42 protein-coding genes and 2 pseudogenes are annotated in these 46,510 nt (G+C 58.6%); 25 read left to right on the top strand and 19 right to left on the bottom strand.

The genetic code is table 11. The features are described 5' to 3' along the window. The first annotated feature begins 214 nt into the window (after window positions 1-214). The 5 genes from ABIE33_RS32665 (at window position 215) to ABIE33_RS32645 (ending at window position 4,822) form a co-directional block, all read left to right on the top strand. A complete protein-coding gene (locus ABIE33_RS32665; protein WP_429132787.1) occupies window positions 215-364 on the top strand; it encodes a hypothetical protein in 150 nt (49 codons plus the stop codon). Between the two features lie 43 nt (window positions 365-407). After that, entirely contained in the window at window positions 408-650 is a 243-nt protein-coding gene (locus ABIE33_RS32660) for a hypothetical protein (RefSeq protein WP_429132784.1), read from the top strand. A 59-nt stretch (window positions 651-709) separates the two neighbouring features. Next, a complete protein-coding gene (locus tag ABIE33_RS32655; RefSeq protein ID WP_429132782.1) occupies window positions 710-1,918 on the top strand; it encodes an MFS transporter in 1,209 nt (402 codons plus the stop codon). Beyond that, complete coding sequence (locus ABIE33_RS32650) at window positions 1,824-2,639, top strand: GrpB family protein (protein ID WP_429132780.1); 816 nt, start codon at window positions 1,824-1,826, stop codon at window positions 2,637-2,639. The genes ABIE33_RS32655 and ABIE33_RS32650 overlap by 95 nt, the downstream gene beginning before the upstream one ends. 305 nt (window positions 2,640-2,944) lie before the next feature. Continuing rightward, entirely contained in the window at window positions 2,945-4,822 is a 1,878-nt protein-coding gene (locus tag ABIE33_RS32645) for an ABCB family ABC transporter ATP-binding protein/permease (RefSeq protein ID WP_429132779.1), read from the top strand. 90 nt (window positions 4,823-4,912) lie between these two features. On the opposite strand, the gene ABIE33_RS32640 is transcribed toward ABIE33_RS32645, so the two are convergent. From ABIE33_RS32640 to traA, 6 genes and pseudogenes are all read right to left on the bottom strand, one after another. Next, the gene (locus tag ABIE33_RS32640) at window positions 4,913-5,398 is read right to left on the bottom strand and encodes an AAA family ATPase (RefSeq protein ID WP_429132777.1); all 486 of its coding nucleotides are present in this window, start codon (window positions 5,396-5,398) and stop codon (window positions 4,913-4,915) included. A gap of 109 nt (window positions 5,399-5,507) precedes the next feature. Continuing rightward, the gene (locus ABIE33_RS32635; protein ID WP_429132775.1) at window positions 5,508-5,903 is read right to left on the bottom strand and encodes a helix-turn-helix domain-containing protein; all 396 of its coding nucleotides are present in this window, start codon (window positions 5,901-5,903) and stop codon (window positions 5,508-5,510) included. Further along, window positions 5,903-6,034, bottom strand: a pseudogene (locus ABIE33_RS32630) (type II toxin-antitoxin system HigB family toxin); the annotation flags it as partial. The gene ABIE33_RS32635 and the pseudogene ABIE33_RS32630, both read right to left, overlap by 1 nt. 38 nt (window positions 6,035-6,072) lie before the next feature. Continuing rightward, the gene (locus tag ABIE33_RS32625; protein WP_429132773.1) at window positions 6,073-6,399 is read right to left on the bottom strand and encodes a BrnA antitoxin family protein; all 327 of its coding nucleotides are present in this window, start codon (window positions 6,397-6,399) and stop codon (window positions 6,073-6,075) included. Further along, window positions 6,396-6,641 carry a BrnT family toxin gene (locus tag ABIE33_RS32620; RefSeq protein WP_429132771.1) on the bottom strand — a complete coding sequence of 82 codons (246 nt, stop codon included), beginning with the start codon at window positions 6,639-6,641 and terminating at the stop codon, window positions 6,396-6,398. The genes ABIE33_RS32625 and ABIE33_RS32620 overlap by 4 nt, the downstream gene beginning before the upstream one ends. 162 nt (window positions 6,642-6,803) lie before the next feature. Further along, window positions 6,804-10,088: a Ti-type conjugative transfer relaxase TraA gene (traA, locus tag ABIE33_RS32615; RefSeq protein WP_429132769.1), complete on the bottom strand. Its 3,285-nt coding sequence runs from the start codon at window positions 10,086-10,088 to the stop codon at window positions 6,804-6,806. Window positions 10,089-10,279: 191 nt separating this feature from the next. Between traA and ABIE33_RS32610 the strand changes: the two are divergent. From ABIE33_RS32610 to ABIE33_RS32600, 3 genes and pseudogenes are all read left to right on the top strand, one after another. Continuing rightward, window positions 10,280-11,071, top strand: a pseudogene (locus tag ABIE33_RS32610) (NYN domain-containing protein). Window positions 11,072-11,081: 10 nt separating this feature from the next. Continuing rightward, a complete protein-coding gene (locus ABIE33_RS32605; protein ID WP_429132768.1) occupies window positions 11,082-11,375 on the top strand; it encodes a mobilization protein in 294 nt (97 codons plus the stop codon). A 42-nt stretch (window positions 11,376-11,417) separates the two neighbouring features. Next, window positions 11,418-13,085 carry a type IV secretory system conjugative DNA transfer family protein gene (locus ABIE33_RS32600; protein WP_429132766.1) on the top strand — a complete coding sequence of 556 codons (1,668 nt, stop codon included), beginning with the start codon at window positions 11,418-11,420 and terminating at the stop codon, window positions 13,083-13,085. Between the two features lie 134 nt (window positions 13,086-13,219). On the opposite strand, the gene ABIE33_RS32595 is transcribed toward ABIE33_RS32600, so the two are convergent. The 3 genes from ABIE33_RS32595 to ABIE33_RS32585 form a co-directional block, all read right to left on the bottom strand. Continuing rightward, window positions 13,220-14,131: a nucleotidyltransferase and HEPN domain-containing protein gene (locus ABIE33_RS32595; RefSeq protein WP_429132764.1), complete on the bottom strand. Its 912-nt coding sequence runs from the start codon at window positions 14,129-14,131 to the stop codon at window positions 13,220-13,222. Between the two features lie 534 nt (window positions 14,132-14,665). Continuing rightward, complete coding sequence (locus tag ABIE33_RS32590) at window positions 14,666-15,571, bottom strand: ArdC family protein (protein WP_429132762.1); 906 nt, start codon at window positions 15,569-15,571, stop codon at window positions 14,666-14,668. Window positions 15,572-15,875: 304 nt separating this feature from the next. Beyond that, entirely contained in the window at window positions 15,876-16,169 is a 294-nt protein-coding gene (locus tag ABIE33_RS32585) for a hypothetical protein (RefSeq protein ID WP_429132760.1), read from the bottom strand. Between the two features lie 711 nt (window positions 16,170-16,880). On the opposite strand from ABIE33_RS32585, the gene ABIE33_RS32580 reads away from it, so the two are divergent. Genes ABIE33_RS32580 through ABIE33_RS32565 form a run of 4 tightly spaced genes read left to right on the top strand, consistent with a single transcriptional unit; the run spans window position 16,881 to window position 23,790 of the window. Continuing rightward, the gene (locus tag ABIE33_RS32580) at window positions 16,881-18,203 is read left to right on the top strand and encodes a CHASE2 domain-containing protein (RefSeq protein ID WP_429132758.1); all 1,323 of its coding nucleotides are present in this window, start codon (window positions 16,881-16,883) and stop codon (window positions 18,201-18,203) included. Between the two features lie 16 nt (window positions 18,204-18,219). Further along, window positions 18,220-19,080, top strand: a complete 861-nt coding sequence (locus ABIE33_RS32575; protein ID WP_429132756.1) for a hypothetical protein — start codon at window positions 18,220-18,222, stop codon at window positions 19,078-19,080. After that, window positions 19,077-22,973 carry a CHAT domain-containing protein gene (locus ABIE33_RS32570; protein WP_429132754.1) on the top strand — a complete coding sequence of 1,299 codons (3,897 nt, stop codon included), beginning with the start codon at window positions 19,077-19,079 and terminating at the stop codon, window positions 22,971-22,973. Before ABIE33_RS32575 ends, ABIE33_RS32570 begins: the two co-directional genes overlap by 4 nt. 13 nt (window positions 22,974-22,986) lie before the next feature. Beyond that, on the top strand, window positions 22,987-23,790 hold the full coding sequence (locus tag ABIE33_RS32565) for a hypothetical protein (RefSeq protein ID WP_429132751.1): 804 nt from the start codon (window positions 22,987-22,989) through the stop codon (window positions 23,788-23,790). A gap of 701 nt (window positions 23,791-24,491) precedes the next feature. On the opposite strand, the gene ABIE33_RS32560 is transcribed toward ABIE33_RS32565, so the two are convergent. Next, window positions 24,492-25,361, bottom strand: a complete 870-nt coding sequence (locus tag ABIE33_RS32560; RefSeq protein WP_429132785.1) for a LysR family transcriptional regulator — start codon at window positions 25,359-25,361, stop codon at window positions 24,492-24,494. A gap of 109 nt (window positions 25,362-25,470) precedes the next feature. Here ABIE33_RS32560 and ABIE33_RS32555 point away from each other — a divergent pair, with 109 nt between their 5' ends. Beyond that, complete coding sequence (locus ABIE33_RS32555) at window positions 25,471-26,460, top strand: zinc-dependent alcohol dehydrogenase family protein (RefSeq protein WP_429132748.1); 990 nt, start codon at window positions 25,471-25,473, stop codon at window positions 26,458-26,460. 213 nt (window positions 26,461-26,673) lie between these two features. Here ABIE33_RS32555 and ABIE33_RS32550 read toward each other — a convergent pair whose 3' ends face one another. Genes ABIE33_RS32550 through ABIE33_RS32540 form a run of 3 tightly spaced genes read right to left on the bottom strand, consistent with a single transcriptional unit; the run spans window position 26,674 to window position 28,457 of the window. Next, the gene (locus tag ABIE33_RS32550; RefSeq protein ID WP_429132745.1) at window positions 26,674-27,060 is read right to left on the bottom strand and encodes a DUF983 domain-containing protein; all 387 of its coding nucleotides are present in this window, start codon (window positions 27,058-27,060) and stop codon (window positions 26,674-26,676) included. A 46-nt stretch (window positions 27,061-27,106) separates the two neighbouring features. Then, entirely contained in the window at window positions 27,107-27,415 is a 309-nt protein-coding gene (locus tag ABIE33_RS32545) for a tautomerase family protein (protein ID WP_112773113.1), read from the bottom strand. A 52-nt stretch (window positions 27,416-27,467) separates the two neighbouring features. Next, window positions 27,468-28,457: a zinc-dependent alcohol dehydrogenase family protein gene (locus tag ABIE33_RS32540; protein ID WP_429132742.1), complete on the bottom strand. Its 990-nt coding sequence runs from the start codon at window positions 28,455-28,457 to the stop codon at window positions 27,468-27,470. 246 nt (window positions 28,458-28,703) lie between these two features. On the opposite strand from ABIE33_RS32540, the gene ABIE33_RS32535 reads away from it, so the two are divergent. Beyond that, window positions 28,704-29,420 (top strand): hypothetical protein, encoded by a 717-nt coding sequence (locus ABIE33_RS32535; protein ID WP_429132740.1) that lies wholly within the window; start codon window positions 28,704-28,706, stop codon window positions 29,418-29,420. A 77-nt stretch (window positions 29,421-29,497) separates the two neighbouring features. Further along, window positions 29,498-30,661, top strand: a complete 1,164-nt coding sequence (locus ABIE33_RS32530; protein ID WP_429132737.1) for a trans-sulfuration enzyme family protein — start codon at window positions 29,498-29,500, stop codon at window positions 30,659-30,661. A 347-nt stretch (window positions 30,662-31,008) separates the two neighbouring features. Here ABIE33_RS32530 and ABIE33_RS32525 read toward each other — a convergent pair whose 3' ends face one another. From ABIE33_RS32525 to ABIE33_RS32515, 3 genes are all read right to left on the bottom strand, one after another. Beyond that, window positions 31,009-31,353: a carboxymuconolactone decarboxylase family protein gene (locus ABIE33_RS32525; protein ID WP_112773109.1), complete on the bottom strand. Its 345-nt coding sequence runs from the start codon at window positions 31,351-31,353 to the stop codon at window positions 31,009-31,011. A 10-nt stretch (window positions 31,354-31,363) separates the two neighbouring features. Beyond that, entirely contained in the window at window positions 31,364-32,290 is a 927-nt protein-coding gene (locus ABIE33_RS32520; protein WP_429132735.1) for an MBL fold metallo-hydrolase, read from the bottom strand. A gap of 129 nt (window positions 32,291-32,419) precedes the next feature. Further along, entirely contained in the window at window positions 32,420-33,244 is an 825-nt protein-coding gene (locus ABIE33_RS32515; protein ID WP_429132733.1) for an alpha/beta fold hydrolase, read from the bottom strand. Window positions 33,245-33,700: 456 nt separating this feature from the next. On the opposite strand from ABIE33_RS32515, the gene ABIE33_RS32510 reads away from it, so the two are divergent. The 3 genes from ABIE33_RS32510 to ABIE33_RS32500 are packed head-to-tail and all read left to right on the top strand — an operon-like array spanning window position 33,701 to window position 36,821. Next, the gene (locus tag ABIE33_RS32510) at window positions 33,701-35,797 is read left to right on the top strand and encodes a PAS domain-containing protein (protein WP_429132731.1); all 2,097 of its coding nucleotides are present in this window, start codon (window positions 33,701-33,703) and stop codon (window positions 35,795-35,797) included. Between the two features lie 4 nt (window positions 35,798-35,801). Next, window positions 35,802-36,437, top strand: a complete 636-nt coding sequence (locus ABIE33_RS32505; protein ID WP_429132729.1) for a response regulator transcription factor — start codon at window positions 35,802-35,804, stop codon at window positions 36,435-36,437. Window positions 36,438-36,440: 3 nt separating this feature from the next. Further along, window positions 36,441-36,821 (top strand): response regulator transcription factor, encoded by a 381-nt coding sequence (locus tag ABIE33_RS32500; RefSeq protein ID WP_429132728.1) that lies wholly within the window; start codon window positions 36,441-36,443, stop codon window positions 36,819-36,821. Here the strand turns inward: ABIE33_RS32500 and ABIE33_RS32495 are convergent. Then, entirely contained in the window at window positions 36,793-37,758 is a 966-nt protein-coding gene (locus ABIE33_RS32495; protein WP_429132726.1) for an AraC family transcriptional regulator, read from the bottom strand. The genes ABIE33_RS32500 and ABIE33_RS32495 overlap by 29 nt on opposite strands. A gap of 103 nt (window positions 37,759-37,861) precedes the next feature. Between ABIE33_RS32495 and ABIE33_RS32490 the strand changes: the two genes are divergently transcribed. The 3 genes from ABIE33_RS32490 to ABIE33_RS32480 are packed head-to-tail and all read left to right on the top strand — an operon-like array spanning window position 37,862 to window position 40,429. Continuing rightward, on the top strand, window positions 37,862-38,314 hold the full coding sequence (locus ABIE33_RS32490) for a nuclear transport factor 2 family protein (protein ID WP_429132724.1): 453 nt from the start codon (window positions 37,862-37,864) through the stop codon (window positions 38,312-38,314). Next, a complete protein-coding gene (locus ABIE33_RS32485; RefSeq protein WP_429132722.1) occupies window positions 38,311-39,402 on the top strand; it encodes a Gfo/Idh/MocA family oxidoreductase in 1,092 nt (363 codons plus the stop codon). Before ABIE33_RS32490 ends, ABIE33_RS32485 begins: the two co-directional genes overlap by 4 nt. Next, window positions 39,395-40,429 (top strand): quinone oxidoreductase family protein, encoded by a 1,035-nt coding sequence (locus ABIE33_RS32480; RefSeq protein WP_429132721.1) that lies wholly within the window; start codon window positions 39,395-39,397, stop codon window positions 40,427-40,429. Before ABIE33_RS32485 ends, ABIE33_RS32480 begins: the two co-directional genes overlap by 8 nt. 119 nt (window positions 40,430-40,548) lie before the next feature. Here ABIE33_RS32480 and ABIE33_RS32475 read toward each other — a convergent pair whose 3' ends face one another. Continuing rightward, entirely contained in the window at window positions 40,549-41,451 is a 903-nt protein-coding gene (locus tag ABIE33_RS32475) for a LysR family transcriptional regulator (protein ID WP_429132719.1), read from the bottom strand. A 101-nt stretch (window positions 41,452-41,552) separates the two neighbouring features. On the opposite strand from ABIE33_RS32475, the gene ABIE33_RS32470 reads away from it, so the two are divergent. The 3 genes from ABIE33_RS32470 (at window position 41,553) to ABIE33_RS32460 (ending at window position 43,876) form a co-directional block, all read left to right on the top strand. Beyond that, on the top strand, window positions 41,553-42,476 hold the full coding sequence (locus ABIE33_RS32470; protein WP_429132717.1) for an SDR family NAD(P)-dependent oxidoreductase: 924 nt from the start codon (window positions 41,553-41,555) through the stop codon (window positions 42,474-42,476). Next, entirely contained in the window at window positions 42,473-43,315 is an 843-nt protein-coding gene (locus tag ABIE33_RS32465) for an NAD(P)-dependent oxidoreductase (protein ID WP_429132716.1), read from the top strand. Before ABIE33_RS32470 ends, ABIE33_RS32465 begins: the two co-directional genes overlap by 4 nt. Window positions 43,316-43,435: 120 nt before the next feature. Next, complete coding sequence (locus tag ABIE33_RS32460; RefSeq protein ID WP_429132714.1) at window positions 43,436-43,876, top strand: DsrE family protein; 441 nt, start codon at window positions 43,436-43,438, stop codon at window positions 43,874-43,876. A 380-nt stretch (window positions 43,877-44,256) separates the two neighbouring features. On the opposite strand, the gene ABIE33_RS32455 is transcribed toward ABIE33_RS32460, so the two are convergent. Further along, window positions 44,257-45,135, bottom strand: coding sequence for a LysR family transcriptional regulator (locus ABIE33_RS32455; protein ID WP_429132713.1), 879 nt, complete (start codon window positions 45,133-45,135; stop codon window positions 44,257-44,259). 156 nt (window positions 45,136-45,291) lie between these two features. Between ABIE33_RS32455 and ABIE33_RS32450 the strand changes: the two genes are divergently transcribed. Beyond that, window positions 45,292-46,263, top strand: a complete 972-nt coding sequence (locus ABIE33_RS32450) for an MBL fold metallo-hydrolase (RefSeq protein ID WP_429132711.1) — start codon at window positions 45,292-45,294, stop codon at window positions 46,261-46,263. Window positions 46,264-46,510: the final 247 nt, after the last annotated feature.

The raw sequence follows: 46,510 nt of genomic DNA, 5'->3' as shown, positions 1-46,510 counted from the left end.
CGATACACAAAACCCCATAGCTCACGGAATGCCGACCGCGGGTTCCTGCATGAGAGGCTTTCGTACGCCTGACGGCACCCGAAACCCTTCACCATTTCGGACGTCGTTGCAGTTCGTTCGGACACCTAGAAGCAGCCGGTCCGCTTCGTGACATTCGAACCGCGGCCAATGCGCACGCAGGCTCAATGTCGCGTCGTCGTCCGTATCCCGGCAGATCGGGGATCGCTTGGGGATGGCGCTGCTTCAACGCGAGGGTCATCGCCTCAAACTGACGGCCGCCGGCGAAATCCTTCACCGGCAGTCCGTCGCGCCGCATCACCTCTCGAAGCGGCGGTGTCCGAGCTCGACATTTTCAGGGGCTTGAAGACGGTGAGAGCGTCGGGCTCTCCTTCCTGCCTTCGCTGATCGTGGAGTTCTCGCGGCGCCACCCGACGCTGCATCTCGATGTCGAGGTCACCTGGTCTTCCGATGTAGTCCAGCGCCTGATCGACGAGACCGCCGATGTCGCCTCCGGCTTCCTCACGACGTCGGCGCGCGACATCCATCGGGATAGGATTGTCTCCCATTGCCCTCGCAGCGCGAATAAACGGTTGCCCGCCCCTCGGTCGATGCATAAGCTCCCATCGCGGCGCGCCGCGTTCTACCGATGACGGTCGGATGCCGCTGCAAGCCGCCTCCCCAAATTTCCCAAGGGCCAAGAACAACAATCATGACTGTCGCCATTCCCACCATGACGCGTCCCAAGACGCATCTCGCTGTGCTGGTCATTCTGGGTCTGACCCATCTCCTCAATGACCTGATGCAGTCACTGATTCCGGCGGCCTATCCGATCCTGAAGGACGCCTATGCGCTGGATTTCGTGCAGATCGGCTTGATCACCATGACCTTCCAGATTGCCGGGTCGCTGCTGCAACCGGTAATCGGCATGGTGACGGACAAACATCCCGCGCCCTATTCACCGGTCGTGGGGATGATGTTTACACTCTCTGGCCTGGTTAGCCTTGCCTTCGCCCATAGCTACGCGGTGATTCTGGTTTCAGTTGCGCTGATCGGCATTGGATCGTCCATCTTTCACCCGGAAGCGACGCGCATGGCGCGCTATGCCGCCGGCGGGCGCCAGGGGTTGGCGCAGGGACTGTTTCAGGTCGGCGGTCAGGCGGGCGGCGCGCTCGGCCCGGTCTTCGCTGCGCTGATCATCGTTCCCTGGGGACAGCCGAGCCTCGCCTGGTTTGCCGTTCTCGCATTGATGGCCATGGCACTTCTTGTATGGATCGGTAGCAAGCAGCGGGAGATCAGCGCCGCATTCATGGTGTTGCGGGCAGACGGCAAGAAGGCGGGCGGCGCCGTTCGTCACGCGCCAGCGACGATCGGGGTAGCCCTGGTGGTCCTGACGCTGCTGATGTTTACTAAGAACGCCTATGGCGAAAGCTTCCGCTCATTCTACACCTTCTATCTCATGGAGAGGTTCGGCCTCTCGATCCCCTCCGCACAGATGATGCTGTTCATCTTCCTACTGGCTTCGGCCGCGGGCGCGCTGATCGGCGGCATCGTCGGTGATCGCATCGGGCGTTATCGTATCATCTGGATTTCGGTTCTGGGGCCGCTTCCGCTGACGCTGATCCTGCCACACGTCGACCTCCTCTGGACCGGCGTGCTGACAGTGATGATCAACCTGATCATGGCGAGCGCCTTCGCCTCCATCCTGATCTACGCAATCGAGTTGCTGCCGCACCGGATAGGACTCATTGGTGGGCTGTTCTACGGCCTGAATTTCGGCCTTGGCGGTATAGCCGCAGCGCTTCTCGGAACACTGGCCGACAGCTATGGTGTCGAAACGGTTTACTACGTCTGCTCCTTCCTCCCGCTTGCGGGGCTCCTCGCGTGGTTCCTTCCGAGGATTGAAGAGGGCCACGCTTGAAGACATCGGTCCTCTGGCCGGATGCCCCGTGGTCATAAGGTCAAGTCGATACATTACGCGACTAAGCTGTTCTTTTTACAACATTTTTTGTATTCGATATCAACAATGGCGCAGTCACCGGCATATTGCAGCACCAGGGCGAGGAGCGTTACGAATAGGCAAAGACGCGGTGTCTTCCACACAACAAATTGAGATCTGCGATTGGTCTCCGAGGTGGCCCAATAAATTCGCTCTCAAGGCAGCGGCCATCCGCCAAACTTTGGGGGATCATGCTCTCCGTATTGACCATATCGGCTCAACATCAATCGAAGGTCTGGCCGCAAAGCCGATCATCGACATACAGATTTCAGTTGCAGACCTACAGCTAATCGAGATCCTGCCAGAAAGGATGGCGACCATCGGATACGTATGGCGGCCAGCCAATGCTGACTTGACCAAACGTTATTTCCGAGAACGCCCTGGTGATGAGCGCACCCATATCCATGTCCGCCAATCAGGAAGCTGGCATGAGCAATGGTCGCTTTTATTCCGCGACTACATGCGGAGCCATGCAGAGGAGCACGCTCCGTACGTGGAGTTAAAGCGAGCGCTCGCCGGTCTATATCGCGACAATAGGGCAGCCTACACTGAGGGTAAGTCGGACCACCTTTGGCGAATTATCCGACGTGCGGACCTTTGGGCGTCGGAAGTCGGTTGGCGTCCGGGCACATCCGATGCATAGGGTGGAGCTCAACGGCACAAGCTTCCTCGCAAAATCGCTAAAGCGTCATCTCGCCCACTACCGTAGCAGCCCCGACATGAGCGCCCGATGCGCGTCGTGACTGCGACCTGCGTTGCAATATTCAAGCCCAAAAAGCCCAAACAAAACTTGGGATTCTCGCTAGCCAGTTGTCAGCTGGGGCCGCGGGTACATTGACGATGCGACTAAACTCTGGCTTGCTGGATCAATGATGAGGATGGAAACAGCTCTGGTAGTGGTGATCGGGCGCATGGGCAGGATGGTATAACCATCCGGCGAAAGCACCCATGCGCGGCAAGCAGGCTCCCGACGGGGCCTTTTTTTACGCCCAACGCTTGGTGCGCGCCCCGTCAAACTTTCACCTAAGAACGAGTGAGATCATGACGAGCAACAACCCCCATCAGATTGCCAGAGATCTGTTGCCCTATCTGTGGCCGCAGAATGCTCCGGCGCTGCGCCGCGCGGTAGTCTATTCACTGCTATGCCTGATCGCGGCGAAGGCCGCAACGTCGCTTGTACCACTCACATACAAGGCCCTGGTAGATCATCTCGAAGGGAGCGCCGCAACTATTGCCGTGCCGATCGGGCTCGTCCTAGCCTACGGCGGCGCGAGGCTCATGGCTACCGTGTTTGACGAATTGCGCATCGCGCTGTTCACTCGGGTCAGCGGCAATGCCACGCGCTTGCTGGGTTTGCGAGTGTTTCGGCAGTTACACCAACTCAGCCTGAGATTTCACCTCGATCGCAAGACGGGCGGGCTCGCGCGTGCCATCGAGCGCGGGACTGAAGGCATCTCCGTCATTCTGTCGAGAATGCTGTTTTCTCTCGTGCCGATCGCACTGGAAGTTGCTCTCGTTTGCACGATCCTTTGGCATCTTTTCGGAGCGAGCTTCAGTCTGGTCACATTGGCAACGGTCGTTGTCTATGCCGGGTTTACGATCGTGATGACCTCCTGGCGGACCCGCTTTCGCCGGTTGCTCAACGATGCCAGCGCCGAGGCGAGCAGCAGGTCTATCGACAGCCTTCTCAACTACGAGACGGTCAAATATTTCGGCAACGAGGAGCACGAAGCCGAGCGACTGGATTACGCCCTGCGACAGCACGAACAGGCTTCCGTTCAGAGCCAGTGGACATTTGTCGTGCTGAGCATCGGCCAGACCTTCATCATCTCAGCCGGGCTTGTCGTAATAATGCTGATGGCGGCGCAGGGGATCAAGGCCGGCGAAATGAGCCTTGGCGACCTGGTTTTGGTCAACGCCTATCTTCTGCAACTTTATCAGCCCTTGAATTTTTTCGGCCTGATGTATCGTGAGATCCGCCAAGCCCTCATCGACATGGAGGACATGCTGACGCTTCTGCGCACCTCGGCGGAAGTTGCAGACCGAACGGATGCCCGTCCGCTTGAGATTAATGAGGGTGGGGTCGAGTTTGCTAATGTCACCTTCAGCTACGACGGCCATCGGAAAATCCTCGACAACATCAGCTTCAAAATCCCCGCTGGCCAGACAGTCGCCATCGTGGGAGCCACTGGAGCCGGAAAATCGACCCTGTCACGGCTCCTCTATCGTTTCTTCGATGTGACAAGCGGAGCAATCCGCATTGACGGCCAGGATATCCAAAACGTCACACAGCAGTCCTTGCGCGCAGCCATCGGCATCGTTCCGCAAGACACGATCCTCTTCAATGACACGATCCGATACAACATCGCATATGGGAGACCAGATGCGACCCACGCGGAGGTCGAGGCGGCCGCTCGGTCCGCCCATATCCATTCCTTCATCATGGGGCTACCGGATGGTTACGAGACCCCGGTCGGAGAACGAGGTCTGAAGCTTTCCGGAGGAGAGAAACAGAGGGTCGCAATCGCACGCGCGGTTCTTAAACGCCCGCAGATCATGATCTTCGACGAGGCCACAAGCGCGCTGGACACAGGGACGGAGCGTGAAATACAGAACAACCTGCGAGAAATCAGCCTTCGTCACACGACAATGATTGTCGCTCATCGGCTTTCAACCGTTGTGGAAGCCGACGAAATCATCGTACTCGGCGCGGCCGGAATCATCGAACGAGGTTCTCATGCCGACCTTCTTGAGCGTAAGGGTCATTATGCGGCCATGTGGAAATCCCAGGCGAGCGAAGCAAGTCGATCATCCGAGCGGGCTTAGGGGCATTCACCCACAGCCCGCCCCGCTCTCTGCCGCCGAGATCCCAGCGCGTGACTTCTGCGAGATACAGGGCAATCAACGGCATGCGTTTCAGATTGTCGCCAGAAAGTCTGCGATCTCTGAGCGACGGCACAGCTTCAACTTCTGCAACTGATGCTCTGCGAAAAACCATTGATGAGCGTCGAACGAATTCAAGTGGCCCTTCCGGAGCCGGCAACCGCGAGTGTATTCCATTAGTTCCTCGAACTGCGCCTCCGTACCTCCACCAGTTTGACCTCTTTGCAAAAGGTTGGAAATACACTCGTCGTCAGAGATATCGAGCCAAATCAGCGTCGTCACACGCGGGAGTACTTGCCGGATGATCGAACCGTAAATGCCTTCCATGACCCAAGAGTTGCCGTCTGCAGCCTGGGCTACCAATCGGTCACGCTCGTCGCGCGGACGCTCACCGGCAAAATTCGGCATCCAATGGAAGTCATCGAGGTGATGTGCTGAATGGTGCAGCCTGTGGGCTAGCTCTTTGGCCAACCACGTCTTGCCACTTCCACCGTTTCCCATGATGAAAATTCTGTCCATCAGCCGTTCGTCTCGGAGAAATTGGGCCGCAGGTGATGATAAAGACATCAATGTAAAATTGCCGCGGGTGTTCCGCAGTCCGCGGCGTGAGGATTTCAAGCCCGCCTTGTCAGGCTACCTCTCTTTCGCGACCGACAAGATGATACGGCTCCACAAGGTAGTCTGACGGAATATTCCACGCCTTATGAAGCCGGTGGATCATCTCCACGGTCAGAGCGCGCCTTTTATTCAGAACCTCAGAGGCCCGGGAGCGCGAACCTAAAATCACGGCAAGATCGGCCTGCGTGCGGCCGAACATTTCCATGTGCGCCTTGATGAGCTCAACGGGTTCAGGTGCCTCTATCGGGTAGTGCGCGTCTTCATATGCCTCGATGAGGGCCGACAGAACGTCGAAGCGGTCAGCCTCATCTGTCCCGAGTTCCGGCTGGTTCTCGAAATATGCCGAGACCTCTGCAATAGCCCATGCAAGGTCATCATCATTCCTGATGGCTCGAATGTTGTCCATTACACCGTCTCCGGGTTGATCTGATCGTACTCTTTGTGGGTGCCAACAAACTTGATCAGCACCCGCTTATATGGATAGGCAACGTGGATGATCAGGCGATACTTGTTGGCGGAAATGTCGAATACATATCGCCAAGCTCACACCCGTCCCGGATAGTCTGAGGGCGTGGCTAGCTAGCCTTCTTCAATCCCGCGACCTTCCTAAGGTCGTCGTTCAGTCGACTTTGCCACCCCTTGCCGCAGTTGCGCTTGTAGTAATCGATTACGTCCGGATCCAACCGAATGGATATTTGTTGCCGAGGTTTATCGACGGCCGGACGCCCTCTAGACCTCTTGATGCTCTCTGCCAGATCGGGGAAAGCTTCTGCAAACGGCCTTGCTTGTGCTAGCTGCGCGTCAGTTGCCTCTGGCGCGTCCGGATCACTGGCTATCCTGCGTTGGATTTCAGCCTCTTCTTTGTTGGAGAGGTGGCGGACCTTGCGAGGTTGATTGGTCATAAGAGGTTCCTTTCCTTCCGGCTGGCATCACGCATGGAAATGATGGAAATGCCTTCTGTTCCAAGGTAGGCGAACACGACTACGACAACGCCGTTGCCCAGGACGCCGATTGCCATGAAGCGACCTTCCTTCGCTGGGATCACGAGGGACGACATGAAGAACTCGCCGTCCAGATCGGCAAAGTCATAGCCGTGCTTGGCTATGTTGGATTGGCGCTTGTGGTTGTCGTAGGTGATCTTCATGTAATTATGTATCACATTTATTTATTAATGCAAGAATAAACGTGATACGTTTAATCGAGGAGATGAACCTCCATTGTGCATCTGACGCTAGAAGCGATGCTATCGCTGCTCGCGTGCGAACTGAAACAATACCAAAATACGCCGTCCTCGATCGCTGATCGTTCACATCCCCAGACCCAGTCCCTTTTTCAGCCCGCGAGTGAGTTCGTACTTGCGGGTCAGCTCAGCCCGCTGCGCCCGATCGGTGATGCGGGCAATATCCTTGATGCGATCAAGTTTCGTGGAGGCCTCCGGCCCGAGCCGCACGGTTTGCTTTTTCCAGTCGCGCGGATCGGCGCTGCCAAACCGCTGCTCGAGCGCTTGGGCGATGTTCCTTGCCTCCTCGATTGCCTGCCTTCCCTCGGGAGTGCCGGATAGCTGCTCAAGGAACTTCGGCTTCTCGGCTTGAGATAGCCCGTCGAGCTGTTTCAGGATGGCCTCACTTCGAGGGGTGAGGCCCGGAACCTCGACCACATCGCGCTTCTCGCGGCTCCACTTTTCTGATTGGCGCTCGGCCTCAAGCCGGCGCTCCCAGGTTTCAGCGGCCCAAGCGACGTGATTGCCGAGCGCCTTGGCGCAATGACGCGCGGCCTTGCGCTCCTTGTTGTCACCCAGAATACCGGTCTTGCCGCGGAGCTCCCCGAACTGCTCCGGACGCTCGGCGACCGATTTCGCCAAAGCCTGACCGTCTGCGCCCTTATCCACAAGGGCCGCCCCGAGCTTCACGGCAACACCGTCCGGATCGGCATAGACATTACGACCAACGGAGCGCACCGCCTCCATGGCCCGCTCAAAGTCCGGCTTCGCTTTCTCCCGGGCAACGTCCTCGACGCTGCGGGAGTATTTCGTTAGCGCCGGCACGAGCGGTTCGACCTTTTCGACCTGCCCACTTGTTCGCGGCTCGGCGTTGGCTGGGCGTTGAAGACCGGCCGGAGAAAGAACGAGCTCATCTCGAGCGCTGAATTCGGCCCGACCTGGCGACAGGTTCACGGCAATCTCGCTGTGGACGCCGAATTCATCTGCCAACCTGCGCCGCTCGGCAAATGTGCTGGTGTAGTCGAGCGTGGTTTCCTTCGCGCCCGATCGGCTCATGCTGGCGCTGAGGGCCTTCATGTCCTTGAGCTCATCACGACCGGCATAGAGCTGCGCATGATCGCGATGGCGTGTCATCGCCACGTAGGTCAGATGCCGGTCCATCGTACCGGACGCCATGACGAGGGCGCGATCGACCGTCGCGCCTTGAGACTTATGGATGGTGGTCGCATAGCCGTGATCAAAGGATTGGTAACTGTTGACGGGTATGGACACCGCACGGGCATTGTTCTGCCCGCCGCCGTCGAGACGTATATGTAGTGCGTCCGGCTCGACGGCGATCACGGTACCGAGCATACCGTTCTTCACCCCGAGATCCCGGTTGTTTTCGAGAAGGACGATGCGGTCGCCTGGCGCGAAGGATCGCTTGCCGTCATTGGTTTGATAGACGACCTCACGACCCAGCGCGCCCTGCTCATCCTCACCACGCGCCAACCGCCTGCGCTCCTGAAGCGATGCACGAATGTCGGCATTGATCGCCCGAACGTCGACGCGCCGATGCGCCAATGCGATGCGCGATCCGGGCGAGCGTTCTTCCAAATCGGAAATGTAGTCGCGAACCAAAACGGCTCGCGCCTCGTCGCGGTTATCGCAGAATTGGACCGCGCCGCGATCGGCATAGACCTGCAACCCCTCACCCGTACGATGGGTGGCAAACGCGATCGATGCTTCGCGCTGCCAGGCTTCATTCTGCCGACGGATTTCGGAAAGCTCGACCGCGCCGACACGCTCGGCAATCGCGCGGAACGGAGACCCTGCCCCAATCGCCTGCAGCTGTTCGTGATCGCCGACAAGCACGAGTTTGGCGCCCCGCGCCTCCGCCTCGATCACGAACTTCGCAAGCTGCCGACTTGCGACCATGCCAGCCTCGTCGATGACGAGAACGTCGCCCTTGCCAAGCAGCCCCCTGCCCGCCTGCCAGCCATACTCCCAGGACGCCAAAGTGCGCGCAGCAATGCCGGAGGATTCCTCCAGACCTTCTGCCGCCTTGCCGGCAAGCGCTGCACCGTGAACCCTGTAACCCTGCCTTACCCAGGCATCGCGTGCTGCGGCAAACATCGTCGATTTTCCCGCGCCGGCAAAGCCAATCACCGCCGCGATTTGCTCCGATCCGGTGATGTGGCGCACGGCAACGCGCTGCTCTTCGCTCAACCCGGAACGCTCGATTGCCCGCTCCCGATCGGTGAGCAGCATTTCACCGCGTTCAACTTTTCCAGAGAGCGAGGCAGCCAGCCTTGCCTTGATCACATCGTCCTGTAGACTCAATGCCTGATCGACATGATGTCGATTAACACCATGGCCAGAGCACTGGCCCATGCGTTCAGCGCTCTTGGCCATGGCGTGTTCGATCTCCACCATCTCCCGCGTCGAATATCGCGCCAGTTCTCGATCAGTCTCTGGTTTCAACTCCACCAATGCCGGAGACGCCATCACGGCCGCAAACGCATTCTGGAAACCTCGGGGATCGTCGATATACCGATGCAGTGCACGAGCCACATCATGGCGATCGAATACGCTCTTTTCGCCGGTAATGATCGACAGAACCTGGTCCGGTTTTCTGCGGATCAAATCGGCATTTGACCGCGCCGCCTTCTCATCGATCCGTGCCCGCGACACGTCCAGCCCACGCCGGTCCATCTGCGATGCATGGACACCCATATGCTCGGTCGGCTCAATCTCGAGCCCGCGCTCCAGGTGCGAACGATGATCGACCCGAACATCCAAACCGAGCCTTGCCAGATGTCGGTTTGTTTGGTGTTCCCAGAGTTGCCGAATGTCGCGAAGCTGCATGTGCGAGGTCGGCTGGTCGTTGTTCAACAGCCACTTGTTTTCACGCTCGATCAGCGTCTTCTCACCTAACCCCTCTTCCGTCACCACCCGCGTCGTCATCACCACATGCGCGTGGACGTTTCGGATGTCGGTATCGCCCTGTGGCTGGTGAATGGAGAAGTCGACGGCGGCGCCATAACGGTTCGCGAGATCACGGGCAAAGTCACGTGTCAGCGCCAGGCGATCACTCGCACTCATCTCATGCGGAAGCGCCACTTCGAACTCACGAGCAACGCGCGCATCCTTGCGGTTCTCGGCTTTCTCCACCGCATTCCACAGCGCCGAACGATCGAGCGCCCAGGCCGCATCGACCCCATCGGGAAGGACGATTTCGGAATGCTCGACACCTTGCTTGCGGGTGAAGTCATGCACGATGCCATCGCGCTCGTTGAGCATCTTCGTCGCCGTGCGATAGGCGATGGCGGCGACCGCGCTGCGGCCACCGCTTCTGGCGATCGGCTTCATGCTGCAATGGTAGATGGCCAAGCGACACCCTCCAAAGTGGTACAGCCATACCAAGCACTGAGTTGCACAGCAACTCGTAAGTGCGCCCTTGTAAACTTCGTTCGCTACGCTCCCTGCGTTCGGGATAATGCAAGACGCACGCTCCCCATGCCAATTCAGGGTTGCGTAAATCGTCGTGGCGTTTAAGCTCGATGCAACCGGTGGAGGGTCAAATGGCAACAGACAATTCAGCAACACTCGCACTGCTGATCGACGGCGACAACGCTTCGCCAAATATTGTCGTCGGCCTCATGGCCGAGATCGCCAACTACGGGATCGCCAGCGTCAAGCGTATCTACGGCGATTGGACCGGTCCCAACCTCAAGGGCTGGAAAGAGTGCCTGCTCGAGCATTCAATTCAGCTCATTCAGCAGTTCGCCTATACGTCCGGAAAGAACGCAACCGACGGCGCGATGATCATCGATGCCATGGACCTGCTTTATACAGGCCGCTTCTCCGGCTTCTGCATCGTCTCCAGTGACAGCGACTTCGCGCGGCTTGCTGCCCGCATCCGTGAGTAAGGTGTCACGGTCTATGGCTTCGGTGAGCGCAAGACCCCTCGCCCGTTCATTACCGCTTGCGACAAGTTCGTCTATTTCGATGTGCTCAGTGCACCGGTCGAAGAGATTGAAGAAGCCGCGGTTGCCGACCGCCAGAAACCGACGGAAGTCAAACCTGCCGCTGCGAAGCCCGTGCCGCGAAAGACGGGTCTCGATAAGGCGGCACGGGCGATGCTGATGAAGGCCATAATCGCAACGGCCGACGAAGACGGACGAGCCAATCTGTCTCAAGTGGGCGGGCACCTGGCCAAGCAAGCGCCCGACTTCGATGCCCGCAACTACGGCTTCCCGAGGCTGAGCGATCTCGTCAAAGCCTCCGGCCTTGTCGATGTCGAGCGGGCCGCCGATAACCCCAAGGCAATCCTGGTTCGTCTCAAAAAGACGTCGGCGGGCGATCTGAAATAGAGGGATGAGGATGGCGCGCAAGTCGATCGAACAGCGCATCGCCGAACTGGAAGCGCGCAAGAAGACGTTGCAGGCGCGCCTCGGAAAACAGGAACGTGTTCAAGACACGCGTCGCAAGATCCTCATCGGCGCACTCGTGCTGCATCGATTGGAGCATTCCAAAGACCTGGAGTTCACCGGAAGCTTGCGGGAATGGCTTCGTCAGGAATTGCCCGGCTTCCTCGTTCGCGACGGCGACAAGGCGCTGTTCGACGACGTGCTCGGTCAGCCTGAAGCGAGCGAAAGCGGCGGGAGGGCGGAATGAACACTGCCGCGCCGGGATTGCGCAAGAGATCGAGCTAGCGTGATGCACCGAATGCGTCTCACCTGGATTGCCCTAAAAAACCTAATGCGGATTGCAGCACGAGAACCGGTTTGGACCATCGTAGCATTGATCCGACTGCCGTTGCGCGCCCTCATGCCAACAGCGAGTGCAACCGTCATCCTGTTCGGCGTCGTCGTGCTCGTTGGACAGGGCGGCACCTTCATCTTGAAGCAGCTCGGTTTTGGACAAGGCAGTGTCCCGATCATCGCACTGAACGTGTTCTTGGCGATGCTTCTGTTGTTCATCCTGTTCTGGCTTGTCAGCAATCGACTGATTGCACGCTTCGGCAATCTTGCCGAAGCCGACACCCACGGTTCGGCGCGCTTCGCTACCGCAAGGGAGGTCGCACCCCTTGCTCGGACCAGCACCGGCGTGTTGATCGGCCGCGATCTGAAGACGGGAAAGCTTCTGCGCCATGACGGTCCGGCGCATCTGCTCACAATGGCGCCGACCAGGTCGGGCAAAGGGGTCGGCACAATCATCCCCAATCTGATCGCCTGCGATCGCTCCGTCATCTGTATTGATCCGAAGGGTGAAAATGTAAGGATCGCCAGCCGGGCGCGAGCGCGATTTGGCCCGGTTCATGTCCTCGATCCTTTCGCCGTCAGCGGCAAGCCGTCGGCCGCCTTCAACCCGCTCGACATGCTCGATGCCGCCGGCCTCGACCTGGCGGAAGACGCGAGCAGCTTGGCCGACGAGCTCGTCGTCGACGAGCCGGGCATGGCGGGAGAGGCGCATTGGAACGAAGAAGCCAAAGCGCTGATCGCTGGGATGATCCTGCATATCGTCACGGCAGAAGCTCCCGAGCGGCGAACGCTGACCACGCTTCGAGAAGGGCTGACGTTGGCGCCGGATGCCTTCCTGGAACTGCTCAAGAACATGCAATCGTCAGACGCCGCGGCTGGGCTGGTCGCGCGGGCCGCCAACCGTCATCTCGCCAAGGCGGATCGTGAAGCCGCCGGCGTGCTCTCGGCCGCGCAGCGCCACACCCATTTCCTCGACAGCCCGCGCATGACAGCCGTCCTCAATCGATCGGACTTTCGCTTCGCCGACCTGAAGCACCACAACGCAACCGTGTTCCTGGTCTTGCCACCCGATCGGCTGTCGACCTACTCACGCTGGTTGCGCCTGCTGGTGACGCAGAGCTTGATTGACATGGCGCGTGATGCCGCCAAACCCGACCTGCCGGTTCTGTACCTGCTCGACGAGTTCGCCGCGCTCGGATATCTCGCTCCGGTCGAACGCGCCATGGGTCTGATGGCCGGCTACGGCGTCCAGCTCTGGCCGATCCTGCAGGACGTTCATCAGCTGCGCGCAATCTATGGCAAGCGCGCGGGCACCTTTCTTTCCAACGCCGGCCTTCTCCAGGTGTTCGGGGTCAACGATCACGAAAGCGCTCGTCTGGTTTCCGATCTGCTCGGGCAGGAGACCGTTGTGTTTCAGACGATGAGCCGTGCGCTCGATGCGGAAAAGTCCGGGCTCAGCTTCAGTGAACAACACACAGCCCGCGCCCTGCTCACGCCTGACGAGGTCCGCAACATACCCGCATGCGCACAGCTGTTGTTCGTTTCGGGCAAGCGCCCCATCATGGCAGGCAAGCTTGTCTATTTCAGCGACAAGGAATTCGCCGGCCAGTTCGATCCGGGGTGATCTTGAGGGCGCCAGGCGGAGGCAAGGCAGCAAGGCTGATGTGGCACACCTCCCCGTCCCGCCCACCCAAGGCATGACGTCCACGACGGGATCAAAACACCGACCTGCCGGACCAGTCCACGATGAGAAAAAGCTCAGGTGGCGCCGGCAGCCTTGGCCAACTCCGCCAGCCGCTCCTGGCAGATGGTTTCGACGAGGCGGTGCAGGTGCTCCGTGCGCTCGAGAAGCCAGCCGAGTGCCTCCTCGCTAATCTCGAAGTGCTTTGCGTAGCGCGCCTTCACATAGGCCTCGTTCAGGGTGTTGTACCAGGCAATAAAGCGGTGCTGGTCGCGCGGCCAAGCCTCGACGAGCCGCTGATCCTGGCCTTCTGCAAGCCCGCGAAGGAATTTGAGGTTGTGCGACGGCGGGCTGTAGTTGGTCAGCGTAAGTAGAAAGCACGAGTACGCGGTCTCCACCGATTGGTGCAAATTGAAGGCAGCGTGGTTAAACTTACCATCTTTGATCGAGTAGCGCGCCAACTGTCGAAAGTACTCAGCGCTCGAAAGCTGCCTGTCAGAATGCTCCTTTGCCACTCTGAGCGCGTCGGCTGGAGAAAGCCGCTTCGGTTGCGCCAGAGGCTGGTCGTCGAGCTCATAAAGCACGATACCTTCGCGCAGGATGTCGACGAAGAAATATTGCCCCTCCGTGAGGAACGTGTTGACCTCACGCCGTCCATGGACGATCAGCCCGACCGGCGTCGACACGCCCTTGTCCCACATCAACCGATCGGTCGCCTTGTCCCAATATTCCGGCTCGGCAAGTTTGCGGGTGTTGACGATGACAAGGATATCATAGTCGGAACGGTATCCTTTCATCGTGTGCGGTTCGTCCACCCATGTTCCACGGGCATACGAACCGAACAGAATGATCTTCAGGATCCGACCGCGCTTCTTGAAAGGGGCGGTCCCGCCCTCGAGCGCATCGGCAAACTCCTCGTGGATGATCTCCACGAGGCGGGCAAGCTCGCGCTGCTTTTTCTCCGGCAGGTGATCCAGGCTCGTTTTCATATGCAACCGATAGGATAAAGGCGACTCGTCGTCTACCACAGGGAACAAGAAAGGTGGCGCGTCTGCGATCCGCGCCGTTTAATCCGGCCGACCGCGTGACTGTGGAGCGTGCCACTTGTCCCAACGATGATGAGCGTACCAGGCGCCGGCAGCTTTGCAGCCAAAGCCCGTTCGCGCGCGGCTTGACCGGTTAAAAGCCTCGTCTCGGAGGATTAGCATCGCGACGGCCATAGGCCGGGATCCGGGAAGCCTAGGCCCGGCAATCCGCTCCGTTTCGCCGTGAGGCTCATGTCTGTGTCCGTCCCACCGCAGTCGCGGTGTCTCGGCCCGCGGCCCAGCTGCGGGCCGCATTTTTTTCGGGATGCCGAACTTGGTCGCCTCCCTCATTTGGGGGATGGCACCGACGGCGACGGAAGAATAGAGACTGGCACACGGTGGCAGCCGTGGGGATATTCGGTGCAACGATACGAGGCGGCGCGCTCGAATATCCCTCGCCACTCTGCCGCTTAAACGGCCCCACGGTATTCCACGTCTTCATTTGAGCTTTTGCAGGCCGTGCAAGAAGGTGACGGCACGTTCGGCGTGGGCGGCCATCTGGAACACGGCGCGTTCGTCATTCTTCAGCACCTTGAGCCATGAGGCGATGTGGGCGGCGTCATCCTCACGCGGCTCGATCGCAAGGCCGAGATCGGCAGCAAGGAACACGCTTCCGAGTTCGGCGACCAGCTCTTCCCTGGCATAGCCTTCATCGCCCCACTTCTCGCGGCCGAGATTGCGATCGAGCCGGGTCGGGCTCATGGTCCAATGGATTGCCTCGTGCCCCAGCGTGGTCGCGTGGCTTTCAGCCGACACGAACGCTTCGAAACGCGGCATCTGGATGAAATCTCCGACGGGTTGGTAGTACGCTTTACTGCCGCCGTGGCGAATGTCGGCGCCGAGATTGGCGAAGAACCGGTCGGCTAATTCGATGCGCTCCTTGCCGCTTTCCGCCAACGCGGACGGGGTTGCATGATAGTGTTCAGGCAGGCCGTCAATCTGAGTGGCATTGAAGACACTGTATCCCTTCATGAACGGGATGCGGCGCTCGATCTCCTCGCCAGCGTCGTCAGTTTCCTTGCGCTCGATGGCGTTGGCGTAGACGACAAGGGTCGACGTCTCACCCTTGCGCACCTGCGCGCCGAGTTGCGCCGCCTGCCTGTAAGTCATCCAATAGGAAGAGGAATACCCCTGTTCTGCCGCCGTCATCCAGAGAAGCACGGTGTTGATGCCGCGATAGGCAATACCGTTATGGCGAAGCGGACGGACCGGCGTCACTCCCCCGACCCACGGCTGCATCCACGGCCGGGTTCCGGCCTCCAACTGCTCGACGATGCGGTTGGTGATGCGCTCGTAAACGTCACTGGTGGTGATCGATGTTGCTGCCTTTTCTTTGCTAGCCATTGCCATGCCCTTTCCCTGATCTCGCGAAGCGGGAGCCGTTCGCTCCTGCTTTCGAGCTCGTGCGGAACAGCGGGGGATCGGGGTGCAAGCGGTCCGTGCGGGGAACCGGCTGCACGAAGCGCAACGTCAGTAGAGCGAAGGAAGCTGGGCGGCGGGCGCTTGAAGGGGCGAAGGGGGCAGCACCCCTCGGCCCCTCGCCTCTTACGCAAGAATGGGGCTCAAGCCGAACCGAAAATAGATCTCTGAAGTTGCGGGGCAATATTTCGCGCGAGAAGCCGGGTGACTCCGAGAGCAGATAGACGGTTCAGGTGGGTTCAAAGCCAAGCACGAAATCGATGACCTTCGACGAGGACATTTCGCAGGGCCTGAGGATGGCGTTCGCGCCAGTGAGCGCATAGAGGTTGAAGCTGACGACATCCCGTCCGCCCAGCTCTTCGCCATACAACCACACTCGTTTCCCATCGCCCGATCGCTTGACGGTCGCGCCCAATCGGCGGCCCTCGAAAACACCTTCCAGATAGCCCTCGGGGAGCTCTGCAAGCGCCTTGTCGAACTGAACCGGAAAATCAGGCGATAGACCAGACGCCGACTGCGTCATGGCGCCAGGCACTCGTCACAAATGCCACAACCGTCGGCGTCCATCCGAGAACCCGACCGCTTCTTCTGACAACAGAGGCATATCACCGCGTTTCCCCAGTCAACTTCATCGCGTTCTGGCGGGATGACTTCCGGTTCGGGGGCGGAAAGGACATTCGTTGAAAGCTGATCCATCTCGAGGCTCCATGTCGAGGATGGCATACGAGATAGGAAGCCTCCAAACAGGCGCAAGTGCTGGTGTGTAAACCCGAATTCACCCCAGAGGATCACTTGGTCGATAGCGAGTGAATAGGCGATCACCTCACCTTCAACTCCTAAAGCTACCGCAAAACAGCATCACTATAGGATCGGGCGCGCTCCAATAAAGGGAGGAAACTGTCGTAAGGCTTGCCAGGAGGCAGGCCTTAGGCGTGAAAATTTTCGCTCCAACAACATGGATAACAAGAATCGGAAACATCGGACCAAACTACTGCCTTGATCGGAATCAAACCGTTATCCTCTTTGGAGGCGCTCAGTTTCCGATCGTTTCCCAACACGCATCGCGCATGATGAGACAGATCGCTGGCGGCCGCATCGCTGATTGTACTGCTGACGCCTCCCACTCGCCTCATGCCGCAGGTATTGACGACTAAATCGAACCGAAAATTAATCGTCTAGGACCTATGGAACTTCCACGGAAGTGATGTGGAGTAGCGGTTTCGTGTTTCGTCGCATGCTGAAAATGATGGGAGGGTTCAGAGCCGGCCTTGTTTCAGCGATAATGTTTTTCGCACTGGCGATCACAACGTCGACGGGTGATTTTCTGGTCGCTGCCACGAATCTTCCAAGCCCGGAAACTCTTCACATCCTTTCGCGCGCCCTGAATCTCGATCCGGGGCCGGAAAAACCGGTAACAATGGTGATGATCGACGAGGCCGACTATGCCGGCCTCGGCGAACCGATCCCGATGCAGAAACGCTACCTAGCAGCTTTGATTGACAAGCTGCGCCCGATGAAGCCCAAAGCGATCCTCGTCGATTTCGATATTTCCCTGCCGACTACACCGAATGACATGGCTGCCCTCGAGACGTTGTTTTCCGAATGGTCGGATAGCGATCCTCTGTTGATGTTTCCCAGGGAATTCGCCCAACAAGCCTACCTGACCGAGGGCCCCTCCGCAGTTTTCACGGCTTTCGATCGGCATTTCAGTGGCTCCCGTCCCATCTTCTGGATCAGCTCTGTGTTCCAGAATTCGGAAGATGGTGCCATCGACGAATGGAACCTGTGGACCATAGCGCAGAATAGCTGCGAGGCGCTGCTGTCCCCGCAACTACTGCTCTACCTGTCCCCTCGGCAAGCCGACCCGATGGCGACACGCCAGGCTGCCGCCTGCCTCGTCGGCGCGGAGGCCGACGACATCTGCACTGCGGCTCCCCGGTGTGACAGCAATGCGAAGATCGATCGCGAGCAACTCTTGCCCCGGCAAAAGACGCCCGTGCATTTCGTTTTGGGCGATGATTTGCGGAAAGGCCCCTCTCAGGACTTCGTGTGGGCCGGCGGCAGATCAAAGCCTGCCTTTTACGTCTGGTCAGCCGGCGATGTTCTGGGCCGCGGCGTCGCGCCGGCCAGCGTCGAGGATCGCGTCGTCATCATCGGCGGCGCCTACGCCAAGGCGACCGATCGCCATGATACGCCGATCGGCCGCATGGACGGTGCAAGGGTTCTGGCCAATGCAATCTCCACCGGCGATCGAATGCTGGAAGCCCGCCACGTTCCGGAGGTGCTAACCAGCGCATTGACAGTGGCGCTTGCGACCGTCGCGCTTGTCGGCTTTATGAAGCTGAAACCGATCTTTTTCGGCCTGGCGTATTTTGCCGGCATGCTGGCCGTGTATGCCGGGGCGTTGCACGTTGCCGATGCGAACACGGCCACCACGATCGTTCGCGGAACGATCGGCCTGACGGCGATTTTGATCGGAGTGGAGTCGGTGTTCGCCTTCTTCAAGGACCTTCTGTACCACCGCCTCGGCTGGCGCGCGTTTCTCAACAATTCCTGATCGGAGCCTCGCAACAATGAAGCAGCACATTTTCGTCGCCTCCATCCTGCTCGGCCTTGCCTCATTCTCCGCGAAAGCAGAGGATGCACCGGCAGCAATCGTGGCCGATTTCAACACTGCGGAGCTGATCGCATTTCGATCACCGATCACCCTGCAGCTCGGGGCCGGCTTGGCTGCGGGAGAAATCGTCTCCCTAAGCAAGGGCGGCTATCTCAAGCTGCTGGTCGGCGAAGAATGCGTAGCCATTGGCGATGCGCCGAGAGATGCACAGAGCTGCACTGTACCCGCGCCCGACAAGTATGCCTTTACCGTACCCGAAAACGGGCTCTTTTCCGGGATGACCGGCCGCTTCCAGCGCTTTCAGAAAGTGCTTTCTTGGTGGGATCCCAAGACCGAGAGCCGTGCGTTGCGAAGCCGCGAAGGACTGGCGGCACAGATGCCTGCCCTTGCGGAAGCTGACGAAAGCTTGCTTGCAGCAGGAGACCGGCAACTGCATATCCAGTGGGTCGATGGGACCGCGCCTTTCAGGGTCGCGATCCTCGACGCCGGTGGGCGGGAGCTTGCTGTGCAGCGTCAGGAGCGCGACCGCGCGGCTACCCTTCGCATCGAGATCGAGGACAATGCTATCTACCGGCTGCAGCTGGAAAGCGCCGGCAATATTGCCGCCACCTATATCATCCGAGGAACGTCGGAAACGCCTTTCGACCTGGAAGACGGCGATGCGTCGATCCTGCACGCCATGAAGATTGTCGAGAGCGTTAGCGCCTCCAATGGAGCGTGGGCGCTTGAGGCGGCTCAAACCCTTAGAAGCTTGCCACTTGATGACCGGGTCCGTCACGCCTTGCTCGATGCGGTCAACTATGCGGACTGGCCATGATCCGTCGATTTTTCATTCATCTGGCCTTCGCCGCAACTCTCTCGGCATCATCCGGAGCTGCGGCCTTCGAGGGGGCTGCTATCAATGATCGCCACGCCGGCCTCAAAGACAGTCTTCAAGCCGGCAACCCCGACCAGGCTGCACTGAGGGACGCAATTGTTCCGGGATTGAAGCAACTCCACACGGCCGTGGAACAGCGTAATGGAAAATATAGTTCCGAAGCGGCCATCCTGCTGATCGATGTCGGAGAAGCCATGCTCCGCGAAGCATCATTTTATCAGGACAAGCAACGGCGGGACCTGTCCTCCCGCGGCATCCAGTCACTGACGACCGGATTGTCGCAACTGCTCAATTGGGCGCAGAGCGATCCTAAGCTGATCGCACAGATCGGACGCGGTTACATCGTGCTGGGTCAGGAGCAATTGTCGCGGGCAAATAACCGGCAGGCGCTCCAGGATCTGGAAGAAGGGCTGCGTTTTCTGGACGAAGTCGATGCTCCGGCCCGGCTGCGGCTAGCCTTCTATCCACTTCTGCACAAGGCAGCCCCCACAGCGGCGACGCGCAAGGCAATTAGCCAGAGAGAAATCGACCTTGCGACGAAACTGACCGGCCCGGATGCCTCCAAGCGTCTTCAGAACGCCCGTAGCCGCTCGCAACAGCAGGTCGAAACCCCACTAACCGTGGCCGCATTGAACGACGCTCGTGCGACGATCGAGGCGCTTGCGCAAAAAGGCGACATGGACGCGGCCTATGCCGGATTGGAAAAGCTACATGCTCAGGTGAAGACCACGCAGGAAAAGACGCTCTTCATCGCCCGCATGAAGCCATCCATGTTCCTGATGTTCCCGGATCCGAATGCCGCGCCAATGGTTCCCTGGAATGACTACCAGCATCGACCGCTGACGGCCTATGACCGCGTCGCGGCGCGGTTTTTCGTCGAACGTGATCTGCCCCCATATCTCTCCGGTTTCAACGATGTCAGTCTGCTCGATTATCAGGACCAGCTGAATATTCAGCTGATCTTCGGCCGCATCGTCACGACACACTACAAGCGGATCCCGGATGACGAACTGAGGATCCTCTGCCGCTTGCTCCCAAGCAAGCCCGTTAGCTACCAAGTCGATCTGCCAAACAAGTCGATGCCTTCGGCTTGCATCGGACCTCTTCAATGGGGAGCGCAACTTGCGTCGATGCAACACAATGGCGATGCGATCGCCCTTTTCGACATTGGTCTGGCGCTCCTCCCGACGGACCGCCCGCTGTCGTCAGCAGAACACAAATTCCGGGCCGATATTTTCCAGGCGCGCCTCCAGCTGGAAGCGGATTTTGGGTCTCCCGACACATTCCTGTCGCTCTTCGAGCAATTTTCCGCAACCGGCACCAGCCTTTCGCTCAGCATGCAGCTCTATAAGGCAATAATCGAGGATGACAGTCAGGCTTTCCGTGCGATCACGGCATCAATCCCGACGCTTCCGGAGAACGAAGAACGGCGTACTTTGCGTGTATTGCTTCCTCAGAAGGTTCCCGTCGCAGGCATCAAGGTTGCAAGCGAGATCTGCACGTCACGTCCCGAAATGATCAAGATCACCGATCAGGCCGGCTTCTGCCTCTCGAGTGGCGAAGCTAGCGCTATAAATTTTGACGCCGTCAGAAACGAACTCGCCAGCCTGAAAATCGAAGATGATCCCAAGGGTGTCGGTGACTTGCTTGCACCGGACTGGCGTCTGTGGACGCTGCTGCAGCGCGCCGAATTCGATCCCGTCAGGCTACATTTCTCGCGTGCATTCGCGGTCCGGGGGTTCCGCCAACGCCCGTTGAGCGCGCGTGAACAGGCGTTTCTCAACAATCCCGTCTCCGCAGATGAGTTCGAAAAGAAGCATGACCGCTTCAGCGTCCTTTCGTCGGATGACTTCGACGTGGCCTTGATTGCGGACGAACTTGCCCGTCGCGGTCAAATCGACCTGGCTCTCGGTTGGGCCTATCTCAGCGGAATACGTTATCGGACAGGTGACAGCCCCGGGACCTTGCTTCTTTCGCACCTCGCCGTCGACTTTCATGAAGACACCTACAGGGATGGATGGCGCTGGCTGATTACTGGACATTCGGTGCTCGCGCTTCAAACGTTCCGCGAGATGATCCCCGAGAACGGCACACGATACAGCAATGAGGCCACCTCCGGCCAGGATAACGGAGGGCGTGATCAACTTGACTGGGAACGGATCATCGGGGCTGCGCACGGCGCAATGATCGCCAGCCGCGACCTCAAGGACGAGGCCGGCGCTCGCGCTTTTGCAGGCAAGCTTACCCGGTATGTGCGATCCGTGCTGGCGATGCAGAGCTTTTCCCGCAATGAAACGCAGGAAATCATCCTCAGGACGGCACGGCCAGCGTTGGAATATGCGGCAAGCATTCTTGCCGATAGCGCCTCCATGGACGCCGATGAAGCCGACGCCGTATTCCAAATAGCACAGCTGCTGAATACCGGCGGCGCCGGCGGCACGGTCAATCGCCTTGGAGCGCGTCTCGCCGCGATATCGCCGGCCCTCGCCGACATCGCACGGCACCGTGAAGACCTGCGTCGCCAATGGGTAGCGCTCGATCCTTCTGCTACCGACCAACGGAAGAAGATCGGGGCGCAGATCGACGAACTCGATTACCGGCTGAAGACCGAGTTTCCGAAATATATCGAACTGGCGAGCGTTGCCTCCCTGTCGATGGAGCGTATTGCCGAAACCCTTGCTGCTGACGAGGCGCTCGTCTCGTACCTCAGGACGGAAGACGGCTATATCGCCACCGTCATCACTCCCTCGGACGCGACGTCCTTGAAATTGAAGAGCTCAGCCGACGTCATCGACGGGCTCGTCCAGTCCACCCGGCGTGGCATACAGATCCGTGGTGGGCGGCTGCCGAACTTCCGTTATGACGACGCCCACGCGCTTTACGACGCAGTCCTGAAGCCTGTCGAAACAGCAATCGGCAAACTTCCCGGAAAGCTACTCATCGTTCCCGACGGCGCGCTCGAAATGATTCCCTTCTCGATTCTGGTCGCGGCGCCGGATGGGGAAAAGAATGGCGACGGCCGCTTGGAATGGTTGGCGGATCGCCATGTAATCACTCGCCTACCATCCGCTACCTCTCTGCCGATCCTCCGGGAAGCGGTGTCCGCAAGCCCCGGCGGGGAACCTTTTCTGGGGATCGGTGATCCTGCGCTCGAAGGTAATCCGGCGGATCTGCGCGGCTATGAACTCGGCGAGGTTCTGAGCCTGAGAGGCGGCGCGGAGATTGAAAGGCTGCGCGCGCTGCCTCGGCTACCGGATACGGCAGACGAGCTGCAGCAGCTCAGCGTAACGCTCGGCGCATCGCCGGGAAGCCTCGTTCTTGGCCAGCGGGCAACAGAAAGCCGCGTCCGCGCCATGAACCTCGACCGCTACGCGATCCTGGCTTTTGCCACACATGGGCTGGTGGCGGGCGAAATCGGCAGCCTGCGGGAACCAGGCCTCGTGCTAACTCCGTCCGAAGCAGACGAGAAGGCAGGGTATGACGGATATCTGGCCGCCAGCGAAATTGCCGAAATGCGGCTGAACGCTGAAATGGTGCTGCTGTCGGCATGCAATACCGCCGCGCCCAGCGCCAAGAGCGCCGACGGTCTGTCGGGTCTTGCCAAGTCCTTCTTCTTCGCAGGTACGCGCAATCTGCTCGTATCCCATTGGGCAGTGGACTCGGTTGCGGCCTCCAGGCTGACGACGTCCATGCTTCGCGCCTACCGGCAGGACTCCGAAATGTCCTACTCCGCAGCGCTCGGTGTGGCGATGAAGGAGATGCGGCAGTCGGATTCACAGGAATTGTCCCACCCGGCACTGTGGGCGCCCTTCGAAATCGTCGGCGCCGATTGATGGAAAAGAACAGATGAAGAAACTTCTATTTTTGTCTTTGCAGGCCGTTGCCCTCGCATTCACGCCATCCCAGAAGGCGGCGGCAGACGACTATTTCGTCAAGCCCATCATCCACCAGGCGGAATTCACTGAGTCCGACGTCGAAACCTACTGGCCGGAGTTTCCCGACATTCTGCAGTCGGGCGCGACCCACATCACGGTGCAGACGACAGCTGACGAACAGGCGCTCACCATCTCGATGAAGATAGACAGCAAGGAATGCACCTTGCGTGATTGCCCCATCAGGATTTTCCGCGAGGGTGTTCGGATCGGACAGCGCATGGCTTGCCGCGACGTCCAGACCTTCAGGGTGAGCCGCGACGGCGAATATATCAAGATGTGCGGCATGACTTATGCTGTCGCCGACCTCACCGACGTCCATCCCCGCAGCGCAAACAAAACCATGCCTTACTGGGAGCAGATGGCGGAGGAACTCGTCCTCAACCACAACGGCTCAGCCATGCGCGTCCTGCCGCAAGAGGGAAAAATCATCTATCTCGAGCCGCGCAAGGGTCTGGCACCTGCGATCAAATCGGGTCAGGTCCTTTTTGAAGGCAAGCCATGGACGTCGGGAGGCCCCTTCTCCGGCATGGCTTATACCTTCCGGAAAGGCTGCCCACCCGCACCTTATCGGGTTGAGGCCTTCTATGAGGGATCAGTTGAGACGCTTGTACTGAGGGGCGCCGCGCCTGTACGAGAGAAAAAGGGCTGTAAGGTTGTCGGTTACAGCCGTGAAAGCGACAATGCTGAACTAAGGTTCCACACGACGTTTGACTAGTGAGTGGTTCTGGATACCGTGGCCTAAAAACCTCGCAAGTTGGTTCCCGCCAAGTTTATCTATCTCTTGTCCTCAACATCCGTCAGGAGAATTCGGGCGCAGGCAAGAAGGTAGGCCATGCAAATGGAACTTGTGCTCTTGAATGGGAACGGAAGGCGCCCGCCTTTCTCGTGCGATGCAGGAGTTGACGCAACTAAGCGTAGCTTGGGGGACATTTCCGCGGAACGATCAGCGCGCGGTTTCAGTCGATACATTATGTGATCCCAGACGCACAAACCGGAAACAAACCCAGGATGCGCCAGTCCGCACCTCGATCTTGCAGCACCGGGCACAAGCGCCCCCGACATCCTTTCACAACACAGATGCCACGCGGCCGATTATAGCATAGGTATTTGACTTTTTCCTTCCCTCAATCCAGCCTGCCATGACGCGGACCGAAACGCCCATTCCCCCTTGGATGACATTGCTTCCCTTACACGGCCTGCTAGGACCATCCGGACGGTACCATCAGTTCCGCCGTCGGCGGGTTCGATCCCTGCGGTAGTGCGTTCACTAGACAGGCTAATCGGTAAAATTGTAGCGCGGCGATCAGGATAAGTCTCACCTTGTTTGTCGCCGCGCAAAGTAAAGATGTCTCACCCTTGAGTGCGCCGAAACCACAGCCTCCGTTTCGGAGCGTGGGCTAAGACCTTCGGACGGCGTTATCGATATTGGCGTTGTATCACTTGGATATGCTCACCAAAAAATTGAATAAGAGCTCGTAGCCGTGGAAGTCGTCGGAGATCCTGATGGTATCCTAGCCAAGTATCCCGTCCAGGAGGAGCCTCCAAGACGTCGATACGCTTCAATCCGTCGATCGAGTCCCCCAGCGGTCTCGGAAGAACCGCCATTCCTACACCACCCCCGCATAGCCTTGCCTGAACATCGCGATTGTTACTTCGCATGGAAACGTTCGCATGGGGGAACCGGCCCTTAAGCCAACCTACGTCTGGCATGCTCCCAAACGCCTCGTCCATAATGATCATACTGAATCCCGCTCCTGTGCCGGGCGAAGGGTCGTCCGATCCTTTGGCGACATACAGGCCATAGGGAATATGCAGCAGCTTACGTGAGATGACTTCCGGCTCCGTGAAGGGCTTGATGCGGAAGACCAGATCCGCTTCGCGACGCGCAAGGTTCAAAAGCCTGGTATCCGTGAGAACCTCGATGATTACGTTGGGATGCACACGTCTGAAATCTGCAAGGATGGGGGCGAGAATATGAACGCCGAACCAGTCAGAGCACGATATCCGCAAGGTTCCGGACAACGTGTTCTCGCTGCCCGCAAGCTGGCGCTTGAGTGCCAGAGCCTCCTCCTCCATCCGTTCGGCGTGCCCCATCACGACGGTGCCCTCATCTGTCAGGACAAACCCGTCCGGTGTGCGCTGGAACAGCGAGTGGCCGACCGCGGCCTCAAAAGTCTTTAATCGTCTTCCCATTGTCGGCTGCGTCAGGCCCAACTTCCTCGCGGCCGCACCCAGCGTTCCCTCCCTCGCGATCGCAAGAAAAAGACGGATGTCGCTCCATTCCATCATTACGCATCGCCCATTCAAAAATGCATGATAAACATACAATCTATATGATTTCCATTCGGAAAGTTCCATATCAAATTGCTGACATCAACTGAAAGGGATCAAACCTATGAGCACGATGAAAGCATTAGTTCTTGAAAATCATGGTACCGAATTCCGGCTCGCGCAGATCGCACGACCTGCTGCGACCGAAGGCCAGGTTCTCGTCCGAGTAAGGGCCAGCGGCGTAAATCCGCTGGACACGAAAATCCGCGCAGGAGCAGCCGCCCATGCCAGACATCCGCTTCCCGCAATCCTGGGTATCGACCTTGCTGGGGTCGTTGAAGAAGTCGGCGCAGGCGTGACCGGATTTCGCCGCGGGGACGAGGTCTACGGCATGACAGGCGGAGTGGCTGGCGTTAAAGGTTCACTCGCAGAATTCGCGGCCGTCGATGCACGGTTGCTGGCCATTAAGCCATCTCACCTTTCCATGCGGGAAGCGGCCGCTCTACCCCTCATCTTCATCACGGCGTGGGAAGGCCTCGTGGATCGCGTCGGCATCCGGGCTGGCCAGAAGTTGCTCGTCCTTGGTGGCGGTGGTGGCGTCGGTCACGTGGCAGTTCAGATTGGCAAATCTCTCGGTGCGGACGTCTATGCAGTCGATGGAGCCCGGAAGGCTGACTACCTCAAGAGCCTGAATGCGACCCCAATCGACTACGCCACGGAAACCGTGGAAGAATACGTCGCAAAGTACACGCAAGGACAAGGATTCGATGTCGTCTACGACACCATTGGTGGCGCTGGCCTGGACACTGCGTTCAAGGCGGTCACCCGCTTTGGGCATGTAGTTAGCTGCCTCGGCTGGGGCTCGCACGCCCTCGCCCCGCTTTCATTCAAGGCGGCGACGTATTCCGGCGTGTTCACACTGCTGCCACTGCTCACTGGCGAAGGTCGTGACCATCACGGGGACATCATGCGGGAGGCAACGCTCCTTGCAGAAAGGGGCCAGTTGATGCCTCGTCTCGACGGTCGGTCCTTCTCACTTGAGAATGTGATGGCGGCTCACGAGCTGATTGAAGGTGGCAAGGTTGATGGAAAGCTCGTCGTAGACATAGCGTAATGACCAGGGTCCCGTGTGTTCATGCGCGGGACCCGTTTCAATGCAATTGCTTCATATTTTGCATACCGGACGCCGGGGCGTCCTCCCCGTTTTGTTACTCGCAAGTGATCACGCGACATGGGCGGAAGTCCACCTTTGCCGCTGCCCTGCCTTCCCGGGCGGGGCCAATCTCGGTGGCGAACAAGCCACTCTCAGCGCCGCCGCTAAATCTTGTCAACCTCGCCAGTCCCTATCAATTCGGCCCTCTTCGGCCTTGTGAAAGTATTGGGAGCATACCAGCCAACCTTTCAAAGGCCTCAGCAGCATAACACAGGCCGCCGTGAGCAAAGGTAGAGTACAAAGCAGATGTAACCAGAGCGGCGGCTCGAATGTAAGTTGGAACCACAGCGCGAAAGCAAGCGCCGGAACGGCGACAACAGTCATGGCGAAAAATGCGGGGCCGTCTGCAGGATCAGCGAACGAATAGTCGAGACCACAGACCTCACAGGAGGGAGCCAGGGACAAGAGCCCGTTAAATAGGTGTCCCCGGTGGCAACGCGGACAGCGCCCCTTGAATCCGGTGAGTGCAGGATTGGTAGTCTCGTTATAGTCGATGGTCATGTATCTGTCCCCTAACCATCGAAATCGAGATGAATGCCGTTGAAGGCTAGCTGGCCTCGGTCGTGGGCGGCAACGCCGCTGCGAACTCGTCACGAGACGTCGGGTTCCCGTCAATCATCTCGTAGACGGCCTTAGATCGGCCAAGGGTTTCCATCAGTGAGGATGGCCCGGCGAAGGGTTGTCCGCCAATGTGCCAGCCATCGGTGTGAAGCTCCTCTATCAGAACCCAGGTAACGGAACGGAACGCCTCGGAACCTTCGAACTTGACCATTACATCCGTGATCGCCTTCGCCAGCGCGTGCTTTTGGGTGCTTGTAAATACACCATCCACGAGTTTGATATTCACAAAGGGCATCGTATTCTCCTCTGCTTCTTTAGTTGGGGAAATTCGACAGGGCCGATCGCAATTAATCAAGCTCGACAACGAGCTTGCCGTTGGCCTTTCGGGTCTCGATTAGCTCGTGGGCGCTTGCAGCGGTCTCGAGCGTGAATCTCCTCGGATCGAGGCGCGGCGACACCTTCCCTGCCTCCACCAGTTTCGTAGCCTCCCGCATGATATCGCCATGGTGCTCACGCCCCTCACCGGTCAGAAGTGGGATCAGAGTGAAAACACCAGAGTAGGTAGCAGACTTGAACGAGAGGGGAGCCAAGGCATGAGTTCCCCAGCCGAGGCAACTCACCACGTGTCCGAATCGAGCGACGGCCTTGAATGCGGTGTCCAATCCTGCACCACCGACAGTGTCGTAGACGACGTCGAATCCTTTGCCGCCGGAGTGCTTTGCAACATAGGCCTCCACGTCCTCGGACGAATAGTCGATCGGTGTTGCGCCCAGACTGCGCAGATAGTCTGCCTTGCTCCCGGAATCGACGGCACAGACGTCAGCTCCCAACGCCAACGCGATCTGGACAGCGATATGCCCAACGCCACCGCCGGCGCCAATTACGAGAACTGATTGTCCGGCCTGAACGTTCACTCGGTCGACGAGCCCCTCCCATGCGGTGATGAAGATCAGTGGCAGTGCCGCCGCTTCGCGCATCGAGACGTTCGACGGTTTGATCGCCAGAAGGCGCTCGTCAACCGCCGCATACTCCGCAAGCGATCCTTGATTGCCGCCCACACCTCCGGCCATCCCATAGACCTCATCACCGCGAGAAAACCTCGTCACACCCTCACCAACCTGCTCCACGACCCCGGCAAGATCGATTCCAAGTATGGCAGGCAATCCATGTCGGGCATGCGCCGCGGCACCCGCGCGGATTTTCGTGTCCAGCGGGTTCACACCGCTAACCCTGATACGAACCAACACTTCGCCAGACTTGGGCACGGGATGCTCCAATTCGGAAACCCGGAAAGGTCCATTCGCGGCTTCGACCACCGCTGCTCGCATTGTCGGCATCTCGCGTCTCCTTGCGTTCGTCGGGGACGACTGTGCGCCAACTTCATGGTGGCGGAAATCATGTATACCTTTAGACGCGAGCTTTCGGCGAAGCGGCAACCGAGCCCCGGCGGTTGCAAAGTTGGATTCGAGCTCTCGTCCTAATGGAAGATATGATTTCCGATTTTCTGCAGAAGTGTACCTTATGGGAACGGCTGGTCAGGCATGATCGAGCAGGTCGTTGACACTTGGAACCGGGAGCGAAGTTTGAACAAGCTGCTCGACAAGGCCATCGTTGCTCATGGGGGCCTGGCAAGCTGGGGCGTGCACAACGTTGCGAAGGCAACGGCTTTACTGGGCGGCGATTTATGTGCGAAGTTCGACGATCTGACACCCCGGCAGATAACCGTCTTCCCGCATCTTCAACGAGCCGTTATCGACCCTCTTGGTTGCGTCGATTGCCGAAGCGACCTCGAGCGCAACCGTTTATCCATCCTCGGTAGCGACGGGTCCCTTGTTACTGGGGTCGAGGACGTGCGTTCCGCGCAATTGCAATACGACTTCAAGCTTCCGATCGATCCATTAGTTGGAGTTTTACTGGCGTGCTCCACCGTTCGATCGTTTTTGACCGCACCCTTCCACTTGATGCTGGACGGTGTCGAGGTAAGCGAACTCGTTCCCTGGAACGAAGATGGAAGCCAATGGCGGGTTCTCAGGGCCGAGTTGCCGCCCGATCTTGCCACCGCCGCCCGGATCCATGACTACTTCTTCGATGCCGACTTCCTTCTGCGGAGGCATGACTACCACGTTGATGGCGACGCTGGCATAACGATCACCGAATTGCTTTCTCACTACGAAGATTGTCATGGGGTCAATATGCCAACCAAGTTACGCGGGTACCCTCGCCGGGCAGACCTAACACCGGATTTGTCTCGCTTGATGATTTCCATTGATATAAGCGGTCTGGAATTTTCGGTCGATTAACGTTCGCACCGGACCATGCACGCGCAGGGGCCAGAATATGGTGAACACTGCTGATTTGCCCGTGAAAAGGAAATAGAATGAAGGACCTCACGCACTGTGTCGTGACACCTCGCGTAAAAACCGAAGGCTTCGCACCACTCGGGGTTGGAGTGCACCGTGCGTCAACAATTGTCTTCCAGACCGCCGAGGACTACGCCGACCGCGGAAAACGCGGAACTGACGGTTACAGCTACGGTCTTTACGGCACGCCGACCACCAGAACACTCGAGGCCAAACTGACAGCTCTCGAGAAAGGTGCCAGAACATTCCTGACGCCCTCGGGCCAGGCGGCCAACGCGATTGCGATGCTTCCGTTTCTCAAGGCGGGTGACAGGATCCTCATAGCAGATTCCGTATATCCCCCGGTGCGCGATTTCGCCAATACGGACCTCGTGCGGTTCGGCATCGAGGTTGCCTACTACGATCCCGTCGACCCATCTGATCTCGAGGCCAAAATCAACGCCAACACCAAGATCGTCTGGTGCGAATCTCCAGGTTCTACGACGATGGAAATCCAGGACCTGCCCGCTATCACGGACATAGCCCATCGGCATGGAGCACTGGTTGGTTGCGACAACACCTGGGCGACACCACTGAACTACAAGCCCCTGACGCTTGGAGCAGATATCGTTACGGAGGGGCTGACCAAATACATAGCGGGGCATTCGGACGTACTGCTTGGATCGTTGACGGTCCGTGATGAACAACTAACCGCTCCCATACGATCCACGCTCGGACGGATGGGGATCTCCGTGTCTCCGGACGACGCCTCGATGGTCCTGAGAGGATTCGAAACGCTGGGTGTCCGTATGAGACATGCGAGTCGGGGTGCCCTGCAGTTGATCGAAAGAATACAGGCCACGGATATCGTGGAACGCGTTCTCCATCCAGCATTGCCGACCGATCCTGGCCATTCCATCTGGAAGAGGGACTTTCTTGGGGCGTCTGGTGTCTTTGGCGTCGTTTTCAAAAGAGGCCTGTCCGATCGTGTCTCGCCTTCTCTCAATGTGCTCAAGACCTTTGCGATAGGCGCATCTTGGGGAGGAACACGCAGTCTCATTGCGCCTATGCCCGTCACGGCCTACCGCACAGTGCGGAGGTGGGACGAAGACGATCTCGTGCTGCGCATAAGTGTTGGGCTTGAAGATCATCAGGATCTTGTCGATGATATCGAAGCGCTTCTCGCGGAGATTTCCAGATGATGCCACTCAGAGCGCACGAGGCTCAGGCGCTTCGGGCCGCCCGCAGACAGAATGCGATAATGTCCGCTTCAATCATGATTCGTACTACGCCCAAACAGGCTTAGGAACCCATCGCCGTTCGCTGCAAACGGCCGAAGAATCTCGCAAAGGGTCGGAAATCCGGGGCACGCGGATTGAAAGCTCTCGTATTCCCGATCCCATCGGGTTCCGATGCTGTTCTTTACTCTGATATGGTCTGCAGCTTAGCCGAGTTCTGCAATTCACATCGAGGCAGGTTTTCGTCGCTCACGATGGCCTCAAGGTAGATTTCAGGAGTGTTTGAGCGTGGATTGTGTATCCGCCCGGGTTCATGAACCCTTTGATTTGACAGCATCCATCACGCGTGTCGAGTAAACGAGTCCTGCACCAGCGTTGACGCCAATCGCCGTCCCGAGCGCCTCGGCGATTTCCTCTCGTGTTGCCCCGGCTTTGAGCGCTGCGTCAGTGTGGACAACGATGCAGCCGTCGCAGCGCAGGGAAACCGCCGCGGCAAGGGCGATCAATTCGTTGACTTTAGCGCCGAGCAGATTTGTCTTCCGCGCGGCTCCGCCGATTGCCTGGTAGCCGCGGATGACATCCGGACTAAGCGTTGCCAGTTCACCTACCCCCGCAAGCACTTGTTCGTGGTAGGCATTCCAGTCGATCATTGACATTGGTTCACCCTCACGTTTCAGCGACGCCGTGGTAGACAAGGCGGGTGAAGAATTCGGGGCTGATGACGAACTGCCCCCATTTGGCGTCGAACGCTGCGGTCGGTTTCGCCGCGATGACTTCGTCGATCGGCTTTCCCTCCGTCTTAAGCTTGGCAACGTTCCCGCGGATATCAACGAGCATCGTCCTATAGTCGTCGAGTTCGGACTTCTTGCTCAAGGGGTGACCGTGCCCCGGGATAACAATTGTCTCGGCGGTGACTTTGGAGAGAATGTCTTCGACCGCCTTTATCGTGCCGTCGATGCCTCCTCCGGTCGAATAATCTATGAACGGGTAAATGCCGTTCCAGTAGAGGTCTCCGGTGTGGACAATGTTCGCCTCGCCAAAGCTTACGGAAATATCACCGTCCGTATGCGCGTTTGGATGATGCTTCAGCATCAAGGTCGACTTGTCGAGTTTGAGGGACATCTCATCGCCGACGGTTTCGGAAGGAACGGCGGCCAGCGGCGGCCGAGGAAACTCGAAATCCCAGTCCTCTACCTTTACCACCTCCATCAGATGTTTTCTGGTGTTTTCGTGCGCCAGGATCGCCGCCCCTTCAGCGTTCAGCCACTCATTTCCGTCGGTATGATCGAAATGCCAGTGGGTATTAATGAGATGCCGGATCGGCTCCTTGCCGAGCCCTGCCAACGCCTCCAGCAACCGAGGCCGAGATGCGGTGATGCCTCCGTCGATAAGGACTTTTCCGTCTGCGCCTGTGAGAACGGCAATGTTGCCACCGGACCCCTCCAGGATCGAGACACCCGACCTCGTCTTGTGAACTTTGATGGGCGTTTTTGCCGCCGCGTCCCGAATCATGTCGACGATACCCTGGGCCTTCGCGAAGACCTGGCGCGGACTGAGCCAGCCTCCTGTGGCAGCGAAAGTCGAGGCGGCCATGCAGCATAGGCAAAAGCCGCGGCGGGAGAGCGTGAGTTCTTGGGTCATGCCAACTCCTTTGGGAATGGCGGAGCGGCCCCAGGGAGCTTGGGAGTTCAGGTCACCTGAAGCCGCGTTGCCGCCAGGCGATCATGCCTGGAAGAAAGCCAGAAGATCAGGGTTGATGATCTCGGGGTGCGTGCTGCACATCCCGTGTGGAAGCCCCTTGTAGACCTTGAGTGTGCCATGCTTGAGCAGCTTGATCGACAGGAGGGCGGCGTCGGCAATCGGAACAATTTGGTCATCGTCCCCGTGCATCACCATAACGGGAACGTCGATCTTCTTCAGGTCTTCGGTAAAGTCGGTCTCGGAGAAGACCTTGATGCATTCGTAATGCGCTATCGCTCCCCCGATCATTCCCTGCCTCCACCAGTTCTGAATAAGTCCTGGCGAGACCTTGGCGTCCTTGCGATTGAACCCGTAAAACGGACCGGTTGGGACATCGAGATAGAACTGGGCGCGGTTCGCAGCTAGCTGTGCGCGGAGGTCATCGAACACACCAATGGGCAGACCTCCGGGATTGCTGTCGGATTTCAACATTACGGGTGGGATCGCCGAGATTATGACTGCCTTGGCCACTCGGTCTTTCCCATGTTGCGCGACATATCGGGTGACTTCGCCGCCTCCCGTTGAATGACCCACATGGATTGCGTCACGCAGGTCGAGCGCCTTCGCAAGCTCGGCGACGTCGGCTGCGTAGGTATCCATGTCATTGCCGGTCGCGGTCTGCGTCGACCGGCCGTGGCCGCGTCTGTCGTGGGCGATTACCCGGTAGCCCTTGCTGAGGAAGAACAGCATCTGATTGTCCCAGTCATCGGCGCTGAGCGGCCAACCGTGATGGAAGACGATGGGTTGGCCCTTTCCCCAGTCCTTGTAGAAAAGCTGCGTTCCGTCCTTGGTCGTAATCGTGCCCATTGTCTTTTCCTCGGCTGATCGTTGCTGTGTCTGTCCACTCGCGGTCGATACCGGAGCAATTGCTGGGAACCCTAGGAGGGAGGCTCCGACGGCTCCCGCGGCGCTGCCCAAAACGGCGCGACGTGATATCGGAGGAAGGCCTGATTTTCGTTCTGCCATGACCTACATCCTTCGGTGGGCCATCGCTTGGACGACGGCTGGGACAGCGACTTCGACGGGCTTTCAATCTCGTGCGTTGATCGCTTTCGGTGCCTTCAATGTTAGACAGGAGGCCCTGCTCGGCCAATCATATGTTTCCGTTAGTCGTGGAAGCGCAACTAGCCTGATCTCATTGATCGAAGTATAGTTTCACCGAACTCCAATGGTGCAACCTGGGAGAATGTCGTGAGGGTGCATCAAGTACGGAAATACGCACCTGCACTTGCTATGGGATGCGCCGGAACTGCTCTGGGGATAATGGAGCAGGAGCCGTACGGTACGTTCTTCCTGGCCCTTGCGGCACTCATCCTTGTCAGACGCAGGCAGGTCGCTGTGGCAATTGCGTTGCTCGTGATTGTCGTCGGCGCTCTGGTCGTATTCCTGTCGTCCGATGGGTTCGCCTCCATAACCCGCTCGGCGGCATTTCTATTGTGCGCTCTGGGCGCCTTCTGGCTTGTAAATTTATGGCGAGCGCGTGCTGATGCCGACCAACACCTCAACGACGCGAAACTGATCGTTGAAAGCATGCCGGGGCTAGGTTGGGCTACCGACGCCAAGGGAAACTTCGTCTACGTGAACCCGAGCGTGGTCGAGTACGTCGGCAAGCGGACTGACGAGTTCAACGCCACAGGGCGAACCGGGCTGGAGGCCGTTCACCCGGACGAGGCCGAGCGCGTAACGGAGGCTTGGCTCACGAGCATGCGGACTGGATCCTCCTTCGAGTCAATCCATCGCATAAGGCGATCAGACGGCGAGTATCGCTGGTTTCACGCATACGGCCGCCCCCATTTTGATGAGCAAGGCAATATTCTCGGGTGGTTCGGAACAACAATCGACATCGATGAGAGGAAGCGCGCTGAGCAGCGGCTGGAGGAAAGCGAAAGGCAGCTTCAAACACTGATCGATACGATGCCGGTGATGATATGGTGCGCCTCCCCGGCGGGCGTGCCGATCTACCAGAACCCCAAGACCCTCGAGTACCTCGGAGCGACATTCGAAGAGATCAGATCGAACAATTTCGGTGTCGTTCATCCGGACGATGTTGAAGGTTTTCAGTCGGCGTGGGCCGCCTGCGTCGAACGAAAGGCATCGCTCTCACTGGTCTGCCGATTGCGATATAAGGACGGTACCTACCGTTGGAACAGGATCGACGCCTCTCCGCTGCTCAGTGAGGACGGTGACATCATCGAGTGGTATGGGACCAACGTCGATATAGAGGAGCTACATCGTACGCAGGAGGAACTCCGGGCGAACGCAGAACGGCTGACAATGATGCTCGACACTCTTCCCGCCTTTGTGTGGTGCGCCAGCCCCGATGGGCAGCCCACCTATTTCAACAAGCCCTTGATGGAATATTCCGGCGTGACGCTTGAGGAGCTTCGTGGGGCAAACGGCTCGGGTTTCGCGCCGATGATAAGCAGCCTCGTCCACCCTGCGGACGCGCCTTTGTTGCGGCATCGCTTTGAGCAATCCTTCAAGTCGGGCGAGCCCATCGCACTGAAATACCGCCATCGTTTGGCAGGCGGCCGTTATCATCTTGTCGACTGCAGGGCTCGTGTCCTGCGCGACTGCCAAAGCCGGCACTTTCAGTGGTACGGTGTCATTGTCGACGTCGAGGAGGAAAGGCAGGCGCAGACGCAGCTTCAGAAGGCCCAGCATCAGCTCGAACTCGCGACACGTGCCGCCAGTCTGTCTGAATTGTCTGCCTCGATTGCCCACGAGCTGAACCAACCTTTGGTGGCTGTCGTCACCAACAGCAGTGCCACCGAAAGCTGGCTAGGGGCGATCCCTCCAAACATCGAACGGGCGAAGATCAGTGCCAGGAAGGCTGCAGATGCCGCGAACGACGCGGCCGAAGTGATCAGCCGGATAAAGGCTCTCTTCAGGCAATCGGGCGGAGCGAAAAGCCCGGGGAACATCAATGATGTCATCGAGGAAGCCTGCACACTGCTGCGCGAAAGGATTTCGGGTTCGAAATGCGATCTGCGAACTCACCTGGAGCCGGACCTGCCGACCGCAAACTTCGACAGGGCTCTCATCCTCCAAGTACTTGTAAACCTCATTCAAAACGCGATGGACGCAATGGCGACCTTGAATGGAGCAATTCGACTGCTGGAAATCAGGTCGCGGTTCGATGACGGCAAAATTCTCGTGGATGTGCGCGACAGCGGTGTCGGACTACATGACAACGAGAAGATATTCGAGCCATTCTACACCACGAAGCATAACGGCATGGGGATCGGGTTGTCGATCTGCCGAAGCATCGTCGGCGCACACGCCGGAAAACTGTGGGCTTCGCCCGCTGAGCCCAGCGGCACTGTATTCAGCTTTGCACTTCCCTTGTCCGGAGGATAACCCGATGCACAGTGAGGAGAACGCGGTCTACGTAGTAGACGACGACAAGCGCGTCCGAGACGGGCTTTCCGAGCTCCTGGAATCGTGGCAGATCCAAGTTGCGACGTTCGCAACCGCGCAGGAATATCTGGATGCACCAAGGCCCCAGAATCCTTCGTGTCTCGTACTCGACATACGGCTGCCAGATATCGACGGTTTCGAACTCCAGGCTCGGTTGGCGGATGACCCGCATCCCCCTATCATTTTCATAACGGGCCACGGCGACATACCAATGACTGTCCGCGCGATGAAGCTGGGCGCAGTTGATTTCCTTCCGAAGCCGTTCAGGGAACGCGAGCTGCGCGCTGCGATCGAGTTGGCACTCGCGCGGGACCGCGAGGCGAGACTCGATCGAGCCGCCCTTAGTGAGCTACAATCCAGGCTGGAATGCCTTTCCGCCAGGGAACGCGATGTCCTTCCACTCGTTGTAAGTGGGCTAATGAACAAACAAGGTGCGGCGGAGCTTGGAATAAGCGAGATCACCTTCCAGATCCATCGAGGCAACATGATGCGCAAGATGCATGCTGACTCCCTTCCCGACCTAGTGCGGATCGCCTCTAAACTAGGCATACCCATCACCCACTCCCGACATGGAAACTGACGAATGGTCCCGCAGGCGGGTCGTACCCTTGCAATTGTAGATGATGACAAGCGTGTTCTTGACGGGCTGCGTGAGCTTCTCGAGTCCGTAGGTTACCTGGCCCGTACCTATAGGTCGCCGAAGGCGTTTCTCTCCAATGGAGACCTCTCCTCGTATGACTGTGTTATCACTGACATCAGCATGGGCTCGATGGACGGATTCGAGTTGGAACAGGCGGTCAGAGGCCGGGAACCGGAAATGCCGATGATACTGATGACAGGTCGCAGCGACATCGAGGATCGTGGTTTCGCAGGAGCAGATGAGCGCAGGGTCTTCATGCGAAAACCACTGAACAGCAAGGTGCTTCTCCAGGCGATTACGCGGCTTCTTGCATTTCCGCGATGATCGGGGTCGCCTGGCCTTCCTTTGCCTCTGAAAGGTTCTTTCTGTATTGGCTGGGCGCGCTTCCCATTACCCTCCTGAAAGCCTTGGTGAAAGCTGCCTCCGACCGATACCCCACGCTTCGCGAGATCATGGAGAGCTTGTCTGCATTGCTTTCAATCAGTCTGGCTGCCTGGTAGATCCGCCATTCTGTCAGATATTCCAGCGGAGCTTGTCCGACGACATCCTTGAAGCGGGCGGCAAACGCTGAGCGCGACATACCAGCCTTCTTTGCAAGTTGATCCACCGTCCACGGCATTTGGAGCTCTGAGTGCATGGCATCGACCGCCAAGACCAGATTCCTGTCGGAGACTGCCGCCAGCCATCCCGTCTTTGGCGCCAATCCTTGCTGCGCGAAAGCACGGATCGCATGCACGAAAAGCAATTCGAACAGGCGACGCACCACGGCATTCGAACCGAGTCCCGGAGCATCTGCTTCAGCCGCGAGCAACTCAAGCACGGACTGGAATTGCCGGCTCCGGCTCTGCTCCGATTTGAGGTGAAGCAATTTAGGCAGCACATTGAGCAAGGGCCGGGCGTCAAGTCTGTCAATCTCGAAGAAGCCGCTTATGAACGTGGTCGTCGCCCCGCCTCCACCAAACTGAATCCTGTTGCCCACACGAAGGGTCTCGACATCAAGACAGTCCGTCGTGCGCGAGTCCGCGTGATCGTAAACCTGGTAAGGCTCGTTCCCGAACATGATGAAGACGTCACCTGCGCGCAACGACACCGTATGGGCATTTTCCCTTGTGGTGAGGACTCCTGATCCGCGGACCACGAGAACGAATTTGATCGCCGGGTCACCGTCCGAAGCGACGCCCCATGGGGCAGTCGCGTCCAGCGTCGTGAACTTCGCTTTCCTAATTCGCATCGAAGAGAAGATGTCGGTCAAAAGATCCAACTAAATGTTCCTATTATGGACGATCAAGCCAAAACTTGGGACGATCGAGACTGAAGGCTCTTGCGTGTCATCGCTATATGGAGGCTCGAAAAGGAGATTCCAATTGCAAAACCATCACGCCGTGGTCGAAACCATACGCACGTTGAAAGCTCGCTACTGTCGCTACGTGGATACCCAGAACTGGTCGGAATTCGCTGCGATGTTCGCACGTGGTCCGTCGCTCCGCTTTATCGGCGAGGACGGTGTTGTGGTCGCCGAGTTTGACTCCCTCGACGAATTCCTGGCCGTCACCAAGGGCTACCTTGCTGGGGCACGGACAATCCATCAGGTCCACAATGACGAGATCGATGTCATCTCGGAGACCGAAGTCCATGCCATCTGGTCCATGGAAGACTACCTGATTTTTCCCGATGTCAATGACAGCCGGCCCGCCTCGATGCACGGGTACGGCCACTATCATGAAACATGGCTGCTCGAAGACGGACAGTGGCGCCTAGGGCACCTGGAGCTTCGCCGCACAATCCTAGAAATCAAGCCGAAGGAGAATGCGGCATGACCTCCAATCCTATTAAAGTCGGCATCATCGGCGTTCATCCGGACAAGGGCTGGGCCACCACTGCACATATCCCTGCGCTGAAAGCGTTGTCTGAGTTCCAGATCGCGGCCGTAAGCCACAACAGACCGGAAATAGCTTGCGCGTCCGCCGAGAAGTTTGGCGCGGATCGCAGCTATGGAACGACGCATGAGCTTGTGACGGATCCGAACGTTGACCTGGTCGTCGTGACGGTCAAGGTTCCACATCACCTTGAACTCGTGACGATGGCTCTGGAAGCAGGTAAAGCCGTTTTCTCGGAGTGGCCTTTGGGGATGAACCTGCGCGACGCCGAAAAAATGCTAGCGCTGGCCAAGAGCAGGAAGGCATTTACGGCGATCGGCCTTCAAACGCGCTCCGCTCCGGCCATCAACTTCATCAAGGATCTGATCAAGGACGGCTATGTCGGCGACGTCCTGTCTGTTTCCGTCATCGGGTCTGGTATCATCTGGGGCGAAGAGATCAACGAGAGCTACCTGTACACACTGGACATGGCCAACGGAGCGTCAATGCTCCACGTGCCGTTCGCCCACTCACTTGACGCGACCCTCTACGCCATCGGTTCGAGACTGAAGTCCGTCAGCGGCGCGCTGTCGAACAGCCGTGCGATGACCCGTATAGCGGAGACAGGGAAAGAGGTTCCTTTGACAGCGCCAGATCAAATCATTGTCGCTGGCTTGCTCACGAACGGCGCAGCCCTTAGCGCCCACTTCCGCGGCGGTATCTCGCGCGCCACGAACTTTCACATCGAGATCAACGGGACTAAGGGCGATCTCATCCTGACGAGCCCCGTCGGTTACGTCGGGCTGGGCGGCTTCACTGTAAAGGGCGCGCGGGGGGTCGAGCCGATGCAGGAATTGCCCGTGCCTCCACTCTACGAGACCCACGGCTTCGAGGACGGTTTCAGTCAAAGCGTCGGTCTGGCCTATTCCCGCATCGCGTCCGACATGAGAAATCACACCAAGCTGTCTCCTACATTCGAAGACGCTGTGAACCTGCACCGCGTTCTGGATGCCATCGTCTCTGGCAACGGGGAACGGCGCGATGTCTGAGAGGATGCAGGCACTGGTTGTCACCAGACCTGGCGGTCCTGAAGTCCTTCAGGTGCGGGAAGTCGACCGCCCCCGACTACGGGACGAGCTTGATGTTCTGGTTAAAGTGAAGGCGGCCGGCATCAATCCGGCAGACTGGCAGAACAGGAAGAATGGAGCCGTCTACGACGGCGAAGGGAGTTCACAGAAAGACCCTACAATCCTCGGCATCGACGGTGTCGGCGTTGTGGTCGAAGCCGGACGAGACGTGGTGAACGTCAGCGTTGGTGACGAGGTATGGTACGTGGACGGCGGCTACGCCGGAAACCCCGGAAGCTACGCAGAATACAAGGTCGTCCGTGCCGATTACGTCACTGCAAAGCCGAAGAAACTCGACTTCGTGGAAGCAGCCGCCTTACCAGTTGTCGCCCTTACCGCATGGGAGGCCGTCTTCGAAAAGGCGAAGGTTACCCGAGGTGATCATGTATTGGTCCACGGCGGCGCTGGCGGCCTCGGGCATATCGCAATCCAGTATTTGACTTCTCTCGGAGCCAGGATCGCCACCACCGTTTCCAACGAGGCTAAAGCCGCATTGGTGAGGGAGCTGGGTGCCGATATTGCAATTAACTACCGGGAAGAGAGCGTCGAGGAAGCCCTTCAGGCTTGGCGAGGCGAGCCCGGTGCGAAAGTCGTATTCGACTTCGTGGGCCACGGAAACTTCGCGGCAAGCTTCGCCCATACGGCGCCCTACGGACGGCTGATTAACACTGTTGTATCGGATTGGCCCGTCGAGGGAAACGGCCCGGCCGAGTGGAAGAACCTGGACATCAGCTTCATCAACATAGGCCTGCCGCAGATCAGCCGCCATCATGCACATCGCCTACGCCAAACCGCTGCACTCTCACAGATTGCCGAACTCGTTGATCGGGGCAGCTTACGGGCACACATTGACAGGGTGGTGTCTTTCACGGGCGTCGGCGAAGCGCAAAGGGCACTTGAAGCAGGCGACACCCTGGGCCGCCCGGTCCTTTTGATCTCAAGTGAATGAAGCGATGCTACGTTGGTGGAATATCGGCTGCAGGAACGCAATCTCACACTATGTGACGTTCCGATCCCCGAGCCTAGAGCGAGAGAAGCTCTCGTCAAGGTGAAAGCGGTGTCTCTCATCTATCGGGATGCTGCCTCCTGTTCACGGAGGAACGACACGAAGGCGCGCATGGAAGCGCTCAAATGGCGATGTCGAGGATAATACAGTGATAGTCCGGGATACGGTGGCGTCCATTCTTCCAGGACCTGCTCAAGGATTCCGGCATCTAGGGCAGGACCAGCCATCCACTTGGTTAAGTAAGCAAGCCCGTAGCCGTCGATGGCGGCTGCTAGTATGAGGCGGGAACTATCGAGGACCAGACCACCCTTCGTCTCGGTAGCAAGAGCTTCTCCCCGCCGTTCGAATTCCCAACGGTAAAGACTCCCGCTGGGCATCCGGAGTTGAATGCATCGGTGATCGACCAGATTGGCCGGCGAGCGCAAAGCAGGCGCATCTGCGAGATAGGAGGGAGCGGCTACAACGACATGCTGCTGCATCGGCCCAATGGGAACGGCGATCATGTCGTCGGACACAATTTCACTGGAGCGGATGCCGCAGTCGAAACCGTTTTCGGCGATGTCGACCAGCCGTCTCTCGCTCACCACCTCAACCTGCACGTCGGGAAACGACGCCATGAATTTGAGCACGAGCGGACCGAGAACCTGTTCGGCAGCCGTAGCATCGGCGTTGATCCGTAGGGTCCCCGACGGCCGGGAACTGAAGTCACTCAATTCGTCGGCTGCCTTGGCGATCTCATCCAGCGCGGGTCCCAGCCGGGCAAAAAACCGCTGCCCGGCATCAGTCAGAGAGACATTGCGCGTGGAGCGGTGAAAGAGCTGGACGTTCAGACGGTTCTCAAGGTTGGCAACGCTGTGGCTGAGAGCAGATGGACTGAGGTCACATCTGCGAGCGGCGGCGCGAAATCCGCCGAACTGTGCAACGGCAACGAAGGCCGCCAGCTCGGCAGGCGACAGCGCGCTCACTGTCCGAAATATCTCAGCATACTGTTCAGCCGTGTCCATCTACACAGAACAATGCACCAAGGTTATCTGAGTTGCAACCACAACAGTGAAAGGTCGAAGCAATGACTGACCAGCTTCCTTTTGGATTCTCAACTACGGCATCCGAAGTGCTCTCTGGGATAGATTTAACTGGCAAAACGATGATCGTCACAGGCGGAGCCAGCGGCATCGGTATCGAAACAGTGAAGAGCCTCGCTGCGGCAGGAGCGTCGGTCACCATCGCTGCGCGCCGCCCAGGAGCTGCAGAAGATGTTGCCCAAGCGCTCAGAACCGAAACAGGCAACCCGAAAATCGAAGTGCGTGCGCTCGATCTATCCGACTTGAAGTCTGTCCGTGCTTTCGTAACCGACTGGGACAAGCCCGTCCACGCTCTCGTCAACAATGCCGGAATCATGATGTTGCCCGAGTTGGAGCGCTCTGCCGAAGGTTGTGAGATGCAGTTCGCGACGAACTTCCTCGGTCACTTCGCTCTGACGCTTGGCCTGCGTCAACACCTGGCGAAGGCCCAAGGCGCACGTGTCGTATCGGTCAGTTCAACAGGAAGTCTGTTTGGACCCGTGTTCTGGGACGATCCCCAATTCCGCTTCATACCCTACAATCCCCTGCTAGCCTACGCTCAATCCAAGACCGCCTGCATCCTGCTCTCGATCGGCATCAGGGATCGCTGGGCTTCTGACGGCATCGTCTCGAACGCACTCAATCCCGGGGCCATCGCAACCAACCTCCAACGCCACACCGGGGGGCTGAGAACGCCCGAGCATCTTCGCAAGACTCCGGAACAAGGAGCTTCCACATCCGTACTATTGGCGGCCTCGCCTTTGGTGGAGGGAATAAACGGACGGTATTTCGACAACTGCCAGGAAGCCCCTTTGGTCGCGCAAAGACCGGAGCGCAAGCTCGAAGGTGTCGCATCGTACGCACTTGATAGTGCTAATGCCGATCGCCTTTGGGAGATGGCTCTCAATCTCGTTGGAGAACACAAATGAGCGATCTCCCGCGTGTGGGTTTTATCGGGTTGGGTGATCAAGGTGCGCCGATGGCAATCGCGAAAGCCGAGAAGTACGAGCTTCATGTCTGGGCAAGACGTGGCTCCTCATACGAGGCCCTCGGACACGCCCCGCACATACGGGCATCCAGCCCGGCCGACCTGGCGGTAAGTGTGGACGTCTTGTGCCTGTGTCTTCGAAACGACGCAGATTTGCACGAGCTGTTCGCCGATCGCACGATATTCCGCGAACTCGGCAGAGATAGGATCATCATCAACCATGCCACCGGTGATCCGATCGAATCGGAAGGATTCGAAAGACTGGCGGCCGAGTGGGGCGTCCGGTTTCTCGATGCGCCGGTCAGCGGCGGACGCCCGGGTGCGGAAGCTCGCTCTCTTACCTGTTTCGTCGGCGGCCAACCTGGCGCACTCGAGGACAGCCGGGACATCATGGGATGCCATAGCTCCAGCATCATAGCCATGGGCCCGGCAGGTTCCGGACAGATGGCGAAGCTCTGCAACAACGCTCTCACGATCTCGAACCTGCGCAATGTGGTCGAGGTGTTCGCGATGGCGGACAAGCTGGGCCTGTCCTTCGCCGGCCTTCGCGAGGCGTTCGCGCACAGCAGTGGAGGAAGCTTTATCCTCCAGGCCCTCGGAACCAAGGTGACGAAGACGAACGCGGCGCACATCGCTGAACTCAACCGAACGGACCTGCGCGAGTTCGCGGAGGCCATGAGCCGAAAGCACATCGATCCGACGGCTCTGCTGCAATGGGGAATCAGAGGCCCAGACGGCCTAGAGGAACTGGTTCGTCGATTGCAGCAGTCGAGTAGGTAATATGAACCCATGATTGGTGGGGGCTGAACCTATGTGTAGCTTTGTTCGAGCGGGCATCTCTCCACAGCGTGAGATGTAAGTCGTCGCTCGCGCCTAACCCGCCAACAAGGGAACCACGCCATGTCAGACGCCAGTCACACAATCACTATCGATGTCCCGGTTGAACTGAAGTCTGTAAAATCCGTGCACAGCATCGGCTCGCTTCAGTTCGAAGGCGATCTGCCTGCCGCCATTTTCCACCTTCAACTCATTACCAACGACATAGCGAACTGGGGCGCTGACTCCGAGGTCATAGTGGTATTCCACACGAACGCGGGACACCTCACGCTGCATGACGAGGCGTACAACCACTCACGGAAGATCGCAGCCGGAAATCCCAACAAGAACCTGATAGCCGTTTTGGTAGAGCGAGGTGTCAAGATTGAGCTCTGCGGGGCCACGGCGGAGGCGAACGGCTGGGGCAATGCGGACCTTCTTCCGAACGTGAAAATCAACACGGACGCGATGGCGCGAACCATCCAGCTTGTTCAACAGGGATTCGTGAAAATCACAGAGGCGTAATGTTTCAGTGACGCTCCGCTGGGGCACCCCTATCGAAGGAAAGCAGGGGTTGCCTCCTCACGATGCGGAAACCGAGGCAAGGGTAGAACCTGCCCCATCGGGACTGCTATCGCCTCTCAGGCAAAAAATGTTTCAGATACGTTCGCCTCCAACCACTCCAGCTCGCAGCGGCACGGCTCAGTGAACTTGATCCGCGTCGCGGCGAAGGCACGCTGTTTCAGTCGATACATTATGCGATTTTGGAAGCCCCAAACGTGAACATCACAGTAACAAGCCATAGCGGGCTCGTGGGAGCAGGTTCTGTCCGCCCCTAGGGCGACGTCCACGCTTAAGTCAGTGAACGGCAGCATCGCTCCCGATTTCGGTCATGAATCAGGACGCTAGTAAGCCAGCTGCCCGCGTAGGCTTGGGACGATCCAGTCGCGGAAGCACCGTACCTTCAGCGGCAGGGGATCGGCTGGTCCATGGATAACGTTCACAGGTAGCGGTTCCGGTGCAAAGTCTGTCAGCAATTCGTGCAGAGCACCGGAGCGCAACTGATCGGAAATCTGGTAAGACAGCACGCGGATAATGCCGATACCGGCTATTGCAGCCTGAATGGCAGCCTCCGTCGTATTGACCGCGAATTTGAGGCGCGGCTCGATGGCAAAGGCCGCGCCGTCCCGGCGGTAGCGCCATTCCGGCGCGGTCGCAAAGCCCTGAAAGCTTATGCCGTCATGCTGGCTGAGGTCTTCCGGCTGGCGCGGAACGCCTCGGCGGGCAAGATAGTCGGGGCTCGCGCAGATCACCCGTCGGACTGCGCCGACGCGCGTTGCGATAAGCGCGCTGTCCGCCAAGTGTCCGATCCGCAGGGCCACATCGACGTGCTCATCTGCCAGGCTTAGCTGCCGATCGGCGAGGGTCAGGCGCAGGTTGATATCGGGTTGCTGCTTCAGGAACTCCAGAGCTATTGGCAGCAGATGGCGCTCGCCGAAGGCAATCGGCGCGGTCACGTGGAGCCCTCCACGCAGCGCGCCGTAGTCGCCGCTGGCCTGCCGCTCTGCCGCGTCCAGTTCGTCCAGAATACGACGTGACGCGGCGACGAAGCTGCGCCCCTCATCCGTCAAGGTGATGCCGCGGCGAGTGCGCAGGATCAGGCGCACGCCAAGGTGCTTTTCAAGATCCGCGACCTTACGGCTGACCGAGGCGAGTGGTGTATGCAATCGCCGCGATCCAGCCGAGAGGCTGCCGGCGTCCACCACCGCCAGCAGCACCGACATCGCTTCAAAACCGATCCATCGAATCCTTCCGGAAATTGAGAGGAAAGTTCCTGAAATGGCAGGATACCCTATTGGTTTCGGATATCTTAGCTTTTGCGTCGTTCCAGGGGACGTCGGCCGGCTCCCCGTATTGCCAATGATCAGGAGAAAGACGTCATGCCTCAACTTTCACGTCGTGCCTTTGCCAGCGCTCTTCCTCTTGGCCTCCTCGGTGGAGCACTGATCAGTGGCGCACCGGCCCTTGCCGCAGCGCAGAATACCGCCAAAACGCCGGCCAACATTACGCCGCTGGCGCAGATCCGCATCGGTCGCTTCACGGTGACGGCGCTGACAGACGGGTATGCCGATATGCCCTTCGGCTATTTTCCGGGACGCGCCCCGGCGGAGGTGGAGCAGGCGGCCGTCGCTCAGTTCACCGCCCGGCCAAGTGGGGTGCGGTTCCTCTTCAACCAGTATCTCATCGATGATGGCGAGCGCCTCATCCTGATCGATGCCGGTGCAGCGGGCTCGATCGGGCAGACCGGCAAACTGCCGCAGGCGCTCGGTGCGCTTGGCCTGCAGCCTGACCAGATCGACGCGGTGATCGTAACGCATATGCATCAGGACCACATGGGCGGTCTGATCGCCGGAGGCAGGAACAACTACCCCAAGGCGGAGCTCTACATCGACCGTCGCGACGTAATCCATTGGACCGACCCAGCCAAGCGCAGCGGCGCGCCCGATTATCTGCAGACCAGCTTTAAGATGGCGGAGGATGTGGTGCGCTTCTACCCGAAACTTCAGGCGATTGACGGAGAACGCGAAATTGTGCGCGGCGTCTCAATTGTCGACCTGGCCGGCCATACACCCGGCCATATTGGCGTGCGGGTCGAAGATGACGGCAAGAGCCTCATCATGGTCTCGGATATGATCTTTCCGGTCGTGCATCCTGGGGCGACCGACGTGTTCTTTTTGTTTGAGCAGGACCGTGCAGCGGCCAAGGCGATGCGCGACCGCTTTTTCCCTCGCGCCGCTTCGGAAGGCGCACTTATCGCCGCCACGCACATGGCCTTTCCAGGGCTCGGCCGTGTCGTCGCCGACCGTGGGCAGATGCGCTGGGAGGTGGCGGACTGGGCCTTACAGGATTGAAGTTAGCTCCGGCGCTCTAGAAAGTTAGGAATGGAATGAGCAGCAGATATCTCAGTATCGCGACGACGCCCTCCGTAGCGGCCGCACAGGAGCGCTATGGCAGCGCGGAGCAGTGGCGCGGATCGGCGCGCGGCTGAGCCGCCCCGTCAGGGCAAAGCCGCCACCCGTCCGGGTGACGGCCTTTGATCACCTGCATTTTACAGAGATTACTGTGCAGCCTCTTCGATTAGGTCCGCGACGGCTTGGG

Source organism: Ensifer sp. 4252 (genome assembly GCF_050434565.1).
Lineage (GTDB): Bacteria > Pseudomonadota > Alphaproteobacteria > Rhizobiales > Rhizobiaceae > Ensifer.
The sequence above is the reverse complement of the archived record's forward strand: the minus strand, read 5'-3'. Positions and strand labels throughout refer to the sequence as shown.

What these genes read in the sequence shown, in the direction of transcription:
- ABIE33_RS32605 (WP_429132768.1), top strand. Translation starts at nt 11,082, where the DNA reads ATGGCGCGCAAGTCGATCGAACAGCGCATCGCCGAACTGGAAGCGCGC.
- ABIE33_RS32625 (WP_429132773.1), bottom strand. Translation starts at nt 6,399, where the DNA reads ATGACCAATCAACCTCGCAAGGTCCGCCACCTCTCCAACAAAGAAGAG.
- ABIE33_RS32470 (WP_429132717.1), top strand. Translation starts at nt 41,553, where the DNA reads ATGACTGACCAGCTTCCTTTTGGATTCTCAACTACGGCATCCGAAGTG.
- ABIE33_RS32550 (WP_429132745.1), bottom strand. Translation starts at nt 27,060, where the DNA reads ATGACCATCGACTATAACGAGACTACCAATCCTGCACTCACCGGATTC.
- ABIE33_RS32620 (WP_429132771.1), bottom strand. Translation starts at nt 6,641, where the DNA reads ATGAAGATCACCTACGACAACCACAAGCGCCAATCCAACATAGCCAAG.
- ABIE33_RS32520 (WP_429132735.1), bottom strand. Translation starts at nt 32,290, where the DNA reads ATGGCCGCCTCGACTTTCGCTGCCACAGGAGGCTGGCTCAGTCCGCGC.
- ABIE33_RS32655 (WP_429132782.1), top strand. Translation starts at nt 710, where the DNA reads ATGACTGTCGCCATTCCCACCATGACGCGTCCCAAGACGCATCTCGCT.
- ABIE33_RS32650 (WP_429132780.1), top strand. Translation starts at nt 1,824, where the DNA reads ATGGTGTCGAAACGGTTTACTACGTCTGCTCCTTCCTCCCGCTTGCGG.
- ABIE33_RS32545 (WP_112773113.1), bottom strand. Translation starts at nt 27,415, where the DNA reads ATGCCCTTTGTGAATATCAAACTCGTGGATGGTGTATTTACAAGCACC.
- ABIE33_RS32485 (WP_429132722.1), top strand. Translation starts at nt 38,311, where the DNA reads ATGACCTCCAATCCTATTAAAGTCGGCATCATCGGCGTTCATCCGGAC.
- ABIE33_RS32525 (WP_112773109.1), bottom strand. Translation starts at nt 31,353, where the DNA reads ATGTCAATGATCGACTGGAATGCCTACCACGAACAAGTGCTTGCGGGG.
- ABIE33_RS32450 (WP_429132711.1), top strand. Translation starts at nt 45,292, where the DNA reads ATGCCTCAACTTTCACGTCGTGCCTTTGCCAGCGCTCTTCCTCTTGGC.
- ABIE33_RS32480 (WP_429132721.1), top strand. Translation starts at nt 39,395, where the DNA reads ATGTCTGAGAGGATGCAGGCACTGGTTGTCACCAGACCTGGCGGTCCT.
- ABIE33_RS32585 (WP_429132760.1), bottom strand. Translation starts at nt 16,169, where the DNA reads ATGACGCAGTCGGCGTCTGGTCTATCGCCTGATTTTCCGGTTCAGTTC.
- ABIE33_RS32460 (WP_429132714.1), top strand. Translation starts at nt 43,436, where the DNA reads ATGTCAGACGCCAGTCACACAATCACTATCGATGTCCCGGTTGAACTG.
- ABIE33_RS32575 (WP_429132756.1), top strand. Translation starts at nt 18,220, where the DNA reads ATGAAGCAGCACATTTTCGTCGCCTCCATCCTGCTCGGCCTTGCCTCA.
- ABIE33_RS32595 (WP_429132764.1), bottom strand. Translation starts at nt 14,131, where the DNA reads ATGAAAACGAGCCTGGATCACCTGCCGGAGAAAAAGCAGCGCGAGCTT.
- ABIE33_RS32510 (WP_429132731.1), top strand. Translation starts at nt 33,701, where the DNA reads ATGGAGCAGGAGCCGTACGGTACGTTCTTCCTGGCCCTTGCGGCACTC.
- ABIE33_RS32580 (WP_429132758.1), top strand. Translation starts at nt 16,881, where the DNA reads ATGCTGAAAATGATGGGAGGGTTCAGAGCCGGCCTTGTTTCAGCGATA.
- ABIE33_RS32600 (WP_429132766.1), top strand. Translation starts at nt 11,418, where the DNA reads ATGCACCGAATGCGTCTCACCTGGATTGCCCTAAAAAACCTAATGCGG.
- ABIE33_RS32635 (WP_429132775.1), bottom strand. Translation starts at nt 5,903, where the DNA reads ATGGACAACATTCGAGCCATCAGGAATGATGATGACCTTGCATGGGCT.
- ABIE33_RS32590 (WP_429132762.1), bottom strand. Translation starts at nt 15,571, where the DNA reads ATGGCTAGCAAAGAAAAGGCAGCAACATCGATCACCACCAGTGACGTT.
- ABIE33_RS32500 (WP_429132728.1), top strand. Translation starts at nt 36,441, where the DNA reads ATGGTCCCGCAGGCGGGTCGTACCCTTGCAATTGTAGATGATGACAAG.
- ABIE33_RS32455 (WP_429132713.1), bottom strand. Translation starts at nt 45,135, where the DNA reads ATGTCGGTGCTGCTGGCGGTGGTGGACGCCGGCAGCCTCTCGGCTGGA.
- ABIE33_RS32540 (WP_429132742.1), bottom strand. Translation starts at nt 28,457, where the DNA reads ATGCCGACAATGCGAGCAGCGGTGGTCGAAGCCGCGAATGGACCTTTC.
- ABIE33_RS32640 (WP_429132777.1), bottom strand. Translation starts at nt 5,398, where the DNA reads ATGGACAGAATTTTCATCATGGGAAACGGTGGAAGTGGCAAGACGTGG.
- ABIE33_RS32560 (WP_429132785.1), bottom strand. Translation starts at nt 25,361, where the DNA reads ATGGAATGGAGCGACATCCGTCTTTTTCTTGCGATCGCGAGGGAGGGA.
- ABIE33_RS32565 (WP_429132751.1), top strand. Translation starts at nt 22,987, where the DNA reads ATGAAGAAACTTCTATTTTTGTCTTTGCAGGCCGTTGCCCTCGCATTC.
- ABIE33_RS32515 (WP_429132733.1), bottom strand. Translation starts at nt 33,244, where the DNA reads ATGGGCACGATTACGACCAAGGACGGAACGCAGCTTTTCTACAAGGAC.
- ABIE33_RS32505 (WP_429132729.1), top strand. Translation starts at nt 35,802, where the DNA reads ATGCACAGTGAGGAGAACGCGGTCTACGTAGTAGACGACGACAAGCGC.
- ABIE33_RS32555 (WP_429132748.1), top strand. Translation starts at nt 25,471, where the DNA reads ATGAGCACGATGAAAGCATTAGTTCTTGAAAATCATGGTACCGAATTC.
- ABIE33_RS32465 (WP_429132716.1), top strand. Translation starts at nt 42,473, where the DNA reads ATGAGCGATCTCCCGCGTGTGGGTTTTATCGGGTTGGGTGATCAAGGT.
- ABIE33_RS32645 (WP_429132779.1), top strand. Translation starts at nt 2,945, where the DNA reads ATGCGCGGCAAGCAGGCTCCCGACGGGGCCTTTTTTTACGCCCAACGC.
- ABIE33_RS32570 (WP_429132754.1), top strand. Translation starts at nt 19,077, where the DNA reads ATGATCCGTCGATTTTTCATTCATCTGGCCTTCGCCGCAACTCTCTCG.
- ABIE33_RS32530 (WP_429132737.1), top strand. Translation starts at nt 29,498, where the DNA reads ATGAAGGACCTCACGCACTGTGTCGTGACACCTCGCGTAAAAACCGAA.